This window comes from Alteromonas sp. S015 (assembly GCF_036864485.1).
Taxonomy (GTDB): Bacteria; Pseudomonadota; Gammaproteobacteria; order Enterobacterales; family Alteromonadaceae; genus Alteromonas.
In genome coordinates this window covers 1-47,076 of sequence record NZ_JAZETO010000013.1, presented here as the reverse complement: position 1 = coordinate 47,076, position 47,076 = coordinate 1, and the positions used below count along the sequence as shown (strand labels likewise).

The window sequence follows — 47,076 nt, the reverse complement described above, 5'->3', positions numbered from 1 at the left end:
TATTTCTTGCTCGAATATCTTAATCGCCGTGATAATGGGAAGAATCTGATTAGCCAGTGTTATCGCAAGCAGTTTGTTCGATTCGATGACAACACTATCGTACGTCAACGGTGTCGCACTTTTTATCGCCTCTAAACGAGATGATACTAATTTGGCAAAACTACCGCGAGAGGTTAGGAAGCGAGAGATTGTGTCGGCTTTTGCGCGTTTAAGTTTATCCAGCGACGGCCATCGCGTAATGAATTCGACGAATAACTGCGAATCTCTGTGCGTGAACCACTCAAGAGGTTGTGGGTAATATTGCTTGAGCGCATTGATAAGCCGATTTACATATCGTTTCTTTTCATCCACTAATCGGCGACGTTCCTCGACCAAAAAGGCTAATTTTCTGATTTTATCGTCAGCCATTTTAAGCGGCGTGATTTTATCTGGATAGCGAACTAACAATTCAAGTGCGATTGACGCGTCAGTTGGCTCATCCTTGGCTCCACTTGGTGATAACGCTCTACGATATCGGCACAGCATCGTCGGGTTAATTGGGAATAAGGTGACAAAAGGATACTTTTGCAAGGCATAGACGAATGGCCCCTTTGACAGCTCAAGCGCAATCGCAATTTGCCCTGGATGCTGTTGATGCAGCTTCGTAATCCACTGTTCGATAGCTTCAGCTGAATGTTTTACAACGGCTAACTCCCTTGTACCATCTGCATACTGGATACAAACATCATGCTTGGATGAAGCCCAATATAATCAAATAAGAACGCTGAAATCATTTGTTCTAGACATAGTTACTCTCCCAACAGTTAACGTGTTGGATATGTCAGCTCAGTCTTTCGAAGAAAATATAGCGGCTATTCAAGATACACCCCCTGAGTATTCGTTTAAGACTGAGCGCACTCAGAACATCGAAAAAAAAGCGATAAACATCGAATGTTGTTGTCTAAGATTCGTATGAACCGAGCACATACCCTAAAAACTAAATTATCGTTTATAGGATGCGAGTGACTATATCTTGTCTACAGCTGCCCACCAGACTAGTCTCAAACTGCACATTAACATGTCAGGCAGGTGAAAGCTGTTTCACATTGGGTGAATTAGCCATACATTCAACTGTCGGGTGTGGACTTAATGACTTCCTCAATTTCACTGTTACCACTCAAGCGGGCGAGATCGATTAAATAACCTTTTTCTAACTTATCCAAAGAATGCCCTTCAAGTCGCGCTTTAACCTCTTCCACATCACCATTGGCAATAGAAGTTTTAAGCGCAGCATGATTGTTTAACGAGCGGTCTTCTGTTTTTTCAGTTGGATCATTCGCAGTCATACTTCGTCCTTGCTTTTTACTTAGTAAATTTATTTACCTTTTGTAGTTAAATAAAGCGAGAATCGATCAACGCTTCAAGCCACCCATATTTCAAACTGCCAAGGTGCAAGCTTACAGACAGAATCAGATTCAAAACTTCGCTTTTCGTCGCGCTCCCAGTGCGCATACTCTCCTTCATACAAAGGCTCTTCAAACGTTATATTAAGCTGCTCGCTAGAAAAATTGATCACAACGAACACTTTTTCCTGTTCATTACAACGTACAAAGCTAAAAACCTTGTCCATTTGCGAGTTTGGCACCTGAATCATTCTTGCCCCGTACTCTCCGTTCCCTAGCACGGTTTTGGATTTTTTCAGGGTTATTAGCTTGCGGTACAAGTTGCCTATTTCGTGATCTTGCCACTGTATAGGATCACGTTCAAAGAACGCTAACCGTTTGATTTCTCCGGCTTCTTGCCCGTTGTGAATAAGCGGCATACCCTCACCGATTACAGACAAAGCAATGCAGGCTTCAAGCGCATCACCAAATTGTTCGCGCTGAGTACCATCCCACGCATTTTTGTCATGATTACTCACGAAGGTCATTCTGTAAGCAGAGTGAGGCCAGCTCCGCTCGTTCCACGAATAATATTTGCGCAACCTATCCAGTGAGCATGTTCCATGTGCGAGTTCGTGAAGTGTCTCGTTCCAGCTCCATGCGTATGTCATATTAAACGCTTTTTCGTGAAGATCTCGATTCTCCCATTCAGCCAACATGAAGACCGGTCTAATTGCGTTTAGCGTCTGCACAGCTTGCTGCCAAAAATCATTCGGAACGTAGCCAGCTACATCGCAGCGAAATCCATCAATATCGAACTTTTCAACCCAGTAACACAGCGCGTTAATCATGTATTTCCGAAGACCAACTTGCGCATAATCGAACTCAATAATATCGCTCCAATCCCACCAAGGAGACGGGCGAAAGTCTCCTTTGTAGTCTTTGGCGTACCACTCGGGGTGCTGTTCAACCAACGGGTTATCCCATGCGCTGTGATTTGGTACCCAGTCTATGATCACTTTCAGCGAAAGCCGATGCGCTTCATTCACCAACGCTTTGAAATCTTCTTCACTACCAAATTCGGGGTTAATAGCCAGATAATCTTTTACTGCATAGGGACTACCAAGCTCTCCCTTTCTATTTTTTTCACCAATAGGGTGTACTGGCATAAGCCAAACAATATCAGCGCCCAATGATTTAATGTGAGATAACCCCTTTCTCACGCCTTCAAAATTTCCTTCCTTTGAGAACTGCCTTGTATTGACTTGGTAAATAACAGCGTGAGATGACCATTCAGGCTGAAGCACGTTATACCGTTTCTGAGGAACAGGATTGATATCCATATTATCTTTCCTTAACAAGATTAGCGTTTAGAAGAGGAAGCTGACTCGTATGCGTTACCTTATTCTGCGCTAATTTACATACTTTGGGCTTTAAAGCGTTATGGCTTAAAGTAACCGCGCGCTCTAATTTAAAGAATAGGTAAACTTGTGAAACCTAAAATAAGTACCCAAATACCAAAAAAAAGTTTTAGGCCCTGAACAGAAAATGCCAAAACCACAAACTTTGCAATCATTCCACCGACTATTGCACCTGCCCCGGCAAACAAAACAACCTGCCATACTACAGATTCGCCAATAAAGGCGTGATATGGCAACGCGGACCACACGGTAAAAGCCGACAAGATAACCGCGCTGGCAATAGACATGGTGACATTGAACCCCCGAATAATTAGGTAAACGGCAACTAACTCTCCCACCCCTACCGAAAGCCACGCGGTTATAATGCCGCCCACAAAGCCAATGATGGGTAAAAACAAAAGATCGTTCATGCGCAAGTCTTTTTTGAAATGGGTACGCTTCATTAACGGAATAGAAGCAAATATTGCGATTGCCAATAGAATAGAAAAACTACCAAAAACGATGTGAAGGTTATCGCCCCCACCCCACAATTGCGCTAGAAGCCGTGTACCTTGAGAAGCATACTGAGCGAATCCTATGCCGCATATTGACGAGGGAACCGTTAACATCAGCACACTGGGTAGTGCCTTCCAATACTGATCATACTTGTGCTGGTGTTTATAATAGGCGGCCCACGTCAATGCCCCCGCGGTCATACCACAGCATTGGATGGCAAAACTTGTCGCCACAACGCTTTGCGCAGAAAATGACAGGTAGTTAAAAAACGGAACGAAAACCACGCCACCGCCAGCTCCAGTGGCGTTCGCAAATATAGCACCAATAACGCCAAGAACGCTGAAAAGCCCGAACTCTTTAACAAGCTCGATAGGAGCAGGTTGCGCTAGCAAACTGCCAGTCCATACAAATAGAAGAACTATCAACGCTGTTTTGCCAGCGTTCTGCTTGATGAGAGAAATCACATACGTCCTTAAGGCAGAAAATACAGCAAGTTACACGGCATGACTTTTCTAGACACGCTGGAAACTAGCACTTGTATAAATTTCGAACTATTGTTATCCCACTACGTATAAGGTTTTACTTACACAGATATCATATACAGCATTTTTTAAAAACATGGTTGAAGTATCTACATTTGAGCACCTGGTGCAACTGCATCTTTCGCCAAACCGTTCAGCAACGTGGCAACAGACTAAATACCTTATTGCGGCGTTTGCCTTTTTCATTAGCTCGATAGGCATTGCTTGGTCACTGGCAGGTGCATGGGTCATATTACCGTTTGCTGGATTAGAGGTCGGGTTACTGGCGCTAATTATGTATTTAGTGTCCAAAGCAACTTACCGCTGGGAGACACTATTAATTTCCTCAAACAGTATCCAGGTTAGCAGCTCCAATGGTACCAGCATAACCTTTTTCCGCCCTGATACGTCTTTGTATTATAAAAAAGACCTGAGTTTAAAATGTGCGCCACAGCTTTTACTACAAGCCCCTCTGCAGCAATTTGAAGTGGGTTCATTTTTAAATTCATCGGACAAAGAGCGTGTTCATGAATGTATGCAAAAGGCAGGGATTGCAGTATGTTCAAACAAGTGGTGGTAAGTCGTGTTGCTTTGGTAAGCCTTAAGTGCAGAGGACCTTCACTGTTCATGACACAAAATTAATGATCATTGCGCCTATTTTCGACTAATTAAATATAAGACGCAGCTAAAACGAGTTGCAACCTAATGAGGGTTAAACTATGAACTTATACATTGAGTCACTAGAGGGCGGCAATTACCTTGCATCAACGGGTATGGGCGCCTCACGCACCTTGGTTCGTGACAACAAGTCGCAACCCAAAACGTTCCACTGTTTGAACGAGATAAGGGAGCATTTTGACTCTCAAGCCTTTGAGAAAGTTTGGCTACGTCAAAGCACACCGTATGAAGAAATGGTTGGTCAAACCGATCATCCTGGTGCGTTAGAGCTTGAAATTGAGTTGTAGCGATTTGCAGGTGTACTAGTCAGTCAGATCAATAATTTTCAACGTTCCATGCATCACTTAGCACGTTTTTTGCGTACAACTAATGCGACGTAAATTAAAACGGGTTTTTATTGAATTACAAACAGTAAGAATGGTCTTCTTCCGTAGTTAATAAAATACCTACATGCTAAGGAGAATTGCATGAAAATAAGTAAGTTAGCTATTAAATCTGTGTTTTTTGCTGCCGTGTTAGCCTTAACGGCATGCGCTTCGATGGGCGACGGAACTGTTGCTGAAAAGCGACAAGCTATATTGGATATGCAAGACAACGCGCTTGCCCGCCTTTATTCTGAAAAGCCCGATACGCGCTCTCAGGTAAAAGACGCCGCTGGCTACGCCGTATTTACGAATGCTAACATCAACGTTTTCTTTGTGGCGGCGGGCACTGGCTACGGTGTGGTAAACAATAATGTAACCGGCGCGAGAACATACATGAATATGGCTGAAGGTGGCGTAGGCCTAGGCTTAGGCGCAAAAGATTACCGAATTGTTATGGTTTTCCACACACAAAAAGCGATGAGTCATTTTATTGAAAATGGATGGACCGTAGGTGGTAACGCGGATGTAGCAGCAAAAGCCGGTAACAAAGGCGCATCTGCAGAAGGCGAAGGCTACTTGGGCAACGTAACAGTGTATACCATGACTGAAAGCGGCCTTACGTTACAGGCCACTGTAAAAGGCACAAAATTTTGGGTAGATAAAGAACTCAACTAACGCAGCTCTCGCTACTCGTTAATTAAATTCGCCATTAGTCTATCTTTTCAACGAAGGCCTCTTACATGCAAGAGGCCTTCTTATTTTCGCAGTGGTTTTATTGAGTGCGAAAAGACCCTGACGCTCACTAGAGCTCGCTTCTTGTTGCCGTCATACTTGAGGGTCTATTAACGTTCCTCGTTTCTCTTTTCCTCAATTCTCATCCACTGAGCTCGCGTACAGTTTTCAAGCAGTTCAAAGGCTTCAACTACTACACCTTGCCCTTGGACAAAAGCATGCCGTTGATTGCTTTGCCGTTTACTCAAGGCGCCAAGCTTTTCTCTTGTTCCAGCACGCCCAGGATGATTCGACAAAAATACATCAATATTTTGTTCTTTTACCAATCGTTTCATCGCCATTGCAGATTCTGTATACGACTTAATACGCGGCACATCTGGGCCATAGTTGAGCCCAGTACCGCCCCATAACACAGCGCGATGCTCTTCATTTCCATCAATTACAGGAAAAACGACAGTTAATGTACCTGGTGTATGACCTGGCGTAACATAAAGCGTTAACTCAGTAGCGTTAACATTCAACTTTTCGCCATTAGCAACGGCCACATCTCGGCTTGGCTTTTTACCCCATCGATAACTGGCAAATTTATCATTTTCTAGATAACCCCACTCTATGTCGCTCATAACTATGCGAGGGCTGTACGTTGATTCGATTAACTCAAAACCACCATAATGATCACCATGACCGTGAGAAATAATGAGATGAGATATTGGCTTATTACCTAACCCGAGTGCTGAAAGACCGTCAATTATGTACTGTTGTGCTTGCTCGTTGTTATTCAATGCATCAATCAATACGATGCTCTTGCCTGTGTCAATAGCCCAGCTTGCAACATTGCCTGCCCCTACGTAATAGAGGTTGTCAAATACTTGTTGAGGAGGTATTTGGCGGCGCCCTTTTCCTTGTCGGCTTGGCTTGCTATCACTTTCAGCTCGCTCAGGTCTTTCCCGTTGCTTTTTACCGAGCTCGAACATATCTCGCGGCGGAACACTTATATCGCATAAACTAGCTAAACCAGGGAAGTGCTTACCGCTCTCTAAACCCTTTTTTGCATAATCCTCAGCAGTTAGCGATGAACTAGCAATACTATTAGCGCAAAAGCCAATAGCCAATCCAATAGCCCCTATTTTTAAAAGGTCCAATTTAACCCTAACCATAATCTTCTTCCATCTTCAACATATCCGAACTCTTCATACCGCATTGTTCTATCAAATGCATTGTAGAGCCCTGTTTGCAGCTTAACGTTGCGCGTAAGCTTGGTGTTGTAACCTATGTCAAACAAGCCAACCCCTGGAGACAAGATGGAACGTGAAGATACTGACGTTAACGCCGTTTCTTCTCCTCTCACGGTCCATCTAGACCAAATTTCATTTACTTGCGAAAGGCGATATGTGGTGTTCAGCGTGAACAAGTGTTTTGGCTGTTGAACCAAAGGTAGGCCTTCGTTTGCACCAGTTTTCTGCTGTGAACGCGTATAGCTGTAAGCACCGTTAAAAGACCAGTTCCCTATATTATACATTGCAGCGAACTCTGCGCCGTAAGATTCAGCTTCATCCACATTGATATTGTAGCGATCCGTTTCATCCAAACAGACTAATAGCTCACAAGACGCAATAGCAATTTTGTCATCGAAATCGTTATGAAAGATAGTGATACTGTACTCTAAGCCAGCATCACCGCTATAGTACAGAGCAAGCTCTTTGTTTAAGGTCGTTTCTGGTGACAAGTCAGGATTACCGTAAACATCTCCCCCTCGACTCTCTTGAATCCACCCATCGGCCATTTCTCTTAACTCAGGCGTACGATAACCAGTAGAGATACCCCCCTTTACAACCCAATTATCGTTAATGTTATATACCGCGTACGCACGGGGGCTAATTTGAGAGCTAAACTGTTCATTATCGTCAAGACGCATACCTAGCGTGAGGGCCAAACTATCGCTAACACGCCACTCATCTTCACCATAGAAAGACCACTGGCTGTTTTTAATATTGGTCGCCTCGCCGCCATTCGTATCAAAATCATCCAGAGACTCTTCTAGAAACTCTGTGCCAACCGTAAGCATGTGGCTATCGCCAACTGCCCAAGACCATTGAGAGTTAAAGACCAGATTATCAATAGTGATATCTCGCCCAACGTTGTCAACCGACTCTCGCTGAATATAACTGCGAGCAGTCACACCACCATATTTCCCCTCGTGAGTCAGCGCATATGAATGTCTCTCGCTTTCAGTCTCTGATAAGGAATTTCTTTCTGGCAATGACTTACCAGGTGTGGATGTGCGTGTTTGATCTTGGAAAATGTATTCAAAGGTGACTGTATCTGACGTGTTTGGCGTTAAATGAAACGCTGTACGAATGTTGCTTAAATCTTTTTCTGCGTAACCTCGTTCAATTTCGTCTTCTTCCCGCTTTTGATAAAGGCCGCTGGCTGTAATGCTCAACAAATTTTCGATTAACGGCCCAGAAAACGCTAGCTGGATTTGACTGTCTGACCCACTGTCAGAGTTTTCTTGAATTTTCGTTTCTGCGCGAAGGTTCCCACTCCATTTTCTGAAGTTTTTTCGCGTTATAATATTGATCACTCCGCCCATTGCATCAGAACCATACAAGGTAGACATGGGCCCACGCACTATTTCAATACGTTCTATGCTGTCTAATGGAGGTAACCAATCTTGCTCATACCCTCCGCTACCATTTGGCTGAGACTCTCTTCCCGTCTGCTTTTTTCCGTCAACAAGTATCGAAGTGTACTGTGCAGGTAACCCGCGAACGCTGATATCTTGGCGATATCCACCACCTGTAACAGTTACACCTGGCACGTCACGAAGCGCGTCGGTAATATCTTTATAGGCTCGTTGCGCAAGTTGTTTTCTATCAATAACGCTTACTGACGCCGGCGCTTGAGACAAAAGTTGTTCAAAACCTGAGGCAGTAACAGTGATGCTTTCCACCTTGCCTTGTTCAATAGATTGGGCAAATAGGTTCGAAGAAAGCAGAGAACACAGCGAAATTGTCAGTAAAGAGGGTAAAAAACGCATACTTAATCGATTAACAAAACACAATTCATCAATGATAATTGTTATCATTTTAATGTAAAGTATGATTTCGTTTTTATATTAATGTCGATGCTATTTTTAGCGTTGTCGAGTGATTAAAATGAAAACATCTTTACATCAACTGTCGTATGCGGGCATATTTTAACCAGTTGGCTTATTAGCTTTTACCAAAAGCCTTTTTACACAGGAATTTCTTATGATTACCGTGGTGTTTAACCAAAAAGGTGGAGTGGGTAAATCAACAATTAGCACCAATTTAGCCGCGCAAAGTGCTAAGTTGGGTTACAAAACCTTATTGGTAGACCTAGACGCTCAGGGAAATAGTACTCACTACGTGGGATTTAACGTTAGTGAACAGAGCCTTACCGTGGCCGACATGTTCAAACAAGTGGTTGGTATTTTCAGAACAGCAAAGAAGCCTAAAGCGTTCGTGCACTCAACGTATTTTGAGAATCTCTTCGTTATGCCTTCCTCTCCTGCGCTGTCAGAAGTCGAACGAGAACTCGAATCACGGTACAAAATTTTTAAACTTAAAGACGCGTTAACGGCGTTAAAAGGCGAATTCGACAACATTTTTATCGACACGCCCCCTAATTTTAATTTTTATTCTAAAGCGGCACTTATTGCTGCAGATGGCTTTTGCGTTCCCTTTGATTGCGACGATTTCTCGGCGCAGGCCATTGAGCGTTTACTCGAAAATGCAATGGAACTAAAAGAAGACCACAACCCTGAACTGCGTTTGTTAGGTATTGTAGTTAATCAATTCAATAGTCAAGCAAAGCTACCAAGAGAGCTAATAGAAACGCTAAAACAACAAGACTTGCCAGTGTTAGAAAGCTACATAAGTGCTACGGTGAAGGTGAAAGAATCTCATTCTAGACGTGTGCCGCTGCCCTTCTACTTACCCAAGCATAAAGTCACAGGGCAAATAGAGGCGCTATTTGAAGAGCTAAACGCAAATAATTCATGATGCCCATAGGACAACCTAGACATCAATATCAATATGCTTAAGTCCGCCGCTGTTATTGTCTCGCTCTTTATCCTTTGAGTTCTCGACTGGCGCATCTATCACCTCGGTACGCTTAATGTCTTGGAAGTTGTCTCGTTCCTCTTCACTAAGATGTTCAGATTTCTTCGTCTTCTGCACTTTCTTGACGCGCTCATCCGGCTCCACAGGCACTTTCATATTGCGTGGCAAAATGGGAAACAGTAGATCGTTGCTCATACGCCCTCCAAAAATTTACGTTTGCCTCTATAACTTATCGGCAACCAGTTGCCCAAAATTACGGTTCAAAACTCATTCATAACGAATAGTTTTATTATATACACATTAAATTAGAGTTAATGTGCCAAAAGAGTTCACTTTAACCTTGCAAATCCCAATTCAAAACGCTAATGTTTCAGCCGTTCGAAATTAGGAATTAAAATTTTTTAAAATGATTAACTGCGCGACGAAACATCACCATCACCACAAAGCATAACCTTTCAGGTTCGTGCTGGAAGGTCTATGTATCCTTCCAGTGGCGCAGATAAAACAAATTCTCGACCCTCGGAAGGAAACTTCCGGGGGTTTTTCGTTTTAGGCGCAATCAAAAGTTAAAACACAACGTGTAAGGAACGTTTCAATGAGTAACAGCAAAAGACTTCGAATTGCCGTACAGAAATCAGGTAGATTGAGCGATGACAGCATTGCCCTACTGAAAGCTATAGGCATTAAACTCAATATTCGTGATCGCCTGCTGATTGCGCATTCTACGAACCAACCTATTGATTTGCTTCGCGTACGTGACGACGACATTCCAGGTCTTGTTATGGATGGCGTAGTAGACCTAGGCTTTATCGGCGAAAACGAGCTTGAAGAAAAAATGCTAGAGCGCAAAGCTGCTGGCAAGCCATTCGAATACGAAGTACTGCGTCGCCTAGATTACGGCGGCTGCCGCCTGTCTATTGCGGTACCTAATGAGATGGATTATCAAGGCATCCAGTCGCTGGAAGGCAAAAAAGTAGCAACAACGTACCCCTACCTACTTGAGCGCTACTTCAAAGAACAGGGCATAAATGCAAAGGCTGTAATGCTACAGGGTTCTGTGGAAGTTGCCCCACGTGCAGGTGTTGCTGACGCTATCTGTGACCTTGTATCTACCGGTGCAACCCTTGAAGCTAACGGCCTTGTTGAAAAAGACGTTATTTTCCGCAGTAAAGCGGTACTTATTAAGCGCGCTGATGGCGAGCTTAGCGACGAGAAAGAAACACTCGTTAACCGGTTAATGCCACGTGTTGATGGCGTGTTACTGGCAAAAGAAAGTAAGTACATCATGCTACACGCACCAAAAGCGTATTTAGAGCAGGTGAAAAGCCTACTTCCAGGTGCTGAAAATCCAACGGTGCTACCGCTTGCTGGAAATGAAGAGCAAGTGGCTATTCACGTTGTTTCTACAGAAACCTTATTCTGGGAAACCATGGAGAAACTTAAAGCCCTTGGTTGTAGCTCTATTCTTGTAATGCCAATCGAAAAAATGATGGGCTAAAAGGCAGGCAATTATGATTACTTGGTCATCTCTTTCGGCAAATGAGAAAAAACAGGCGTTAGCTCGCCCGGCTATGGCCAATAGCCAACAGTTAAAACAAACCGTGGGTGATATTATCGCCCGCGTTGAATCAGAAGGTGACGCGGCAGTACTTGATTACACGCGTAAATTTGACTGCCCGGACCTTACTAGCCTTGTACTTTCACAAGACAACATTGATGCCCTTGCAGCCAAGGTAACACCTGAGGTCGCAAATGCCATCGACACAGCGTTTAACAATATAAAAACGTTTCACGAAGCGCAGGTGCCAAGTGATATTGCGCTAACCACAACGCCTGGTGTTAAATGCGAGCTGCGCTTCACTGCCCTTGATGCAGTGGGTCTTTATATTCCAGGCGGCAGTGCTCCACTTCCATCAACCGTGTTAATGCTCGGCGTGCCAGCATTGGTGGCGGGCTGTGAGAATAAGCTACTTTGTACTCCACCAAACAAAGAACAGCTTATCGCGCCTGAAATTGCGTATGCGGCCAGAAAGTGCGGCATAGACAAGATCTTTTTGTGTGGTGGTGCACAAGCAATCGCTGCTATGGCGCTTGGCACAGATACCATCCCTCAGGTTGATAAAATATTCGGCCCAGGCAACAGCTTTGTTACCGAAGCTAAACAGCAGGTTAGTCAACGTGCTGATGGTGCAGCTATTGATATGCCGGCCGGTCCGTCAGAGGTATTGGTGCTAGCCGATGAATTCGCTAACCCTGAATTTGTGGCGGCAGACCTGCTTTCCCAAGCCGAACACGGCCCAGACTCCCAAGCTATTTTAGTGTCTAACAGCGCTAAGCTTATTGAAGAAGCAAAAGCCGCGGTTGAGCGTCAATTAGCTACGCTATCTCGCGCCGAGATTGCTCGACCTGCTATGAAAAATGCGCGTTATATTTTGGCCGATTCAATTGAACAAGCCATTAAAGCAAGCAACGCCTATGCAGCTGAGCACTTAATTGTGCAAATTGAGAATGCCCGTGATTATTTGCCAAAAATTAAATACGCAGGCTCTATATTCTTGGGCCCGTGGTCGCCAGAATCAGCTGGTGATTATGCGTCAGGTACAAATCACGTGCTTCCCACATACGGCTATGCAAAGAACTATTCTAGCCTTGGTCTTTTAGACTTTATGCGCCGATACACAATTCAAGAACTAAGCGCAGACGGCATGCGTAATTTAGGCCCAGCTATCATGGCACTAGCGGCAGCAGAAGGTTTAGATGCACACGAACAGGCCGTTGCACTTCGTATGCAGGCACTTAAGCAAGGGGACGCCTAATGTCGGCACTTATCGATAACCTAATAAATGAAAACTTAGTGCCGCTAAAGCCTTATGAGTCGGCGCGTCGCTTGTTTTCAGGTGGTCAAGACTGGCTTAATGCTAACGAGTCACCTTATGCCAACGAATACAGTGTAGATAGCAGTAACTTTAACCGCTATCCATCGTGCCAGCCTGAAGCGGTAGTCAGTGGTTACGCTAACTACGCCGGGCTAGATAAATCACAGCTTATTGTTACCCGCGGGGCGGATGAAGGTATTGAACTGCTTATTCGTACTTTCTGTACACCAGGTAAAGACAGTATTTTGATTTGCCCGCCTACCTACGGTATGTATGCCATCAGTGCTGAAACCTGTGATGTGGGCATTAAGAAAGTGCCGCTTAACGACGACTTCAGCCTTAACGTGAATGCGGTATGCGCTGAAGATGACGTTAACGTAATTTTCATCTGTGCGCCTAATAACCCAACCGGTACGCCAGTTGCTCGTGAAGACATTAAAACCGTGCTCAATCACTTTGCCGATAGAGCGCTTGTTGTTGTAGATGAAGCGTACATTGAGTTTGATGCCGACAATACGTGGGCAAATGAGATTAACAACTACCCCAACTTGGTGGTACTTCGTACGCTGTCTAAAGCGTTTGCACTTGCCGGTCTTCGCTGTGGTTTTACACTTGCCCAAGCACCCGTCATTCAAGCTCTTCTTAAAGTGATAGCGCCCTATCCTATTCCAGAGCCAGTGGCGCAGATTGCCGCACAAGCATTGTCTGCAGAATCGTTAACGCTACTTGAGCTTCAAGTGGCAACCATTAATCGCGAAAAAGAGGCCCTAGCCGAAACGCTGGCATCTATTGAAGGTTTTGAATTAGTGGGTGACAGACGAGCAAACTTTATCTTATTCCGCTACGCAAAAGCGCAAGCTCTAATGCAATACTTGGTAAGCCAAGGCATGCTTATTCGCGATCAATCAAAACAGCTTAACTTACAAAACTGTTTGCGCGTAAGCATCGGCACTGAAGAGCAAAATCAGCGTTTAATGCAGCTAATTAACGAATTTAAAAATAATGAGGACGCGGCATGAGTCAGCAAGCCATTTTATTTATTGACCGTGACGGTACACTTGTTGAAGAGCCGCCAGTAGATAAGCAATTAGATAGTCTAGAGAAGCTGGTTTTCGAGCCAAACGTTATTCCCGTGTTGCTTAAGCTTAAAGCGGCTGGCTTTAAGTTGGTGATGGTAAGTAACCAGGATGGGTTGGGTACAGACAGTTTCCCACAAGAAGACTTCGACAAGCCACACAATGCGATGATGGCCATTTTCGAAAGCCAAGGCGTGGTATTTGACGACGTGCTTATTTGCCCGCACTTTGATGAAGATAACTGCACATGTCGTAAACCAAAGCTTGGACTAGTGCAAGAATACCTACAGCAAGGCAAAGTAGATTTCACTCGCTCGTTTGTGATTGGTGACAGAATTACCGATGTACAACTTGCTGAAAACATGGGTATTCGCAGCTTTCAATACAATCGTGAAACCCTAAACTGGAATGATATTCAGAAGAACTTACTGGCATCATCGCGTATTGCAGAAGTGGTACGTACCACCTCTGAAACTGATATTAGCGTGCGTGTAGATCTTGATTCGCAGGCTAAGTCGACTATTCAAACCGGCATGGGCTTTTTTGACCACATGCTTGATCAAATTGCTACCCACGGTGGCTTCGAGCTAAACCTGACTACCGATGGCGATTTACACATTGACGATCACCACAGTGTAGAAGATACCGCGCTTGCCCTTGGCGAAGCGCTTAAAAAGGCACTGGGCGACAAGCGTGGCATTGGGCGCTTTGGCTTTGCTTTGCCAATGGATGAGTGCCGTGCAGAATGTATTATGGACATTTCTAACCGCCCTTACCTTAAATTTGACGCTGAATTTAGCCGCGATCAGGTAGGCGAAATGGCCACTGAAATGGTACCGCACTTCTTTTATTCGCTTGCACAAAGTATGGGACTATCGCTGCACCTTTCCACCAGCGAAGGCAATGCACACCACCAGGTAGAAAGCCTGTTTAAAGTTTTTGGCCGTGCGCTACGTCAAGCTATTACGCGCCAAGGCGATGCACTGCCTAGCAGTAAAGGAGCCCTGTAATGTCAGTGGTAAACCCTAGCCAGCGACAAAAGATAGTGATAGTGAACACCGGCTGCGCGAACATTTCATCGGTACGCTTTGCCCTTGAGCGCTTAGGCGTTGAAGTAGACGTATCAGACGATGTAAACGTGATTAAAAGCGCTGACAAAGTGTTTTTACCCGGCGTCGGTACAGCAGCAGCGGCGATGGCAAGCATTAAGCAAAAAGCGCTAGTGGAAACTCTTCAGTCGCTTACCCAACCTGTACTAGGTGTATGTTTAGGCATGCAGCTTATGGTTGAAACCAGCGCCGAAGGTGGTTTTCAAGGCACAGGCAACATCGACTGTTTGAACCTTATGCCCGGTCACGTAGCACGCATGGAATCAAAAGGCGTGCGCTTACCTCATATGGGGTGGAATACTGTTACTCATAACAACGAAAGCTTGTTCAAAGGCATTCCGCAAGATACCTATTTTTACTTTGTGCATAGCTTTGCCGTACCAGAGTACGAGCATACGCTTGCAAGCTGTACTTATGGCAATGCATTTTCAGCCGCCATAAACAAAGACAATTTTTACGGGGTGCAATTCCACCCAGAGCGTTCTGGCCAAGCCGGAGCACAACTACTGACCAACTTTGTGAACCTATAATGATTATTCCAGCGATTGATCTTATTGAAGGACGCGTAGTTCGCTTATATCAAGGGGACTACGAGCAAAAAACCCAATACGAACTGGACCCAGTTGACGTGGTTCACGACTATGCCAACCAAGGCGCAACCTGGCTACACATTGTTGACCTTACCGGCGCTAAAGACACCAGTAAGCGTCAGCTTTCGCTTATCAAATCTATGGTCGACACCAAGCGCATGCAGTTTCAAGCAGGCGGCGGCATTCGTAGCGAAGAAGAAGTTGCGCAATTACTTGAGACGGGCGTAAGCCGCGTAGTGATTGGCTCACTTGCCGTTAAGCAACCTGAACTTGTGAAGTCTTGGGTAGAAAAGTACGGTCCAGAGCACATTGCATTAGCCCTTGATATCAATATTAGTGATAGCGGTGAAAAGCTAATTGCTACACACGGCTGGCAAGAGAACTCGGGCGTAGCCCTTGAAGGCTTGCTGGAAGACTTCACTACAGTAGGCGCAAAGCATGTGCTATGTACCGACATCAGCCGCGACGGCACGCTTCAAGGTGCGAACACTGAGCTTTATCAAGAAATGGCAGCCCGGTTCCCACACGTTAGCTGGCAAGCGTCTGGCGGTATTGGCAGCATCGCTGATATTGAAGCGCTAAAGCCCACAAACGTTGGCGGCGTAATTTTGGGTCGCGCGTTACTTGAAGGAAAGTTTACGGTGAAGGAGGCTATCGCATGCTGGCAAAACGCATAATACCGTGTTTGGACGTACGCGACGGCAAAGTTGTTAAGGGCGTTCAGTTTAGAAACCACGAAATTATTGGTGACATTGTGCCTCTTGCCGAGCAATATGCGAAAGCAGGTGCTGACGAACTGGTGTTTTACGATATTACTGCAAGCTCTGATGCCCGCGTGGTAGACAAAAGCTGGGTAAGCCGTATTGCACAGGTTATTGATATCCCTTTTTGTGTAGCTGGCGGCATTAAGAGCATCGAAGACGCTGGGCGCATTTTGGAAATGGGCGCAGATAAGATTTCGATTAACTCCCCTGCTCTTAATAACCCAGACTTAATCAATCAGCTCCATGATGTGTATGGACAACAGTGCGTAGTGATAGGAATCGACAGTTTCTATAACGAAGCGACCGACCAATATGAAGTGTACAAATTCACCGGCGATGAAGCACGTACGCAGAAAAGCCAGTGGCAAACCATCGACTGGATTAAAGAAGTTCAGTCGCGCGGCGCTGGTGAAATTGTGCTGAACTGCATGAATCAAGACGGTGTGCGCAAAGGCTATGACGTGAAGCAGCTTAAAGCCGTGCGCGATGTATGCGAAGTACCGTTAATAGCATCAGGTGGTGCAGGTGAAATAGCTCACTTTACTGATGTGTTTAAACAAGCTGACGTAGATGGCGCGCTTGCAGCGTCGGTATTTCACAAAGGCATCATCAATATTGATGAGCTAAAAGCAGAGTTAACCAGCAATGGCGTTGCCATGCGTAAGCGTCACGGATTAACGGCGCAAGCAGAAGGAGTAAACCCGTGATCATTACTAATGAAAACAGCAATAAATTGGCTTGGGACAAAATGGACAACCTACTTCCTGCCATTGTGCAAGACGCACTATCTGGCAAGGTATTAATGCAGGGTTACATGGACCAAGACGCCCTAGCGAAAACCCTTGAAACGGGTAAAGTGACCTTTTTCAGCCGTTCAAAGCAACGCCTTTGGACTAAGGGAGAAACGTCAGGTAACACGCTAGATTTAGTGAGCGTTGCCTGTGACTGCGACCAAGATTCACTGTTGGTACTTGCCAATCCAAACGGCCCGACATGCCACACCGGTGTTGAAAGCTGCTGGTTTGACGGCAACACGCCAGCCTTTACGTTTTTAGCAGACTTAGAGCGCGTTTTGGCTGCCCGTAAAGAAGCCGATCCCAAAAGTAGTTACACTGCAAGCCTTTACAACAAAGGTATTAAGCGCATAGCACAGAAAGTGGGTGAAGAAGGCGTTGAAACCGCACTAGCTGCTACTGTACACGACAAAGAAGAGCTTAAAAACGAAGCCGCTGATTTGTTGTATCACCTAACGGTTCTGCTTCAAGCAAGCGATATGTCGCTTAATGACGCGCTTAATGTGCTGCGTGAGCGTCATAAGTAACCCGCTGTAAAACTCGTTTATTATTCAAAATGCCCTCCTCGTTTTCTACGCGAAGGGCATTTTCGTTTGGTACTTGCTACTTCTCTATTTCCCTTACAACCTGCCCATAAGCTAGCAATGCGAACAACCCTGTTCCGCCAACAATATTCCCAAGCAATGTAGCACCGATTAGAGAAACTGTTTCGATAACACTTATCTTATCTTGCAGTGCTAACAAGAACAGTTCTGTTGAACCTGCTATCACGTGCGTGAAATTTCCTATAGCAATTAAGTAGGTAAAAATAACGATCATCAAAATTTGAGAATGCTTGACCGAAGGCTTCATCCACACAATAGCGGCGATGATAAACCCAGAAGTAATACCGTAAGAAAAAGCGTCTGACGGCGATAGCTTGGCGTAATGCTCAGAAATAGCGGTCATCCCTTCAACCAGTTCTGGTGGAACAGATTGCAGCGAAAAGCTGAAAAACGCAGCCAAAAAGGTGCCAAACATATTGGCGGTGAAAACGATGAACCACAGGCGCGCAATGCAAAAGCCCATATTAAACGAAGGCTTACTTAACAATGGCAAGATAACTGACAGCGTATTTTCTGTAAACAACTGTAGCCGACCTACGATTACTAGCACGAAACCAACCGTATAGCCTAGATTTTCAATAACAAACTGATTGGGAGAGCTTGCAAAGAGATGATGCAGAATCCCTTCAGCTAGAATTGAAATCGAGATGCCAATGCCTGCCGCCACACCAGACCACCACAATGACATCATAGGGCGCTGAAGTTCTTCTAACCCTTCCCTGTGGACAATGGCATACAGAGAAACAGAGTTTAAGCTCTGATTATCTCGTACATCTTTTTCTTCAGTATGACTAAGGGCAACATCTTGCTCTCTATGCCCAGACTCCTTCACTTTTTCCGTCACTCATGCCTCCTGCAACTCTTTTCTTCACTAGGACGTTTGTCTCAATCACATAGTATTTGGTCCACGACACTGTTATTTAACAGGTACCAACAGACCACTCTATTCGGTTACGTTGATTTAGTATGTTTTCGGTCACAATCTCACTGTAAAGGCGCTTTATTTCTCCAACGGTTAACGCTTTTATCTCAGCTTCTTAATGTAGAACGCAATCAAGGGGAAGGCCAAAGTCGCTGATTTCGCTAACCATACTTAGTTTAGCGCTATTGCTGTAATTACATGGAACATTCTTGTTCGTTTGAATGTTTCAGACATCGTTTTGTTCTTCGCTAATCACAAGCGTTACAAGTGCCACAAGTATACCTTCAGTGCCATGGTATCCCTTCTGCTCAATTTTTCTATATAAATAAAGAAGCGGTTCACGCAGGCCCAACAAAAAAATAAATACATGATTTACATAAATTAATTACACCAAAACAGTAGCAATAACACGACAATGAATACAACATTGATTGGCTATCGACATAGTTCGTTACATTTTCCTCGGCTCAATATTGAACAAACTTATCAATTTATCATCTACAGCTATTACAAAAGCCCTAGCTTGATAAAACTTCGATAAGTGAGAACCTAAGCCGTGTTAAATCTAAAACAAAGTGTTAAGAACAATTTGCCTTTCATTTTATTTGTCGTTTTGCTTTTCTCGTTTCGCAGCAGTGTTGCTGACTGGTATCATGTTCCTACAGGCTCAATGGAGCCTACGATTCAAGTAGGTGACCGTGTAGTGGTTGATAAGTCAGCCTACACGTTAGAACTACCGTTTACAGACGTTATTATTGCAAAGACTGATAACATCAATCGCGGTGACATTGTAATCATCGACAGTAATGCAGCTGATATTAGATTGATTAAACGAGTGGTTGCTATTGAAGGCGATGAGGTCAAATTAGAAAACAATGTACTTTTCATCAATGGTGAAAAAGCATCGTTAAGCGCAGAAGGTCACTATCTTTATTCCGAGGAAGTTTTAGGTCAAACTCGAACCATAGCGCTTAAACCTATAACCAGCCCAGCGAAAAGCTTCAACTTGGTAACCGTGCCCAGAGGTCATGTACTGGCGATGGGAGATAACAGAAACTATAGCGTTGACTCTCGTTACTATGGATTCATCCCAGTTGAAGAGATTCAAGGTAAAGCTATTTCCGTTGCATTTTCGTTAGATACTGAAGATATGTATTTACCGAAAAAAGATAGGTTTTTTACATCACTCCAGTAGAGCGGAATGGCTCCCTTCCTTATAACAGAGACTACGCTAGGCCTTTACTTACGTGCAAATTTTCAGCAAAAAATGCTGAGCGAACTCTATAAAGAGATGATATACACTTATATAGATTAAAATGTAGGAGCGATAGCATAAAAGTAATTTCTAACTAAGGAAATGCGTATATGGGTCTTTTTTTCTACCGAACTCCCCTTTTCATATCACTATTTAATAGAGCTACAGGGCATTCTTAGCACTGTTTTTGGGTGGACTTAACGCCTGCTTAAATCCGCTCTTCAAATAAAAAAGTAATATATGGTTTACACACTTTGTAACCAAGTGTCACATCTTTCGTGTTTTTCCCTATTGCAACATAAGCATCAGGAGTGCTATTCATAATTTTGCAACATTTTCGTGTTGCAAAAACACACAACAAGTAAAATGGAAATAAGGAAATAACAATGAAACAAGGTCGTAAAGTAAGTGCAATTGCAGTGGGATTAGCACTTTCAGGATTAACCTCTCTGCCTCCTGCGTACGCACAGCAAGCTGACGAAGAAGCAGCAAACCTTGAACGAATCGCAGTAACCGGTTCTCGTATTAAACGCACAGATATGGAAGGCCCTTCACCTATTCAATCAATTGACGCAACAATGATTGAAGGCATGGGCTATGAAAACCTTCAACAACTACTCGAACGTATGCCGGCCACAGGTGCGGGTACCTTCTCGACACGTAATAACAGCCAAGACTCAACTGCCAATGGCGCCGCAGCGGTATCCTTAAGAGGTATGGGCCCAGACGCCACACTTGTGCTTATAAACGGACGTCGTGTGGCAATTAGCGCCTTTGCGGAAAGCATCACTAATTCATTTGTTGATATTAACTCTATACCTGTATCCGCTATTGAACGAATCGATATCTTAAAAGACGGTGCCTCGGCGATTTACGGCTCAGATGCTGTTGCAGGTGTGGTAAACGTAGTGCTTAAGAAAGACTATGAAGGCTTAGAAATTAATGCCGGTTATGGTGGAACAACAGGCCCAAGCTATGATGAGACAACCGCCAGTATTCTATGGGGCTCTCAAAGCGAAAAAAGCAGCGCGACAGTCATCATCGATTACTTTAACAATAGTACGCTAGGCGCTGATGAAATGGGTCGATTTGGTACAGCAAACCAATCACCTTACGGCGGTATGGACTTCCGTTCGTCACGAGGTTACCCGGGCTACTTCTATGTAGATGGCGTTAAAACTATTGACCCTGACTGCCCAGAAGATAGCGCAACCGCTTCTGGCAGCTGTCTGTTCGATTATGGTCCATTTGGTTTAACTATTCCGGCTTCTGAGCGCGTTGGCTTTATTGGTCAGTTCGACTACAAGATTGGCGATGAAACCACAGCCTTTATGGAAGTTGCGATGCAACACAACACATCTGAAGCTGGCGGTGCGGCAACGCCTCTTGATGAAGATGCAGGTTTAACCGTTCCTGGAACTCACCCAAATAACCCGTTTGGACAAGACATTGAAATTGGCCGCTATCGCCCTGTTGATGCAGGTGCTCGTCGATGGGATATCGAATCTGACACCCTTCGTTTAGTTGCAGGTCTTCGTGGCACTTTCAACGACTACGACTGGGAAGCATCGGTTCAAAAAGGTCGCAGCCGCTCAGAGCAAAGCGGTGACCAATCACAAGGTTGGGTTCGTGTAGATTGGCTACAGGAACAAATTAATCTTGGTAATTATAACCCATTTGGTGGCGTTACTAACCCACAAAGCGTAATTGATGACATTACCACGAGCCTTGTGCGCCGAGGTGAGTCTAGAATGACTAGCGTTGACGCTCACATTACAGGTGAAGCATTCAGCTTTGGTGATGACGTTGTAATGATGGCAGCAGGCGTTGAGTATCGCGAAGAACAAGTATCTGACGTACCTGATGTTCAGTTCCAGCGCGGGTTAATTTTCGGTACTGAGTCGGTTTCTGCTTCAGCCGAACGGGACCAATATGCGGCTTATTTAGAGCTTTCCATTCCTTTAGCTGAACAGCTAGAACTTCAGCTGGCTGGCCGCTACGACCACTATAGCGACTTCGGTAGCACCACCAACCCTAAGATAGCGTTACGTTGGGCGCCTAGTGATGAAGTTACCGTTCGCGGTTCATGGGCTCAGGGCTTTAGAGCGCCGTCTCTTGCACAAGTTGGCCTTGGTCCGTCACAGAAAAGTGTCTTCTTCCTCGACAAGTACCGCTGTGACGCAACAGGTCAAGATTGTGAGTCGTTGGATTACAATATTGAGTTTGCGGGTAACCCCAACCTAGATGCCGAAGAGTCAGAGTCTTGGAACGTGGGTGTAATTTATGCACCGATTCAAGAGTTAGGCTTGAGCATTGATGTATGGAGCATTACGCAAGATAACAAAATCGACGAGCAGCAGTTTGGTCTGGTTTACGACGCAGAATGTAATAATCAAAACAGCACAATCTGTGTACGCTTAGATCCGCAGCCTGGCGAATCGTTAGGTGTAATTCAGAAGATTTTCAATACCTACCAAAATGTATCGTCGCAAGAAGCATCCGGTATTGATTTCAGCGCAAACTATCGCATGGAGTTGCAAGAATACGGTAACGTGCGCTTCAACTTAGATTGGTCTTACATGAATGAGTTCGAAAAAGACGATCTTGATTACACGGGTGAATATGGTTATCCAGAGCACCGCTGGTTGTTCGGTACAACATGGTCGAAAGGCGCCTTTGATGCTAATTTAAATATCAGCTTTATTGGTGAATTTGAAGATACTCCAGACGCAGACTTCGACGGTGTGTTGGACTTTGAAGAAAACACCTCTAGAACCGTTGATTCTCAAATGTTGGTAGACTTGCAGTTCGGTTATAACTACAGCGACAACCTTCGCCTGGTTATTGGTTCGAACAACTTGCTTGATGAAGAGCCGCCATTTGCTATTGGTGACGGTGATGGTGACCTTTACGGTTATGTGGGAGGCGTGCACAACCCGCGTGGCCGCTTCGTTTACTCTAAACTTACCTACCGCTTCTAAAAGCCTGTAAAAGAAAAAAGCGCTCTAAGGCATAACCATGCCTTGAGCGCTTGTCTATCATCACAACTCACCGCTCTGTACATTTTATCGGCTAGTTGTCTCCTTTGCGTTATAATCCGAAATGAATAAGCATAAGGTTACCCACAGCAGCACAAAGCATAGCTAAGAAAGTCAGAATCATGCCTGCGAAGCGCTGCCAGCTAACGCCAGAGTGGCGACCTAAGCCATACGCATGCAACACACGACCAAATAGTAATGCACTTCCTAAAGCGTGAACTGCCCACATTTGACCCGTATTCGCTTCAAAGCACGCTATCATAATAAGTGTAATAGGTACGTACTCGCTAAAGTTGCCATGCGCTCTAGACAAACGAATTAGGTCTTCATGTCCACCATCGCCAATACCCACTTGGTGGCGACGCCTTGCGCCAATGACCAAAAAAGACAAATACAGGTAACAAATACCTAATAAACTGGCGTAAAACGCCGTGATTGGCAAAACCATGAGCTGCTCCACATGTTATAGTTTTATTGCGTTGTAATAATCAGCGTCTAATCGATGTCATTAAACGTTATCCGCTAGTAAGTTACAAGCAACAAAAAAGGCCGCCTAAGCGACCTTTCGTTGATATTATTGCGTTTACCCTAAACGCTCAGCCAGTTCTGCACTCACTTCTTCAACGGGACGTGTACCGTCTAACTTATGGTACTCACAGTTTCCAGCGTCAGCCTCAGCATTGTAATAATTTACAAGCGGTTTTGTTTGCTCATGGTAAATGGCAAGACGTTTGCGTACTGTTTCTTCTTTGTCGTCATCACGAACGATGAGTTCATCGCCCGTTTCATTGTCTTTACCTTCCACCTTAGGTGGATTGTAAACAACATGGTAAACACGACCTGATGCAGGGTGTACGCGACGGCCACTCATACGTTCTACGATTACGTCATCTGGAACGTCAAACTCGATACAATGATCAACAGTAACTCCTGCTTCTTTCATTGCGTCAGCTTGTGGAATAGTACGAGGGAAACCGTCTAGCAAGAAACCGTCTTTACAGTCATCTTGTGCAATACGCTCTTTAACAAGACCAATGATGATTTCATCAGACACTAGCTTGCCTTCGTCCATTACACGCTTAGCTTCTAGACCTAGCTCTGTACCCGCTTTAATTGCAGCACGAAGCATATCGCCCGTTGAAATTTGTGGAATGCCATATTTGCCCATTAAAAATTGAGCTTGTGTGCCCTTACCCGCGCCAGGAGCGCCGAGAAGAATGATTCGCATGAGTGCGTTCTCCGCTTATGATTTTTGAACTTTTTACTTCGGGCACTTTACACATTCAACACTGTAGTGACAAGTGTAAGGAGTACCGTAAAGTTAATCTTAAGACTAATGGCGAATATATGTTCAGCTTATAGGCTCTTTTGTTAATATGAGCCTACATCCATTAAGTAATTCATCCGAATTAAGATGAATAAGCTAATGCTTAAATATGATTAACGTCAAATCTTAGACCGTCAAAATATAGCACAATAAAATGGCTAAACTTACTTTTGTTAGTCGTTGCAATAAAAAAACGGGCATTACGCCCGTTTTTCAACATAAATCTATTATTTTACTGCTTTATTTAGCTAACTTCATTAGAAGCGTGTTTAAATTCTGCACAAAGCTAGACGGGTCTTTCAAACTCCCCTGTTCTGACAGCGCAGCTTGATCAAATAATACACCAACCCACTGGTTAAATAACTCTTCATCTTGGGTATCGGCAAGCAGTTTTACCAAGCTATGTTCAGGGTTGAGTTCGAAGTGATACTTCACGTCTGGCACGGTCTGACCCGCAGCCTGCATTAGCTTCATCATTTGCGTGGTCATGCCATTGTCGTCTGCCACAATTACCGCAGGAGAGTCAGTCAAACGATGAGTAAACTTAACATCAACGACCTTATCGCCAAGTGCAGTTTTCGCTCGCTCTAAAACGCCTTCAACTTGCTTTTCTGCTTCTTCTTGCGCTTTCTTAGACTCTTCGTCTTCTAAGTCGCCTAAATCTAAGTTTCCTTTCGCAATTGAAACAAACTGCTTTTCGTTAAACTCAGTAAGGTGAGACATTAACCATTCATCAATGCGCTCGCCCATTAATAGCACTTCAATACCTTTCTTGCGGAAAATCTCAAGGTGCGGACTAGACTTCGCGGCTTGTAGGCTATCGGCAGTCACATAATAAATCTTATCCTGACCTTCTTTCATTCGCTCGATATAGTCAGCCAATGAAACGGTTTGTGCATCAGACTCACCGTGAGTAGAAGAGAAACGCAGTAGACCCGCAATTTTTTCGCGGTTGCTGAAATCTTCTGCCGGGCCTTCTTTTAACACGTTGCCAAATTCATTCCAGAACGACTGATATTTCTCTTTGTCGTTTTTAGCCATTTTTTCAAGCATCTGTAATACGCGTTTGGTGCAACCTTGGCGTAGCGCTTGCGTAATTTTGTTATCTTGAAGGATTTCACGAGACACGTTAAGCGGAAGGTCATTGCTGTCTAGCAGACCTTTCACAAAGCGTAAATAAGTAGGCATGAACTGTTCAGCATCATCCATAATGAAAACGCGTTGAACGTAAAGCTTAAGGCCATGGCTTTGGTCGCGGTTCCACATGTCGAAAGGCGCTTTTAAAGGAATGTAAAGTAAGCTGGTATACTCAGTTTTACCTTCTACTTTGTTGTGCGCCCATGCAAGCGGATCAGCGAAGTCATGAGAAATATGCTTGTAAAATTCGTTATACTCGTCGTCAGTAATCTCAGACTTTTCACGAGTCCAAAGCGCGGTTGCTTTGTTTACAACTTCCCACTCACCCGGCTGGCCTTCAATTTTTTCGCCGTCCGGACCTTCACTCTCAGGCACTTCATCTTTCCACATTTGAACAGGAATGCTGATGTGATCAGAATACTTACTTACAATGGAACGCAGACGCCACGCATCGGCAAACTCTTTTTCATCTTCGCGAAGATGAAGCGTAATTTCAGTGCCGCGAGTAGGTTTGTTGATTTCAGCGATAGTAAATTCGCCTTCACCGTCTGAAATCCACTCAACACCAGCAGACGCATCTGCGCCAGCAGCGCGGGTTCGTACCGTTACTTTGTCAGCGACGATAAATGCAGAGTAAAAGCCAACACCAAACTGACCGATTAGCTGTGAGTCTTTTGCGCTATCGCCAGAAAGTTTACTAAAGAAGTCTTTAGTGCCTGACTTTGCGATAGTACCCAAGTTCGCAATAACTTCATCACGAGTCATACCAATACCGTTATCGGTAATAGTGACGGTATTCGCTTCTTTATCGACGCTCAGCTTTACGTTTAATTCGCCATCGTTTTCGTAAAGGCTATCATTTTCTAGTGCGCGAAAGCGTAATTTGTCCGCAGCATCTGCCGCGTTTGACACTAACTCACGTAGAAAAATCTCTTTGTTTGAATACAAAGAATGAATCATCAGATGAAGAAGCTGTTTTACTTCTGTTTGAAAACCGTGGGTTTCTTTGTGGGCTGCTTCAGCCATAATCCAATATCTCCTCGTTGAATGGATCACGTTTGATGATAAACAGGTAAGGTCGCTCACCCCATTTTTCAACGTTTAGAGCGAAAATTTATTTTTTATAAGGAGATTTTTCTTTGGATTAAGCGAATTAGCGATCAATTTTTGGGCTGGGCCGAATGAAAGCGTGAAGTAGGCCACAAATTAAGAGCCTACGCTGAACGTTTTGCTCACCAATAATGAGTGCTCACAAAGGTAAAAACTATAGTTTACGACGACCCGAGAATGCATGAGTTAGCGTATTGCCATCAATATACTCGAGCTCTCCCCCGACCGGCACACCGTGCGCTATGCGAGAAGCATCAACGCTATGACTTGTACATAGCTGAGCGATGTAGTGCGCCGTGGCCTCTCCTTCCACTGTAGGGTTTGTGGCTAGGATGACTTCGTTTATCCCACCAGCGGCAAGCCGTGCTTCAAGCTCGATTAGACCAATTTCCTCTGGACCTACGCCATCAATAGGTGACAAATGCCCCATAAGCACGAAATACTGGCCCTTATAACTTAAAGTCTGTTCAATTGCTAACACGTCTTGTGGGCTTTCAACAATACACAACAACCCGCTTGCTTCTCTTTCTGGATGACGACAGATGTGACATAATTCGTCTTCCGTAAATGTTCTACAACGCTTGCAGTGATGAATATGTTCCATGGCATTGTGTAATACGTTGCTTAAATCGATTGCTCCCGTGCGATTGCGCTCTAATAGATGAAATGCCATACGCTGGGCGCTCTTGTTACCAACGCCGGGGAGACACGTTAGTGCCTGAATTAATTCTGAGAGTAGCGGACTGAACTTCATAGTATTTACTGCTTTAGTACTGTTTCTGTTTGTTTCGAACTTTCGCGGTATTTAATCACGTTCCGCTTTGCGCGGTCGAGCTTAACTTCATAAATGTTACCTCCGAATAGCCCCTTAAACTCTTCATCCGTAAATACTAAAGTATTCTCGTCATAAAACGTGACAGCTTCTTTCTGTGTAACTACCCCTAAATCAATGCGTGACACATCACCACTGAAGAAATTATCGCCTTCAAAATTTTCAAACAACCACAGACTGGTTGAGTCTAACAATACTAATTTCGTTCGATCCGGGCTTAATGCGGCTGACGTAATCCAGCACAACTTTTCAAGGGTGGTACAGGTTTTAAACTCGCCTACTAGCTGTGCGTCAAAATTAGCGGCATGATCGCCAACCTTGTACAATTTAGTGATGCCGTCAAAGGGTTTTGTTCTATTCTTGGTGAAAAGATAGAGTTTTCGCTTGTATTCAACAAACGCTTCCAAATCGTAGTTCTTATCCTTCGGCTTTACTTTTCCTCTACCCATTTCTGGATAAGTGAACTTAATGATCTCTGCTTCCGTGGTATCGCTTTTTATATCAATGGGGTTTTCAATTTTATAGATTGTTAACCAACGTCTATCATTGTCATTGTTACCGAAATCGCCTAAAAAAAAATGACCAAAACTGTTTTGTGTCATGTCTTCCCAGTCGACGTTTTTAGCATTGCTAACAGTAACTTCTCTTTCAATAGTTCCATCTTTATTGAGCATATAAAGAACAGCACCATCTCCACCGTCGTTTATTGCCCACAGTCTTTTGTATTTATCGTATTCTATTCCAGAAATTTCCTTGAGCCTCGGATCAACCGCCACGGTCTTCATTTTGAACAGGTCGTAAACACTCATAACAAATAAAACGGTCGCAATGGGGAGTAATGTAACCGTGGTAATAACTGAGCCTTTCCTTAGCACTTCTCAAACCTCTATTTAGGCACTTGCTTTTGTATTTTCCCAGCGCTCTTTCATAAAGAATGACCGTTTAAAAAGCTTGGGTATAAAGAATTAATGATATAACGAATCAGATCAGATTTAGGATCCGTTTTTTTGCGAAACGTCATTCTAGTGCGATGTGCTATCTTTTGTCGACATGAAATGCCGCTTAATACACTATTAATGTGCTCAAACGTTGAGGAAAATTGATATGTTATAAATATAGGATAAAAGCGTTTTCGCTCTCCTATTTATTCATCCTGGCATGTTCCTTCATGCCTACCAGTGACGATGCGTGTTCTGTTTGCAGGTATTCCATTAAATCAATCAAGCTCAACGGCCTTGTAAAGTAGTAACCCTGCATAGCTTTGGCACCGATTTTTTGGGCAAAGGATACCTGTTCCACGCTTTCTAACCCTTCTAACGTACATGGCATTCCGAGTTTAAGGCACATCGACACCACATTTTCGATAATTAAAGCTCGGCGCTTTTCTTGTTTGGTTTGCAATGGAAAATCAGGCAGCAGCGATCGGTCTATTTTAATAGCGTCATACGTTTCGTCGGCCAGCTCTGATATACAAGAAAAACCCGTACCAAAATCATCAATGGAAACCGTTACGCCAAGTGCTTTAATTTGAGTAAGCACCTCTCTCGCTTTTGCACTTTGAAGCGTAGATTCAGTTATTTCGATAACTATTCGGCCAGGCTCAATATTATGAAAAGCGAATCGCTCGGCAAACAAATCTATAACCCCAGCATTCTGTAGCTGAACCGCAGACATATTCAAATTAAATTTTACGTTTGAAAACCCCCAGCTGGTAAGCGCTTTTAATGCAAAACACACCTCATCAAGCATCAGTAAACCAATGTCGTGAATGTGCTTTGTACGTTCCGCTATGGGTATAAACTTATCTGGGCTGATTGGTCCATGACTTGGTATGTTCCAACGAGCTAATGCCTCTACCGCTAATATCTCACCTTTCGCACCAATTATAGGCTGAAAAAAGGCTGTGATTTGTTTACTCTGAATGGCGCCTTTAAGGCCCTGCTGAATGAAAAGCCGATACTCAATATTCTTCGAAAGACTTTCATTGTATGTGACAACATTGTTTTTACCGCTCTGTTTTGCTGAAAACATGGCGATATCTGCACTTTTAAGCAGCTCTGTCGAGGACATGTTTTCGGTAGACGATGCCACGCCAATACTTGCCGTAATATGAAAATTACCTGATGAGGTTTTAAACTCTTTCTTCAATGAAGTAAATAAGCGCGACGTCATTTTAGTTAACAGCGAATGGCAGGTAGTGCTTGTCACGACAACAAATTCATCACCTCCGAACCGAATGACGTTGTCATCATCACGCAAAGCGGCTTTGAAGCGACTGGCACATGCTCTAAGTATTTCATCGCCCACCTCATGTCCATGGGTATCATTAATGAGCTTAAACTCATCGATATCGATAAAAATAATTGAGCACGGTTCACATGATTCACTGTAAGTCTCAACAATATTATTTAGGAAGTTGCGATTTCCAACCCCTGTGAGCGCATCGGTAAATGCAAGGTACTTTAATTGACTCTCAGATGATTTAAGCTCTGAAACATCGGTGAGAATAGCAACAAAATTCGTTTCGCCATCATCTACGTCAAACGACGTTACTGACATGGTTAAATGGAACCTGCATTGCTCTTTAACAATGGTAAGTTCTGCTCTTAAACCGTCTATTAGATAATCAGGGCGAAGATCGTGTTTGCGCGCTTTAGGAAAGACGTTGTTGATATGCTTGGATACAAGTTGTTCGGCTTTGGTATCTAACATATCGCACAACGATTTATTGGCCTTTATTATGAGCCCATCCGCATCGCACACCAAAACGCCCTCTTTAATCTCACTTACAATCTTATCTGCTACGCTTAGGTTTAACTGGGTACTTTGTAGTACTGAAATGTCCTGTATGGCTCCAATTTGAACATATTCGTCACTCCACCCCACGTCAGAAAGGACAACTTGAAACCATTTGGTCGGTTGTCCATTAATTCTTAACTGTAACGTTGTAAGGTAATTCGACTTTGCGTCGATCGCCTTTTTTAATTCCGCTTCCTTCTCTTCTGGAAACAACGAAAGGAATTCAGAAATTGGCATTTTACGAGGAAAGTCAAAAAGGTTCTCCACGCTTTCAATAACCACTGACTGAGTAGAGACATCTACTTCTAACACCCCTAACTTTGCAATTTGTGAGGCCATTTCGAAACGCCTATTGGACGAGGCAAGCGCTTTTTCTATTTTTTTTCTTTCTAGCGCAACTTGAATTGTCGTAGTGAGTGAAAGCGCACCATAGGGTTTCACCAGATACCCATACGGAGAAACCTCGAGCGCATTCGAAATTGTTGTGTCATCGCAGTACGACGTAGTAAACACCACTGGTACTTGAAGCCTTTCGGTTATGTTTTTTGCAATGTCGATACCAGAATCTGCCCCCCCTAAATCAATGTCTATTAAAATAAGATCGGGAACGCGCTTTTCAACCAACGAATATAACTCGCTTGCAGTTTTGGCTATGCCTAACACTTGCATACTAGCTCCGGTGAGCGCAACTTTAACGTTCATCGCTTCAACTAAACTGTCTTCCACAATAAGTATCAAAGGGCTAGTATTATCAGTCACGAATTTATACCTTAAACCCAAACGCTTCGATGGAACGCTTTAGTAACGTTGTGTCGACGGGTTTAGTTAATATATCAATATGAGACAGCTCGTCTGGCAGCTCTATTGCTGCGCCATAGCCCGTAATAAAAAGAAAAGGAATGGCGATCTTTTGTATTTCGATTCCCAGTTGAAAGGTATTTTCATTCCCCAAATGAACGTCTAGAAACATCATAGAAGGTTTCGCTTTGGCCAACGCTGCTCTTGCAGAGCTGACGTCACCAAAGATATCAATTTTATCAATACCCAGCTGTTTAAGGTGCTTTTTAAGGTCGAGCGAAATAAGGAGGTTATCTTCAACTATGAAAGCACTTGTAAGGATTTTTTCGGCCTTCGTTGTAGAGCGTATTTGAGACTGCTCTTCATTAGCCGCCTGCTGTTGTTTTTCCGAGGAACAGTTGTCTAACTCTATGAATTTACCAGGAATTAAAAACGTTGCGTTGAGTCCAGTGATTTTAGTGCTCAACGATGCCTTTCCCTTAAGTTCGTGAGGGATAACTGATTTTATAACCGTCATTCCGAATCCCTCCTCGCCTAAGCCATGAAGGGGAGGCCCACCCAACTCTTCCCAATGAATTGTGCAGCCCTCTTTATCGAGCCCCCAAGTTATGGCCACTCTGCCATCGTTACTGGTTGCGCTTAATGCACCATATTTGGCCGCATTCGTAATCATCTCGTGAAACACTAATACAATGGGCGTTACCGCATAAGGTAAAATTCGAATATCAGGCCCTGATATTTTGAAAGACGATTCTTTGACCATATAAGCTTTAAGCTCGTTATGAAGTAGTTCCTTAAATCTCACGCTATTGTAAGAAGAATGCGTTAGCTGATCATGACCGAGAGCGAGCGCAGAAATTCTTGAAGATAATGAGACTACAAATTCATCAATATCCTTCTTGTTCTGTGATGTTTGCCCAATAATCGCACTAACTAAGTTCAAAATATTACGGACGCGATGATTGAGCTCACCAATAAGTAACTCGAGCCTCTTTTTTGCTTCACGTTGCAGCAGTTCTTTCTCGTGCAAATGACGAATAGTTAATTCCATCACACCAAGTCTAATGGATTTAGCACGTTCAATGTCTAGCGTTGTCCACGGAGTTGAAGTAGATTCATTATTTTCCACCCACTTCTCAAAACTTGCCCGTGGGGTAAGTATTTCTTTACCTTTTTTCAACTCAACGCGCTTAGTAGGGTTACCCGCCCAAAAGACTTGTTTAACCACTGACTTTCTGAAAAGAAAAATATAGTCCATTGGCTGGCTAGAGATTTTTAGCGCCAACACACCTGCTACATTTTCATCAGCTAACTCGTCGTCTATGTCTGTTAAGTTGTCAAATTGATGAATTTCCTCATCAGGTAGTTCAGCGAGTATTGCTGTGAGCCGCTTAATTTTTCGTGAGCTGAATGCGGCGCCCGATTTAGCGTATTCGCTACCAAAAATACAGCCTATACCGTCGATATCGATTAGCGTTTTAAGCAAGGAGAGCTGTTCTACAATGGCATTATTGAACGACTTACCTAATGAAAGGTTGCTAAGCACCTTAGTAAAAGTGGCGTTTGCTTTCTCGCTGACCCTTATTCGTTCATTCACCAGCCTTCTCGATAATTCTAGTGAAAACATTTCTGCGAAAAGTTCTAACTGTGAGATTAAGCGAGTAGGAATGACTTTTTCTGTGTTGTGGTGACACGCAATTAACCCCCACAATTCACCCTCAACGATGAGCGATATCGACATGGAAGCGCCAACTTTCATGTTCTTGAGATATTGAATATGTATTTCAGAAACCGCTCTAAGACGCGAAAGTGAAAGGTCTACAGACGTCACATCTTGGTTGTTTTTTCCAACGATACGGTAGGTTTCACCGTTGACATCAGAAATAGTTCTAATAAGGTTTTTCTTGTAGAGCTGCCTTGCCTGACGCGGAATATCAGACGCAGGGTAACGCAGCCCCAAGAAAGGGTTCATATCTGTCGAAGTTGATTCAGCAATAACTTCGCCTGAGCCGTCGGATAAAAATTGATAAAGCATCACCCTGTCGTGACCCGTCGCCGTTCTAATACTTTCAACTAAGCCTTGATAAAGGTCTTCAAGCTCAGAAAATATCGACATCTGAGCCATTAGCGCCGTAATAACCCCCTCGTATTTCCCCCCATTGTCTAGTTTTTCAAATTCTAAAATCAAGTGTTCTGCACTTTGATGAACACAAAGGTCAAATTTGTCTTCACAATGCGGTATTGAAACTGAATGAAGGTAAGTTGCTTTGCCTAGGATCATGGCTTGGCTTTGTGCTCCACGTATAGCGTGAACCAGGTTGCGGTCGAGTAAATCCCACAACGTATAGCCGAATAGTTGATTACCAGAAAGGCTAGCGAAACAATCTACATTTTCTGATAAATGAGTAACAACACCCGCTTTATCGACGATAATCATGAAACCGTGATTTTGTATCCTACCGAGAAGGTGAATCGGTTCTTTATCACATTGATTTACCAATGATATAAGTTCGCTAGCGTCATCGTGCATTGTAATTATTCCAACCACCTCGTTTATAATGAAGCCGAGAAAATATCAGCCACCATTAAGCTTCATAAAAAGCCTTTAATAAAATTAAAGAGCGCCTTAGTTAAAAGGTAGTCCAGATACTGGCTATGCAAAACCCTTTATGCACATTTATTTATATTAGTGTAAATATAAAGAAACGCATGGATTTCTTAGTGGTTGAGATAAAAAGCTTACAGCGAGTTTATTTTCTGCCTTTGGCACAAAACGATAGGCAAAAAAAACTCTGGTGCGGTACCAGAGCTTTTTCTGAGTTTTAATCCCATCGTCGCCTCTATGACTTCGCATGAAGCCAACGAAGATAAAAGTGGGAGGTAACAATGTATCTTTAAAACGGCATTTTGAAGCCTGGAGGCAATGGCATTCCGCCAGTCACATCACCCATCTTCTCTTTGCTTGTCTCTTGAACGCGACGTACCGCGTCGTTAAATGCAGCAGCAACCAAGTCTTCAACCATATCTTTATCGTCGTCCATCAATGACTCATCAATGTCCACTCGACGTACGTTGTGGTTACACGTCATGGTTACTTTAACCATGCCAGCACCTGCTTCACCGGTTACTTCAATTTTAGCCAGGTCGTCTTGTGCTTTTTGCATGCGCTCTTGCATTTGCTGCGCCTGCTTCATGATATTGCCCATTCCACCTTTAAACATAATTTTTATCTCGCTTCGTTTTGGTGTTAATAATTCTGCTATCGCGCTTTAACCGTATCGGTTAGCACTGACGCATCGAAAGTCGATAGCAATGCTTGAATTGTATCGTCGGTTTTTATCACCGAGTGCGCATGCGCATGGCGCATGGCATGAATCTCTTGTTGTAACGCAAAAGGCGTGGATGATGGTTCACCTAAGGTAATATTTACTTCAACGTTTTCACCCAAACCATGGTGAATTGCATCAACCAATTGCTTTTGCGCACTATCATTTAGTAAATGCGTCTGACTGTGGTCAATTTCAAGGGACACTTGATTGCCCTCTCGAGAAAATGACGCATGCAAAACCAATTGTTTAAGTAGACCTGCAACCGGCATTTGCTCAACTAGGTTACTCCATTCGTCAATTTGGCTAGCATGAGTTAATTTACTTCCGTCATGTAAATACGCTCTTAATTGCCCTTCATAGGTACTGCTTAACGGTGTATCAAAATTCAGTGCATCCCGTGCAAACGACAAGTCGCCCGCACTTTCAACATGCTCTAAAGCACTGTCGAAATTCGAGCTGCTATCAGAGGGCGCTTCAACATAGTCAGCACCATCAACGTGTTGAGGTGGTTGATTATCGTAATCTGTAGCCCAAGGAGGCATGTCCTCGACGGGTGTTTCCGAGTTCGATTGCGCCTCTGCTTCGTCGTTTGAAAAAGGCATATCCTCTTCAAATTCATCAAGAGTAAAGTCACTCGCGTCATTTACACCAGATTGCGCTTTTACTGATTCGCCAGCATGCGTAGTGTCAGCTGATTCTACGAGAGTGCTACCCAGAGATGCGCTTTGTTGCAGAGAATTGTCGTCGTTTTCATTATCAGCGCTGCCTTGCCCTGCACTATTTTCAGTATGATTCGTAATTGCGTTTGTAGATTTCGCTGTATTTAAGGCCTCTGCTTTACTTCTGGTAAAACGCGCTTGAATGTCACTGGCACTTTCGGTCTTAGCATTCGCTTCGCTGTTGCTTTTAGCATCAGCATCTTGCGCTTTTCTTTGCTTTAACCTTTGACGTAGCGCCAACATATCAGCCGTTGAAGTAAGCTGTTCCTCGGCGGTTAATGACGCGGCTTCATTCTCGCTCGACAACGACTCGCTGCTTTTATGAGAGCCTTCAGCGTTGCGGAAACCTTCAGCGTTATTAGAGTCCTCAGTGCCATGGGAATCAAAGCTCGCAACATCGTGAAAATCGCCAACACCATAGGACCCTTCGTCTTCAGACAGAGGCGGCATATCGTCCATGTACGCATCTAGCGGAGGCTCCTCAAAATACTGTTCGGCTTCGATATGGGACGTGCTGACTTCTTTTGGCGTCGGTTTAGGCTCGGCAGCCACGCTTTCTGTTTGAACCGCGGTGTTTTCTACTGGTACTTCTCCAGTAATAGGCGATGTTGGTGCTTGCGTAACAGATTCATCTCCATGCGCCGCATCACGCTCCAACCCTGTTGATTGAGTTGACGTAGTACCCGACGCTACTGAGGGCGACGTTGTCTGAGTATTGTCTTCACGCAGCTCCCTTTCATTGACAGCTGCATCTTCCTGCTGTTGCCGTGATTCGAATGGAGACGTCGATTGAGCCTGATCTTGCGGCTCTTTTTCAATTATTGATGTAGCATGAGAATCTGAGGTAGATAGCGCATTTTCTAATGATTGAGCAACGGTAGATTCAACCGGTACATTTAAGGGCGCCTCCTCCTGTACATTGCTTGCAGAAGTTTCGCTTAACGGCGCTTCCTCCTGCTTACCGACGTTTCCCGGGCCACCACTGGAAGAAGCATGATCTACAGGTAAACTATGCTCACTCCTCCCGCTTTCAATCTCACTTTCGGTGTCCTCGATGGGGGTGTTTGGAGCAAACGACATCATGCGCATCAATGTCATTTCAAACGCACTTTTTCCATCAGCCGCAAAAGGTAAATCTTTTCTACCTTGCAGTGCAATTTGATAGAGCAACTGCACTTGCTCAGCTGGAATGGTTTTCGCTAATTGAAATATCGCCTTAGCTGACGTAGTTTCTAGCTTACACGCTTCTGGCACCCATTGCGTTAACGCTATTTGATGTAGCAGGCTGGCCAATTCGCTGTGAACGTTGTCATAGTCAGGCGCTTGCTCTGCAATATCATTAACCAGCTGCAATACATCAGCAGGGCTTTTGCTTACTACTGCGTGAACGACTTTAAGCAGTTGGTTCTTATCCATCAGCCCCAGCATATCGGTTACTACTGATGCCAAAACCTGATTTCCACCTTGCGCTATAGCTTGGTCAGTGAGGCTCAGCGCATCACGCATACTGCCTTGGGCTGCTCTTGCCAAAAGCGCAAGCGCCTGTGGTTCAAAAGGTAGCTGTTCATGCTGCAAAATATGCTGTAGCTGTCCAACAATCTGCTCCCGAGACATAGCTTTCAAATTAAACTGCAAGCAACGGGATAAGATGGTTATTGGAAGCTTTTGAGGATCGGTGGTCGCCAGTAAAAACTTAACGTGTGGGGGTGGCTCTTCCAGCGTTTTTAACAGCGCATTAAAGCTGTGTTTTGAAAGCATGTGTACCTCATCGATAAGGTACACTTTGTAACGTCCACGAGTTGGCTTGTATTGCACGTTATCAAGAAGCTCACGAGTATCCTCGACTTTGGTCCTTGACGCAGCGTCAATCTCTAGCAAATCAACATAATTGCCCTGCTCTATCTCTTTACAGGTGTTACATTGACCACAAGGATTTGCCCCTTGTCCTTCTTCGCAGTTAAGGCTTTTCGAAAAAATACGTGCAATGGTGGTTTTACCTACGCCTCGCGTACCTGTGAAAAGGTATGCGTGGTGTAGACGATCGTTATCCAAAGCATTCGAAATGGCAGAGACTACATGTTCCTGACCAACAAGTTCACTAAACTTGCCCGGTCGCCACTTCCTTGCTAGTACCTGATAACTCATTATTACGTATTTCGCCTTTTGCTAGTTATGCTTTATAGCGATTATTCGCCTTCAAACTCACAAATAGAGTAGCTTTCTATGTCAAGCGTACTCAATTTCTCTTTGCCACCTAGGTCAGGTAAATTAATCACAAAACCCGCGTGATTTACTTCACCGCCCAGCGAACGAATGAGTTTAGCTGAAGCGGCTATCGTTCCGCCTGTTGCAAGTAAATCATCGATAAGAAGGACTTTATCACCTGGCTCGATAGCATCTTTATGGATTTCCAGTGTATCCATGCCGTATTCAAGCTCGTAGCTCTCGCTCACCACTTCACGAGGAAGTTTGTTGGGCTTTCTCACTGGAACAAAACCAATGCCCATTTCGATAGCTAATGGCGCACCAAAAAGGAACCCACGCGCTTCAGTACCTGCAATCTTGGTAAATCCCATACCTTGATACTTTTCTACAAGTAACGAGATACAGCTACTGAATGCTTTGTGATCTTCTAAAACGCTGGTCACATCTCTAAATAAAATACCTGGTTTTGGATAGTCAGGTACGGTTTTCACTACTGATTTAATATATTCTGCAGTCACAATTATGCCTTGAATGTCTGCGTTATAACCAGAAGGTGAACCAGCCGGCGATGATATGCATCAACGGGAACGCGATTAGAGTTACTAGCGATGCTAGAAAGTACCACTTGTTATAGACTTCTTTGAAATCTGAATTGTCAGCCATTTGCACTACCTAAACAATTTTATGAACAAAAAAATGGTGCTAAATGTTAATCGAAAGCAAGCCTGATTGACAGCGCTAATATGATCGATCGCTCACTTTCAGACCAGATCTTGGTGAAAGTTTAATATAACGCAGGTAAATCGCGATGGTTACTTAGAATATGGGGAGCAATATTCCTTTTTGTAACATGTCGATGATGGTTTGATTCATGCCATTTATAAGCACGTTTGAAGGAATTTGGGGAAGTTGTTGGCACAACGACACAGCTAATTGTTCTATTTCCATTCCCAGTTCATTTTGTTCCAGCGTGTTTACTAAAATAGCCGTCACCGGATTAACATGAGTAAATTGAACGTCAAACTCATGGTCTCTGTAAACAACGTAGAACTGCTGTTCTTGGGCAGGTTGCTCTGGGATATAATCCTCACCAATTAGGTGGACTTCGAACTGATATGCCGCCAACGAGGCATACGGTGACACCCTAATGGCGGTAACATTGTTTCCTTGTTGATAAAATTCAATGTCGTCTTCGTTTTTTCTGATACTGACGTCAAGCTCAAGCCACTCATAGTGAGCGAGCTCTGCAGCAAAATCAGGAAGAGTAATATCGAAGGTTGGTTCTGTTGAAAGGTACTCAACAAATTCCTTACTTATTTCAGCAAAATAAGGCGAACGACATTCGTGCTCAATAAAAAATTGACGCACAATACTCTCCCACCCTTTTTCACCATGCTGTTTTACCACGATGGATTTTAGAACTGGAAAACCCGTACTCACAAAATTGTCGATGTTGTTAAAAAACAGTGATTGATAGATTTTCATCCGGCGGGCGTTATCACTGTCAGTGTGGCGATAAGTTTGTGGATCTTTTATCGCATCAACGAACAATTTTTGGGTGCGTTGAAATGATTGCGTCATGCGACACTCCCCTCAACGCCTGACGTTCGAACCGCTTCACATTTTGCTTGAATTTGCTTAATTTTCTGCACTTCCGCTAATAATTCGCTTAAAGGGGGAATATTAAAATCGCGCTCTAGCAAAGTCGGAAACACGCCGTGAGTAAGGTAGGCGTGTTCCAACAGCGCCCATACTGGCTCGATGACATTTGCGCCGTGTGTATCAACCTTGAGATCCTCGGCTTCGTCATAGTGACCGGCAATATGCCCATAAACTATTTTGTCTGAGGGCAAGCCCTTAATAAAGGCTTTCGCATCGTATTTATGGTTAATACTGTTCACGTAAACATTGTTTACGTCCAGTAGCATTTGGCAACCCGATTCTTTTAGTATGCTCTTGGTAAATTCAAGCTCATCCATTTCTTGACCAGGCGCAAGATAATAAGAGACATTCTCTAAAACCAGTGGTCGCTCAATAATATCTTGAACTTGAACAATCCGAGATACTACGTGTTTAATGGCGTCTTCAGTAAAGGGAATTGGCATCAGATCGTACATATGACCATTGCTGGAACAAAAGCTTAAGTGCTCACTGTATAGTGCAATGTTGTTTGCGTCCAAGAATCGCTTCACGGTTTTTACAAATTCAACATCCAGTTTGTCACTACTTCCTATAGACAGCGATAAACCATGAGTCGTAAAGGAAGCTTGCGAAGACGCTTGCTGAAACTGTTCTTGATACTTCCCACCGAGCGGGATCCAATTTTCGGGCGCAACTTCCCAAAAGTCGACCTCAGATGGCAATGTAGGTAAAAGCTCTTTAAGCATTTCCCGACGAAAACCAAGTCCTGCGCCATTGATGTGTTTCATATCTTCCCCTTTTGCCGCATGGGATTGCACAATAGCAACGTACATTGTTAGACAAAAATGGCCATCATTCGACAGCCATTTATTGCTAAGCGTAACTCGTGTAGCATCCTTCTGTTTCAAGCTACACGATGTTTTTTGAATGGCGGTTACATGCTACCGCATTTGCCTTCGCCGCACTTGCCTTCTTTACTCGCTTTTTTGTCGCCGCCACATTTACCTTCGCCGCACTTGCCTTCTTTTCCAGCTTTCTTGTCGCCGCCGCATTTACCTTCGCCACACTTGCCTTCTTTTTCAGCTTTCTTGTCGCCGCCGCACTTACCTTCGCCGCATTTGCCTTCTTTCTCTGCTTTGTCGCCACCGCATTTACCTTCGCCGCACTTGCCTTCCGCAGCGAATTGGCTGTAACCAGATTCTAGTGCTTGCATACCAAATGGATTTACATCTGCTACTGCAACCGTTGACGCCAAAGAGCCAATTACAACTGCGCCTAATGCTGTCGCTACTGATGATTTTTTGATTTGTTTCATTGATTTACCCTCAATAATATAAGTCATGTTTGACGCACAGTAAGCGCGTGTATTTTAAAAGACCTTGCCAATACAAAAAAAATTACAAGAAATATTAACTTTTTTACATTATCTCTTTATTCATTCACTTATTTTGCGCTTAATATAGGAAAAACAGTGAACATTTCACATTAAATAAAAAAGAATAGTGTATTGGGGCAGAGCGTGAGACAAAAATTTTTTTTAGGCGATTGGCAAGTCGAACCGTCTAATAATAGATTGACGTTAGGGAAAATAAAGCGAAGCATTGAGCCTAAGTCAATGGATGTTCTGCTTTTGTTATGCCAAAAAAACAATGAAGTAGTCTCAGCGGACGAAATTGTTTCACAATGCTGGCCCGATTCTCCTACCGGTGACAATCCAGTACATAAAGCAATCACACATTTAAGAAGGGCATTAAACGATAAAGCAACAGCCCCCCAATATATTGAAACCGTTCGCAAACGAGGTTATCGAATAATCGCTGACGTTCAGTTTTTGGTGAACGACACAGATAATACGGTAGCATCTACATGGACCGAACATCCCCCATTTGTAGGATTAAATGCGTTTACTGCTAAAGAGAGTGAAATATTTTTCGGTCGAGACGCGCTAATTAGAGATATTGTTTCGCACAAGGCGGAATTATTTCGCAAAAAAAGGCCTTTCTCATTAATTTTAGGCCCTAGTGGATGCGGTAAAAGTTCATTGATACATGCAGGCGTACTCCCTCTTTTTCTTAGAAATAAAGGGCTAAACAGTATCTATGCGCATGACTTTGCTAGTATCGATGTTGCCGACATAGAATCTTCGAACAATGAATTTGCTATCTTTGTTGAGCTCGCCTCTTATATGATCGACTGGGGCGATGAAAATCGTTACGTCTTTAATAATTTAAGTGCAACAGAACTTGCTGAACTGCTGCTAAATGAAGCAGACAAAGTTATAGCAATTGTCTCTGATTGGCTTGTAGAACGAGACCAGGGGGTTAACTTCCCATGTTTTGCAATCATCATAGACCGACTGGAGGCGTACCTGGCAGATCAGTCTATTCCCACGTCTACCAAATCACGTTTTTTTAGTATTCTAGAACAGCTGAGCCAAAGCAATTTATTCCTCACCTTTCTCATCAGTAGAAACGATTTTTACCCGCTTATTTCTACCTTCGAAACATTAATGAAGAACAAAGGAAAGGGCGCACATATAGACGTTACGCCCCCCTCATTGAACGAGTTAAGTCAAATTATTAAACGACCCGCGGTTGCCGCAAATATTGTCTGGGAATTCGATGAGAACACAAATTCACGACTAGACGATATCATTCTATCCGATGCATCTCGCGCACCTAATTGTCTTCCATTGCTGCAATACACACTTCAAGAATTATATTTGCAAAGAGCGAACAACAAGCTATGTGTAAAGACATATAACGAATTAGGGGGCATTGAAGGGGCTATAGGACACAAGGCTGAGCAACTTTATGAAAGTCTTTCTGAAGCCGTGAAAAATGCGTTAGATAATATCCTTCCTCTTATTGTTAATGTAACGCAGTCGGGTAACACATTGACAAGCAAAACGGCACATTGGGACACGCTACAAACGCAGGACGAGCGAGAGTTAGTTAAGCAAATGGTCGAGCATCGCTTATTTGTCTCTTTCTCAAATAAAGGAAAAGCAAGTTTCAAAGTTGCCCATGAAGCCGTGTTGCGAAAGTGGGAGCGCGTTCAGAAGTGGGTGGAGACACATCACAACAGCCTCATTTTGAAAGCAAGGTTAGCAGAACAAACTAGTCAATGGTTAATAAATAACAAAAACCACGCTTTTCTATTGTCAGAAGGAAAACCATTTTTCGATGCAATCATGTTGACTAGTCTAGCGAATATTCGTCTTGAAGAAAGCGAAAAGGAATTTATTGCGCACAGTCAAAAGCGTATTAGTCGACGAAAAGTTTTAAAAGGTGTTACTGCTGCAACATTGGTTGTATTACTCGTTGTTTCATCCATTGCTACAATATACAGCCAGCAAGCGCGTGAGCTAGCAGAAAACAAACGAAAAGAAGCAGAAGACTTAATGGGATTCATGATAGGTGATTTTGCAGATAAGCTTCGCACCGTTAAAAGAATGGACTTATTAGAAGGCATTAGTGAACAAGCGCTACAATATGTCGAACGCGCTAAACAAACTCAAAATACTACTCTGTTTAATACACAATCAGCTAGTTTTGAGCTTCGTTTTCAACACGCTTTGTCTGTTCAAGCCATGGCCGAAGTTAAATTTTATCGTGACGAAATCGACACCGCTAAAGAAGCGTACGACGAAGCGTCAATACTTCTTGAAGAATTACTAAAAGAACAGCAAACTAACCAGCAACTTCTGAAAGCGTATGGAGCAAATCAATTTTGGCTAGGTCAAATTCACTACATCAACGGTGCTATGAGCGATTCAAAAAAATACTTCGATAGCTATCTTAGTACAAGTGAAGCTATGCTCGCAGCGGCTCCAAATAGTCTTGAAGCCATGATGGAAGTTTCTTATGCAGAGAACTCCGTAGGCACTATTGCCTTTGAGCAGTTTGACTTTGAAAATGCAATTAAGCATTACCAGGCATCGCTTGAATATAAAGAAAAAGTAGTAGAAGCCGATCCGAGTAATACAGAAGCATTATTGTATTCAGCCGACACACGATCTTGGCTAGCTTCGATGGTGTTGCATTTAGGTGAATTTGAAAGCGCGGAACGTTACTATCGCGAAGGGGCTTCCCAACTCCAGTTATTGTATGAACAAGATGGTGAAAATGCGGCGGTTATGCAAACTTATGTTGCTTTACTCACCAAGCAAGCCACGTTGCTTTTAATGCGAAATAATGACGAACAAGCATTACATTCAATAGATAAAGCAACATATTTGATAGAAAAAGCGCTGCAACAAGATCCGAAAAACACAGAGTGGATAGGCGATGACGTCTATATTAAAACGCTTAAGCATGTTTACTTTTACACACAAGACGTTGAAGACGAAACGTCCAAACTTATTAGCTTAGTATCTGATAAAAATGAATATCGCTCTATTTCTACGCTAATACGCTTTTTGCAATCTAAAGACAGCTGGAAACACGCCGGTGAACTTATTAATCAGCTCGAAACGCTTAAGCCAGAACTGCAGTCACAAGAACCCGTTTCTGATTTTTATTCTCTTCAGTCACGAAATGAGTACCTAACTTTAAAAATTAACCAGGAACTTCACGACGATAGCGAGCAAATTGAACGGCTTTGTGCGCATCTGTCTAATTTGAACGAAAGTGTCGCCAACAAAAGTCAACACTACAGCATACTGTATGCACAACATGTTGCATCTATATGCTTGAATTCAGAAAATCCCCCTTACAGCAAAATAGACGAAATGCGTCAATTCTATACTCGCTTACTCCAATAACTATAAATCACCTAGGCAAATAAGAGAGAAACAATGTCATCACCTACTCCATTAATCCAGTTCTATGTAACGGTAAACCCTGAAAGTCACACGTACACATTTTATACAGACATTGAAGGCACTACCTTGGCAGAATCAACACTTGTCATAACAGAACCTAACACGGTAATTTCTTACACCTTGATTAAAAACGAGCAACAGCTTGGTTTCGTTGGCCCCATCATTTCCGGCGATGCTGATAACGATTTGACCTTCAGTATCTCAAATGATCGTCAGACAATTATTTTTGTCGACTCCGACCATTCGAAAGAGGATATCTGCATGAAATTAGTCACAGCCCCATTAAACTGTATTTTTGTCAGTCCAGATCCACAAATGATTAATCGTAGACCAAGTTAACGTTCTCATGGGCTAGACCAAGAAACATGGCGGTTATCCGTCGATATTGCGCGTTCAACTTTTGTAATGTTGTTGAGCGCGTATTTACCATTCAAGGCTTTGCGAATACCACTACAAATAACAAATTTGATTTCTCCCTTGCGCTTTAGCTTGGTACAGAAGAGTATCTGCGCCGCGAATTAACGATTCAGGAGATGCATATCTTTGATTGTGATGCGTAGCGACACCAATACTTACGGTTAACTTAGTATCAGCTTCAAGTGCAAAGAGCTTTATACTCAGTTGTGCAAGATGGCGTTTTAGACGCATTGCCAATAATTGTGCATTCTGTGCGTGACAATTCGGTAAAACAATGGCGAACTCTTCCCCACCATAGCGAGCGGCAAGTGCATCTCTATTCGGCAAGCTCAAAGACAACACATCACCAATTCGCTTAAGACAGCGGTCGCCGGCTACATGACCATATTCATCGTTAAAGCGCTTAAAATGATCGATATCAATCATCAACAGGCTGATTGGAAGTTTATTGTTCACGCAGTAAGTCCACTGTTGCGATATGTACGAAGAAAATTTGTGCCTGTTAGCTAAACCTGTAAGAAAATCAGTTTCAGCTTTTCTTTTTAGCATGGTGTATTCGGCTTTATGCACTGTCATGTCGCGGAGAATACAAAGAAATAGCGAATTTGATGAAGAAAACTCTTCCGGTAAGGAAGAAATAGATAGTTCAACGTCTAATGACTGATCGTCGGATTTCTCGTGTTGAAGAGTAACTTCGATTGGGGGCACCTGTATGATGCGCTCTTTTCCAGCATTGAGAGAACGTTTGATTAGACTGTTTTTATCGGAACCGCTTTCTATATAATCGAGAAAATTTTCGCCAATTATCCGCTCTCGTCGCGCCCCAAGTAAATCAGAAGCGTTAGAATTTAACATTTCTACAATTCCATCAATGTTCAACACTACAATAGCTTCATTGATAAAATTTATCATTTTTGCGAGGGAGCTGTTCTGATAGTAATTAAACAGTTTGGTCGGGCTGCTAACTGGTTTTTTGTTACTTTGCATGGCGATATACATCCTTTCATTGCACTATTACTGCACTAGGTATGTATACAAAGTTACGCTACTTTTACGAGGTCAACCTTCCGCTTACCTTCCCATTTAACGCATTGTTTTATATTGATTTTTAAAACTAATTCTCAATGGAAAAATTATTTTTCTTATAAAAATCTATAATCGAATAACTGCTTATATCCATCATTGCTTGCTCAAGGTTCGTTATTAAACTGTCTTTTTGATCACTCGTTTTTGAGACAGCTAAAAACGAGGGTATATTGCGACGTTGAGAAACAAGAAGTTCGCTTACTGTAGAGCCATTATTAGCCACATAAAACATGTATGGTGCTTCATAAGTGAGAAGATGTGCAGTGCGATGCATTTCGAAAAGCTGAATAGCTTCAGATGCGTTGGCCATATCAAAAAAAGTATACCCTGCGTCAAGCAATTCCTTGCGCAAACCAAGAAAGTCATAGCCTCTTACTGCTGCGACAGATTTTTCGTTTAATCGTTTTTTGTTCGATACTAACAACGTAGATAAAAAGACGACGGGCTTATCTAAGAAAATAACATTATCATCTAAAGCGCGAGTGCCCTTTACATTTATTGTTAAATCAACAACACCTGTTCTAACTCGTTCAAACAAACGAGCTGGGGGAGCACACTCTACTCTAACTTCGTAATTTAATTTGATGAGAAGGGCGTCGATTGTATCAATAATTTCACCATGACACTTCATCGTAGTAGGGTCTTTCATCACGAGTGGAGGAAATTCAACAACGCCGAGCACCACACGTTGTTTCGTTGCATCAGGCATATTATCGACAGTGTGTTCAGCTGACATCGCGAAGAGCGAAATAAAAGCTAAGGCAAAAATCATTTTCACAAGACAGGTTCTTTTATTATTGTTCTATTGTTATTTATATAAGCTTTGCTTCGCCAGCAGTAGTGGCTACATACATTTTGTTACAATATACCCGTACTACACAAACGAAAAATATCAAAGATACTATAGAAAATATAAAACCAAACGTCATACACTATTTAATATATCTATAAAAGATATAAATTTCCCTTTGACGCAAAGACTATTTTTACTAGTGTCAAGAAAATAACTTTCAACGCCCCCTAGTATTTTTAAATAGACTCCATCATATGATTAAACCTTTACTAACATTTGTTGCAAGCTTTGCTTTTTCACAATCGACGTTGGCTAATTGTCCACTTTCATTAGATGACATAAAGCTCGAGCAAGATAGCACTTCGTTAACGCTAGATCAGCAGATTGCATGTCTTAGTTCCGACGTAGCAGGTATAAGAGATGGCATTGCATTTAATATGTTAAGTAAGTCATTACGAGATGCAACGTTACCGCTAAAGGAAGTTAAACATGTGCATGATGAGCTAATTCGAGCATTTAATAATAAGACCCATACATCTCACCATCATTCGTTCATTATTCTCTCTCTAGCAGAGGTTGCGCGCTTTGATAGAAAGACGCCATTTTTAAATAATAATGAACGAAAACAGTTGTTAAATATTAGCACTGGCGCTCTTGTAAACGTAAATGATTATACCGGGTTTAGTGAAGATATCGGTTATATACACCAAATAGCACATGCTTCAGATCTAGCGCTTCAACTATCACTTAACCAAGCGTTCGATGAACCGCAATTGAAAGCTCTTTCTCAAGCTATTCAGCAAGCGATAAATCCAAGTGAAATACACTTTTACATCTACGGAGAACCAGACAGATTGGTGCGTGCAACGGTGTATTTAATGTTAAGAGAGTCTATGACACTAGAATATTGGAGTGAGTGGTTATCAGTAGCGGCACAACCCGCTTTTAGTTCATGGCAAGAAGCGTACGAGACAAACGAAGGATTAGCTGCTTTACACAACACACAAAGCTTTTTTAATAGACTTCTGGTTTGGACTGCAAATTCTAAAAATGCAAAGCTAACGGCTATTAATAAACAAGTATTACAGCATTTAAAGACAATTCAGTAGATTTGTATAACAGTTAACGTTTCGGCTATCAACTTCACTGAATACTTTTAGCTATCTAGATAATACCAAGTTTTTCTGTCGTCCAAACGCAAAAAACCCGCCGTAAGGCAGGTTTAGTGGTGCAAAATCGTGACTCTCTTTGTCACGCTGCTCTTATAATAATCGCGCGCAAGGAGGACGTACAGTACGCTCTGTTTTTGACTACAACGTACCTAAACGAAAAAAGCTCTTGTCGTAAGACAAGAGCTTCTCGGAATGA

40 protein-coding genes, 1 pseudogene and 1 other annotated feature are annotated in these 47,076 nt (G+C 43.2%); of the genes and pseudogenes, 17 read left to right on the top strand and 24 right to left on the bottom strand.

What is annotated here, in order from left to right; genetic code table 11:
* The 4 genes and pseudogenes from V7R42_RS19520 to V7R42_RS19505 all read right to left on the bottom strand — a co-directional run.
* Positions 1 to 732, bottom strand: a pseudogene (locus V7R42_RS19520) (IS110 family transposase); the annotation flags it as partial.
* Between the two features lie 374 nt (positions 733 to 1,106).
* On the bottom strand, positions 1,107 to 1,325 hold the full coding sequence (locus V7R42_RS19515; RefSeq protein WP_334022337.1) for a hypothetical protein: 219 nt from the start codon (positions 1,323 to 1,325) through the stop codon (positions 1,107 to 1,109).
* A gap of 74 nt (positions 1,326 to 1,399) precedes the next feature.
* Entirely contained in the window at positions 1,400 to 2,704 is a 1,305-nt protein-coding gene (locus tag V7R42_RS19510; protein ID WP_334022336.1) for an alpha-amylase family glycosyl hydrolase, read from the bottom strand.
* A gap of 128 nt (positions 2,705 to 2,832) precedes the next feature.
* Positions 2,833 to 3,741 carry a sulfite exporter TauE/SafE family protein gene (locus V7R42_RS19505; RefSeq protein ID WP_334022335.1) on the bottom strand — a complete coding sequence of 303 codons (909 nt, stop codon included), beginning with the start codon at positions 3,739 to 3,741 and terminating at the stop codon, positions 2,833 to 2,835.
* 184 nt (positions 3,742 to 3,925) lie between these two features.
* On the opposite strand from V7R42_RS19505, the gene V7R42_RS19500 reads away from it, so the two are divergent.
* The 3 genes from V7R42_RS19500 (at position 3,926) to V7R42_RS19490 (ending at position 5,516) form a co-directional block, all read left to right on the top strand.
* Entirely contained in the window at positions 3,926 to 4,378 is a 453-nt protein-coding gene (locus tag V7R42_RS19500; RefSeq protein WP_334022334.1) for a DUF2244 domain-containing protein, read from the top strand.
* Between the two features lie 139 nt (positions 4,379 to 4,517).
* Positions 4,518 to 4,763, top strand: a complete 246-nt coding sequence (locus tag V7R42_RS19495; RefSeq protein ID WP_334022333.1) for a DUF6482 family protein — start codon at positions 4,518 to 4,520, stop codon at positions 4,761 to 4,763.
* 180 nt (positions 4,764 to 4,943) lie between these two features.
* Positions 4,944 to 5,516 carry a YSC84-related protein gene (locus V7R42_RS19490; RefSeq protein ID WP_334022332.1) on the top strand — a complete coding sequence of 191 codons (573 nt, stop codon included), beginning with the start codon at positions 4,944 to 4,946 and terminating at the stop codon, positions 5,514 to 5,516.
* Positions 5,517 to 5,683: 167 nt separating this feature from the next.
* Here the strand turns inward: V7R42_RS19490 and V7R42_RS19485 are convergent, their stop codons facing one another.
* A complete protein-coding gene (locus V7R42_RS19485) occupies positions 5,684 to 6,730 on the bottom strand; it encodes an MBL fold metallo-hydrolase (RefSeq protein ID WP_334022331.1) in 1,047 nt (348 codons plus the stop codon).
* Positions 6,703 to 8,613, bottom strand: a complete 1,911-nt coding sequence (locus tag V7R42_RS19480) for a TonB-dependent receptor domain-containing protein (RefSeq protein ID WP_334022330.1) — start codon at positions 8,611 to 8,613, stop codon at positions 6,703 to 6,705. The genes V7R42_RS19485 and V7R42_RS19480 overlap by 28 nt, the downstream gene beginning before the upstream one ends.
* Positions 8,614 to 8,827: 214 nt before the next feature.
* On the opposite strand from V7R42_RS19480, the gene V7R42_RS19475 reads away from it, so the two are divergent.
* Entirely contained in the window at positions 8,828 to 9,601 is a 774-nt protein-coding gene (locus V7R42_RS19475; protein ID WP_334022329.1) for a ParA family protein, read from the top strand.
* 15 nt (positions 9,602 to 9,616) lie between these two features.
* Here V7R42_RS19475 and V7R42_RS19470 read toward each other — a convergent pair whose 3' ends face one another.
* Positions 9,617 to 9,856, bottom strand: a complete 240-nt coding sequence (locus V7R42_RS19470) for a hypothetical protein (protein ID WP_334022328.1) — start codon at positions 9,854 to 9,856, stop codon at positions 9,617 to 9,619.
* A gap of 231 nt (positions 9,857 to 10,087) precedes the next feature.
* Positions 10,088 to 10,206 (top strand) — a sequence feature (His leader region).
* 50 nt (positions 10,207 to 10,256) lie between these two features.
* On the opposite strand from V7R42_RS19470, the gene hisG reads away from it, so the two are divergent.
* Genes hisG through hisIE form a run of 8 tightly spaced genes read left to right on the top strand, consistent with a single transcriptional unit; the run spans position 10,257 to position 17,397 of the window.
* On the top strand, positions 10,257 to 11,159 hold the full coding sequence (gene hisG / locus V7R42_RS19465; protein WP_014950027.1) for an ATP phosphoribosyltransferase: 903 nt from the start codon (positions 10,257 to 10,259) through the stop codon (positions 11,157 to 11,159).
* A gap of 13 nt (positions 11,160 to 11,172) precedes the next feature.
* The gene (gene hisD, locus V7R42_RS19460) at positions 11,173 to 12,477 is read left to right on the top strand and encodes a histidinol dehydrogenase (protein WP_334022327.1); all 1,305 of its coding nucleotides are present in this window, start codon (positions 11,173 to 11,175) and stop codon (positions 12,475 to 12,477) included.
* Complete coding sequence (gene hisC, locus V7R42_RS19455; RefSeq protein ID WP_334022326.1) at positions 12,477 to 13,556, top strand: histidinol-phosphate transaminase; 1,080 nt, start codon at positions 12,477 to 12,479, stop codon at positions 13,554 to 13,556. The genes hisD and hisC overlap by 1 nt, the downstream gene beginning before the upstream one ends.
* Complete coding sequence (gene hisB, locus V7R42_RS19450; protein WP_334022325.1) at positions 13,553 to 14,623, top strand: bifunctional histidinol-phosphatase/imidazoleglycerol-phosphate dehydratase HisB; 1,071 nt, start codon at positions 13,553 to 13,555, stop codon at positions 14,621 to 14,623. Before hisC ends, hisB begins: the two co-directional genes overlap by 4 nt.
* The gene (gene hisH / locus V7R42_RS19445) at positions 14,623 to 15,252 is read left to right on the top strand and encodes an imidazole glycerol phosphate synthase subunit HisH (protein WP_334022324.1); all 630 of its coding nucleotides are present in this window, start codon (positions 14,623 to 14,625) and stop codon (positions 15,250 to 15,252) included. The genes hisB and hisH overlap by 1 nt, the downstream gene beginning before the upstream one ends.
* Positions 15,252 to 15,989 (top strand): 1-(5-phosphoribosyl)-5-[(5-phosphoribosylamino)methylideneamino]imidazole-4-carboxamide isomerase, encoded by a 738-nt coding sequence (gene hisA / locus V7R42_RS19440; RefSeq protein ID WP_334022323.1) that lies wholly within the window; start codon positions 15,252 to 15,254, stop codon positions 15,987 to 15,989. Before hisH ends, hisA begins: the two co-directional genes overlap by 1 nt.
* Positions 15,971 to 16,783: an imidazole glycerol phosphate synthase subunit HisF gene (gene hisF, locus V7R42_RS19435; protein WP_334022322.1), complete on the top strand. Its 813-nt coding sequence runs from the start codon at positions 15,971 to 15,973 to the stop codon at positions 16,781 to 16,783. Before hisA ends, hisF begins: the two co-directional genes overlap by 19 nt.
* A complete protein-coding gene (gene hisIE / locus V7R42_RS19430) occupies positions 16,780 to 17,397 on the top strand; it encodes a bifunctional phosphoribosyl-AMP cyclohydrolase/phosphoribosyl-ATP diphosphatase HisIE (protein WP_334022321.1) in 618 nt (205 codons plus the stop codon). The genes hisF and hisIE overlap by 4 nt, the downstream gene beginning before the upstream one ends.
* A 76-nt stretch (positions 17,398 to 17,473) precedes the next feature.
* On the opposite strand, the gene V7R42_RS19425 is transcribed toward hisIE, so the two are convergent.
* Positions 17,474 to 18,319, bottom strand: coding sequence for a formate/nitrite transporter family protein (locus V7R42_RS19425; RefSeq protein ID WP_334022320.1), 846 nt, complete (start codon positions 18,317 to 18,319; stop codon positions 17,474 to 17,476).
* Between the two features lie 634 nt (positions 18,320 to 18,953).
* Here V7R42_RS19425 and lepB point away from each other — a divergent pair.
* Entirely contained in the window at positions 18,954 to 19,592 is a 639-nt protein-coding gene (gene lepB / locus V7R42_RS19420) for a signal peptidase I (RefSeq protein WP_334022319.1), read from the top strand.
* A gap of 446 nt (positions 19,593 to 20,038) precedes the next feature.
* Positions 20,039 to 22,633, top strand: a complete 2,595-nt coding sequence (locus V7R42_RS19415; RefSeq protein WP_334022318.1) for a TonB-dependent receptor — start codon at positions 20,039 to 20,041, stop codon at positions 22,631 to 22,633.
* 109 nt (positions 22,634 to 22,742) lie between these two features.
* Here V7R42_RS19415 and V7R42_RS19410 read toward each other — a convergent pair whose 3' ends face one another.
* The 14 genes from V7R42_RS19410 to V7R42_RS19345 form a co-directional block, all read right to left on the bottom strand.
* Positions 22,743 to 23,138: an MAPEG family protein gene (locus V7R42_RS19410; RefSeq protein ID WP_334022317.1), complete on the bottom strand. Its 396-nt coding sequence runs from the start codon at positions 23,136 to 23,138 to the stop codon at positions 22,743 to 22,745.
* Between the two features lie 135 nt (positions 23,139 to 23,273).
* Positions 23,274 to 23,918, bottom strand: coding sequence for an adenylate kinase (gene adk, locus V7R42_RS19405; protein WP_334022316.1), 645 nt, complete (start codon positions 23,916 to 23,918; stop codon positions 23,274 to 23,276).
* A gap of 339 nt (positions 23,919 to 24,257) precedes the next feature.
* On the bottom strand, positions 24,258 to 26,180 hold the full coding sequence (gene htpG / locus V7R42_RS19400) for a molecular chaperone HtpG (protein WP_334022315.1): 1,923 nt from the start codon (positions 26,178 to 26,180) through the stop codon (positions 24,258 to 24,260).
* Between the two features lie 238 nt (positions 26,181 to 26,418).
* Positions 26,419 to 27,018, bottom strand: a complete 600-nt coding sequence (recR, locus tag V7R42_RS19395; RefSeq protein ID WP_334022314.1) for a recombination mediator RecR — start codon at positions 27,016 to 27,018, stop codon at positions 26,419 to 26,421.
* Positions 27,019 to 27,023: 5 nt separating this feature from the next.
* On the bottom strand, positions 27,024 to 27,971 hold the full coding sequence (locus V7R42_RS19390) for a hypothetical protein (RefSeq protein ID WP_334022313.1): 948 nt from the start codon (positions 27,969 to 27,971) through the stop codon (positions 27,024 to 27,026).
* A 265-nt stretch (positions 27,972 to 28,236) separates the two neighbouring features.
* A complete protein-coding gene (locus V7R42_RS19385; protein WP_334022312.1) occupies positions 28,237 to 30,654 on the bottom strand; it encodes an EAL domain-containing protein in 2,418 nt (805 codons plus the stop codon).
* 4 nt (positions 30,655 to 30,658) lie between these two features.
* Positions 30,659 to 33,223: an HWE histidine kinase domain-containing protein gene (locus V7R42_RS19380; protein WP_334022311.1), complete on the bottom strand. Its 2,565-nt coding sequence runs from the start codon at positions 33,221 to 33,223 to the stop codon at positions 30,659 to 30,661.
* Between the two features lie 364 nt (positions 33,224 to 33,587).
* Positions 33,588 to 33,914: a YbaB/EbfC family nucleoid-associated protein gene (locus tag V7R42_RS19375; protein ID WP_014950049.1), complete on the bottom strand. Its 327-nt coding sequence runs from the start codon at positions 33,912 to 33,914 to the stop codon at positions 33,588 to 33,590.
* 38 nt (positions 33,915 to 33,952) lie between these two features.
* Positions 33,953 to 36,886 carry a DNA polymerase III subunit gamma/tau gene (dnaX, locus tag V7R42_RS19370; protein WP_334022310.1) on the bottom strand — a complete coding sequence of 978 codons (2,934 nt, stop codon included), beginning with the start codon at positions 36,884 to 36,886 and terminating at the stop codon, positions 33,953 to 33,955.
* 41 nt (positions 36,887 to 36,927) lie between these two features.
* Positions 36,928 to 37,464: an adenine phosphoribosyltransferase gene (gene apt, locus V7R42_RS19365; protein ID WP_014998897.1), complete on the bottom strand. Its 537-nt coding sequence runs from the start codon at positions 37,462 to 37,464 to the stop codon at positions 36,928 to 36,930.
* 22 nt (positions 37,465 to 37,486) lie between these two features.
* Entirely contained in the window at positions 37,487 to 37,609 is a 123-nt protein-coding gene (locus tag V7R42_RS19360; RefSeq protein ID WP_256253717.1) for a hypothetical protein, read from the bottom strand.
* Positions 37,610 to 37,762: 153 nt separating this feature from the next.
* Positions 37,763 to 38,527, bottom strand: coding sequence for an HvfC family RiPP maturation protein (locus tag V7R42_RS19355; RefSeq protein ID WP_334022309.1), 765 nt, complete (start codon positions 38,525 to 38,527; stop codon positions 37,763 to 37,765).
* A complete protein-coding gene (locus V7R42_RS19350) occupies positions 38,524 to 39,375 on the bottom strand; it encodes an HvfB family MNIO-type RiPP peptide maturase (protein WP_334022308.1) in 852 nt (283 codons plus the stop codon). Before V7R42_RS19350 ends, V7R42_RS19355 begins: the two co-directional genes overlap by 4 nt.
* 146 nt (positions 39,376 to 39,521) lie before the next feature.
* Positions 39,522 to 39,902, bottom strand: a complete 381-nt coding sequence (locus V7R42_RS19345; RefSeq protein WP_334022307.1) for an HvfA family oxazolone/thioamide-modified RiPP metallophore — start codon at positions 39,900 to 39,902, stop codon at positions 39,522 to 39,524.
* A 204-nt stretch (positions 39,903 to 40,106) separates the two neighbouring features.
* Between V7R42_RS19345 and V7R42_RS19340 the strand changes: the two genes are divergently transcribed.
* Positions 40,107 to 43,352: an nSTAND1 domain-containing NTPase gene (locus tag V7R42_RS19340; protein ID WP_334022306.1), complete on the top strand. Its 3,246-nt coding sequence runs from the start codon at positions 40,107 to 40,109 to the stop codon at positions 43,350 to 43,352.
* A 33-nt stretch (positions 43,353 to 43,385) separates the two neighbouring features.
* Positions 43,386 to 43,751, top strand: coding sequence for a DP-EP family protein (locus V7R42_RS19335; RefSeq protein WP_334022305.1), 366 nt, complete (start codon positions 43,386 to 43,388; stop codon positions 43,749 to 43,751).
* A 111-nt stretch (positions 43,752 to 43,862) separates the two neighbouring features.
* On the opposite strand, the gene V7R42_RS19330 is transcribed toward V7R42_RS19335, so the two are convergent.
* Positions 43,863 to 44,816, bottom strand: coding sequence for a sensor domain-containing diguanylate cyclase (locus V7R42_RS19330; RefSeq protein ID WP_334022304.1), 954 nt, complete (start codon positions 44,814 to 44,816; stop codon positions 43,863 to 43,865).
* A gap of 127 nt (positions 44,817 to 44,943) precedes the next feature.
* On the bottom strand, positions 44,944 to 45,687 hold the full coding sequence (locus tag V7R42_RS19325; protein WP_334022338.1) for a transporter substrate-binding domain-containing protein: 744 nt from the start codon (positions 45,685 to 45,687) through the stop codon (positions 44,944 to 44,946).
* 275 nt (positions 45,688 to 45,962) lie between these two features.
* Between V7R42_RS19325 and V7R42_RS19320 the strand changes: the two genes are divergently transcribed.
* A complete protein-coding gene (locus V7R42_RS19320) occupies positions 45,963 to 46,817 on the top strand; it encodes a DUF2785 domain-containing protein (RefSeq protein WP_334022303.1) in 855 nt (284 codons plus the stop codon).
* Positions 46,818 to 47,076 lie beyond the last annotated feature (259 nt).

Coding starts and splice junctions, on each gene's coding strand:
- V7R42_RS19515 (WP_334022337.1), bottom strand. CDS start 1,325: ATGACTGCGAATGATCCAACTGAAAAAACAGAAGACCGCTCGTTAAAC.
- V7R42_RS19510 (WP_334022336.1), bottom strand. CDS start 2,704: ATGGATATCAATCCTGTTCCTCAGAAACGGTATAACGTGCTTCAGCCT.
- V7R42_RS19495 (WP_334022333.1), top strand. CDS start 4,518: ATGAACTTATACATTGAGTCACTAGAGGGCGGCAATTACCTTGCATCA.
- V7R42_RS19490 (WP_334022332.1), top strand. CDS start 4,944: ATGAAAATAAGTAAGTTAGCTATTAAATCTGTGTTTTTTGCTGCCGTG.
- V7R42_RS19485 (WP_334022331.1), bottom strand. CDS start 6,730: ATGGTTAGGGTTAAATTGGACCTTTTAAAAATAGGGGCTATTGGATTG.
- V7R42_RS19480 (WP_334022330.1), bottom strand. CDS start 8,613: ATGCGTTTTTTACCCTCTTTACTGACAATTTCGCTGTGTTCTCTGCTT.
- V7R42_RS19475 (WP_334022329.1), top strand. CDS start 8,828: ATGATTACCGTGGTGTTTAACCAAAAAGGTGGAGTGGGTAAATCAACA.
- V7R42_RS19470 (WP_334022328.1), bottom strand. CDS start 9,856: ATGAGCAACGATCTACTGTTTCCCATTTTGCCACGCAATATGAAAGTG.
- hisG (WP_014950027.1), top strand. CDS start 10,257: ATGAGTAACAGCAAAAGACTTCGAATTGCCGTACAGAAATCAGGTAGA.
- hisD (WP_334022327.1), top strand. CDS start 11,173: ATGATTACTTGGTCATCTCTTTCGGCAAATGAGAAAAAACAGGCGTTA.
- hisC (WP_334022326.1), top strand. CDS start 12,477: ATGTCGGCACTTATCGATAACCTAATAAATGAAAACTTAGTGCCGCTA.
- hisB (WP_334022325.1), top strand. CDS start 13,553: ATGAGTCAGCAAGCCATTTTATTTATTGACCGTGACGGTACACTTGTT.
- hisH (WP_334022324.1), top strand. CDS start 14,623: ATGTCAGTGGTAAACCCTAGCCAGCGACAAAAGATAGTGATAGTGAAC.
- hisA (WP_334022323.1), top strand. CDS start 15,252: ATGATTATTCCAGCGATTGATCTTATTGAAGGACGCGTAGTTCGCTTA.
- hisF (WP_334022322.1), top strand. CDS start 15,971: ATGCTGGCAAAACGCATAATACCGTGTTTGGACGTACGCGACGGCAAA.
- V7R42_RS19415 (WP_334022318.1), top strand. CDS start 20,039: ATGAAACAAGGTCGTAAAGTAAGTGCAATTGCAGTGGGATTAGCACTT.
- V7R42_RS19410 (WP_334022317.1), bottom strand. CDS start 23,138: ATGGTTTTGCCAATCACGGCGTTTTACGCCAGTTTATTAGGTATTTGT.
- adk (WP_334022316.1), bottom strand. CDS start 23,918: ATGCGAATCATTCTTCTCGGCGCTCCTGGCGCGGGTAAGGGCACACAA.
- htpG (WP_334022315.1), bottom strand. CDS start 26,180: ATGGCTGAAGCAGCCCACAAAGAAACCCACGGTTTTCAAACAGAAGTA.
- recR (WP_334022314.1), bottom strand. CDS start 27,018: ATGAAGTTCAGTCCGCTACTCTCAGAATTAATTCAGGCACTAACGTGT.
- V7R42_RS19380 (WP_334022311.1), bottom strand. CDS start 33,223: ATGCACGATGACGCTAGCGAACTTATATCATTGGTAAATCAATGTGAT.
- V7R42_RS19375 (WP_014950049.1), bottom strand. CDS start 33,914: ATGTTTAAAGGTGGAATGGGCAATATCATGAAGCAGGCGCAGCAAATG.
- dnaX (WP_334022310.1), bottom strand. CDS start 36,886: ATGAGTTATCAGGTACTAGCAAGGAAGTGGCGACCGGGCAAGTTTAGT.
- V7R42_RS19360 (WP_256253717.1), bottom strand. CDS start 37,609: ATGGCTGACAATTCAGATTTCAAAGAAGTCTATAACAAGTGGTACTTT.
- V7R42_RS19355 (WP_334022309.1), bottom strand. CDS start 38,527: ATGACGCAATCATTTCAACGCACCCAAAAATTGTTCGTTGATGCGATA.
- V7R42_RS19350 (WP_334022308.1), bottom strand. CDS start 39,375: ATGAAACACATCAATGGCGCAGGACTTGGTTTTCGTCGGGAAATGCTT.
- V7R42_RS19345 (WP_334022307.1), bottom strand. CDS start 39,902: ATGAAACAAATCAAAAAATCATCAGTAGCGACAGCATTAGGCGCAGTT.
- V7R42_RS19335 (WP_334022305.1), top strand. CDS start 43,386: ATGTCATCACCTACTCCATTAATCCAGTTCTATGTAACGGTAAACCCT.
- V7R42_RS19330 (WP_334022304.1), bottom strand. CDS start 44,816: ATGCAAAGTAACAAAAAACCAGTTAGCAGCCCGACCAAACTGTTTAAT.
- V7R42_RS19325 (WP_334022338.1), bottom strand. CDS start 45,687: ATGATTTTTGCCTTAGCTTTTATTTCGCTCTTCGCGATGTCAGCTGAA.
- V7R42_RS19320 (WP_334022303.1), top strand. CDS start 45,963: ATGATTAAACCTTTACTAACATTTGTTGCAAGCTTTGCTTTTTCACAA.